Consider the following 57,671-nt stretch of genomic DNA (forward strand, 5'->3'; position numbering starts at 1 on the left):
GTCCACATAATCATCAAGCTCGACTTTCTCTTTGCCTGAGCTCTGATAGATGATAATGCTGTCCCCTTCCTTTGCCATTCTGCCTGCTTCAGGTTTTGTTCTGACGACATCCCCTTCCGGAATTTCATCATCGGCAATCAGGATGGGGTCATCCACTTCAAATTTTTCCGAGACAAGCTTCTCAACCGCATCCTGATACTTCATCCCTGTCAGATCAGGAACTTCCACATCTTTTGGCATCATCAGGGCCGGCACAACGGTGACAGCGGCAACTCCTGCTGCAAGAAGGATCAAAAAGAGGCTGATCAGGATGACTCCCGCTTTGCTTTTTTTCTTTTTCTCTTCTTTTTTCTTTTTTTCTTTCTTTACCGGCGCATGTTTTACAGCCGTTTCTTCTGCCGACGGTTCAGGCGCACGAACAAGCGTATCACCGGTTTTTTCGAACATATCTGAATCCGTGATAATCGGAATCGCTTTTGTTGCCTCTGTATCTTCCGGTATGACAAACTTTTCTTCATGAAGCCGTTCCGGATTTAAAGCGGTTGAAAGATCGGCTTCCATCTCTTCAGCAGACTCATACCGGTGGAACGTGTCCTTTGCCATTGCTTTTAAAATAATGTTTTCAACACTTTGGGGAACCGTTGCATTCCAGCGCTTGGCAGAAGGCGTTTCAGACTGCAGGTGCTTCAGCGCAATGGAAATGGCCGATTCTCCGTCAAACGGCAGTCTTCCGGTCAAAAGTTCAAAGAGCACAATGCCAAGTGAATAGATATCTGATTTTTTATTGGCCATTCCTCCCCTTGCCTGTTCAGGCGAAAGGTAATGGACAGATCCAAGGACAGAATTTGTCTGGGTAATCGTGGTCGAGCTAAGCGCCATTGCAATCCCGAAATCCGTTACTTTCACATTGCCATGAGGATCGATCAGGATGTTATGAGGCTTGATATCCCGGTGGACAATGTGGTTTTCGTGGGCGTGTGCAATGGCTGATACGATTTGCTCCATGATATTGAGAGCTTCTCTCGGGTGCAGGGGAGCATACTGCTGTATGTATTGCTTCAGTGTGTTGCCTTCCACATACTCCATAACAATATAGTAGATGCCGTCTTCTTCTCCAACATCAAAAATGCTGACAATATTCGGGTGGGCAAGGCTTGTTGCGGACTGTGCCTCACGCCTGAACCGTTTGATGAATTCATCGTCGTTTGAAAAATCGAACCTGAGAACTTTCATTGCAACATCTCGGTCTAAAATCATGTCCCGCGCCAAATATACGTTAGCCATTCCTCCGCCGCCAATCACGCGGAGTATTTTATATCTGCCGCTTAACCGCTTGCCGATCAGCACGCCTCATCACCCTCTTTGATTTCAGACGGCTGTTTGACGATGACGAGTGAAATGTTATCCTCTCCCCCGTTATCATTGGCCTTTCTGATCAGTTCCTGAGCAATGTTCTGAAGCGAACCGCCGGATGAAAGCAGATCCTTAAGCTCCTCTTCGCCTACTTTGTTCGACAGGCCGTCTGAACATAATAGAAGAAGATCAGATTCTTCAAGACAAATAGAGGTCATGTCAAGTTCCACATGTTCTTCTGTTCCTAAAGCCCTTACAAGAACATTTTTGCGCGGATGATGCTCGGCATCTTCTCTTGATATTTGTCCGGATCTCACCAATTCATTGACAAGCGAGTGGTCTTCTGTAATTTGTTTAAATCCGCTGCCGTTGCAGAGATAGCCGCGGCTGTCGCCAATATGGCCGACAGTTGCAAAAGCTTCTGTACAAATTGCCGCCACAACGGTCGTGCCCATTCCGCTGCAGTCAGGATGTGTTTTTGCATGCTGCAGCAAGGTCAGATTCACCTTTGCCACATGATCCGAAAGCCAGCCTGAGGCGAGATCCGGGGAGGATATGCCCGAGGCATACTCCCACATCTCTTTTAATGCAGCAATCGTCATCTGGCTTGCTACATCACCTGCTAAATGGCCGCCCATTCCGTCGGCCACGACGGCTAAAACATCACCGTCTTTATTTTGAAAAACACCAACGCTGTCTTCATTGTGCTGTCTCACTTTTCCCCTGTCTGTTGCGATAACGGTTTCCATGAAGTCACCTCGTCTCCTCTTTGCGCTCCTTCGCTCTCAGCTGACCGCATGCTGCATCGATATCATGACCCTGTTCGCGTCTTGTCGTTACATTAATGCCGCGCTTTTTCAATGTTTTCTCAAAAAGATCAATCTGTTCTTTCGGAGTTCTTACATAATCGCGCTCAGGCACATAGTTCACGGGAATCAGGTTTACATGGCACTTCAGATGCTTAATAAGCGCTGCGAGCTCTTCAGCGTGTTCTACCCCATCATTCACTCCGCCGAACAGCCCGTACTCGAAGCTGACGCGTCGTCCTGTTTTGTTCACATAATACTCAATAGCTTCCATCAGCTCAGGGAGCTTATATGCTCTGTTGATCGGCATTAAGCGGCTTCTGAGTTCTGTATTCGGTGCATGCAGCGATACAGCAAAGTTAATCTGCAGCTGTTCGTCCGCAAATTTGTAGATTTTCGGGATGATTCCGCTTGTAGATACAGTAATATGGCGTGCACCAATGTTCAAACCGTCGTCATGATTGATGATTTTAAGGAATCCCATCATTTCATCATAGTTATCAAACGGTTCTCCGATACCCATGATGACGACATGGCTTACCCTCTCTCCAAGTTCATCAAGCGCCTTTTGTACTTTTACGACCTGTGCAACGATTTCTCCTGCTTCGAGGTTGCGTTTTAAACCGCCAAGGGTTGAAGCACAGAACGTACAGCCGATCCGGCAGCCGACCTGTGTTGTTACGCATACTGAATTGCCGTATTCATGGCGCATGAGAACCGTTTCAATGGAATAGCCGTCGTGCAGCTCGAATAAGAACTTCATCGTGCCGTCGCTTGATGTCTGCTGAATGATCGTTTTAAGCGTGGTAAGCGTAAAGTTCTCCTCAAGTTTTGTTCTGAGCGGCTTTGAAAGGTTTGACATCTCTTCAAATGATGCAGCCCGTTTAATATAAAGCCAGTCAAAGATCTGAGCAGCCCTGAAGGGCTTTTCTCCGTTTTCCGTCAGCCAGTTTTTTATTTCTCCCAGTTCGAGAGAATAAATGGAAGGTTTTTTGTTTTCTTCGATGACTGTTTTCTTTGTGCGTTTTACCTCTTCCATTTTTACACCTTCTTTCTTAAGCTTGCTATATAAAATCCGTCTGTTCCAAAATAGTGGGGCAGAATCTGGACTTGCCCTCCGTCTGCATACGGCTTTGCAGCCTCCGGCAGCCGGTCAGCCATTGCTGAATCAAGTTCAAATTCACTGTGTTCTGCTAGAAATTTGTCAACAACCTGCCCGTTTTCTTCGCTGTCAATTGTACATGTACTATAGACTAGTGTACCACCTTTTTTAAGTAAAGGCGCGGCAGATGACAGAATTTCCAGCTGAATTTGCGACAGTCTTTTCACGTCCTCGGCTGATTTCGTGTATTTAATGTCAGGCTTTCGTCTGACAACCCCAAGTCCTGAGCATGGGGCATCGACCAGTATTTTGTCAAACTGTTCGTTTTTAAAGCGCTCATGCACTTTTCTGCTGTCCATTGCTTCAGTCTTAATGTTTGTAAGGCCGAGTCTTTCCGCCTGTTCAGTGATCAGGCTGACTTTATGCGTATGGAGATCAAGAGAGTAAACAGTTCCTGTGTTCTCAAGAATCTCCGCTATATGGGTTGATTTTCCGCCTGGAGCTGCGCATGCATCAAGAACAGCATCTCCTTTTTCAGGGGCAAGCGTTCTTGCAACCAGCATTGAACTTTCATCCTGAATCGTAAACCTGCCTTCTTTAAATTCTTCCGTCTGCACAAGACTGCCTTTCAGACTTTTAATGGCATCAGCAGTCAGATCGCCCTCTTCAATTTGAAAACCTTTTGCTAAAAGCCGCTCCATTAACTCCCCGCGGGTGTTTTTCATTAGATTGACACGGGCCGATACACTTGGCGGCGTCAATGTGGCTTCGCACATTTTTTTCGCATCATTCGCCCCAAGCTGGCTGATCCAGCGCTTCACAAGCCAAAGAGGAAAGCTTGTCTCGACAGCGATGCGCTCAGCCTCATCTTTTATTTCAGCAGTGGAAGGCAGCCCCTGCCGCTGAATGGACCTTAAGATGCCATTGACAAAGGATGCAATGCCCTTGTGGCCCCTGTGTTTTGCGATTTCAACGGCCTCGTGAAAAACAGCTCGCTCCGGCACTCTGTCAAGATACACCATCTGGTACACGGAAAGCCTTAAAAGGTTTTGCACCCACTGCTCTGTTTTTTTGGCATTTTTAATAAAAGGCGCAAGATAAAAATCCAGCGTATCCCTGCGCTGAAGCGTACCGTAAACGATTTCTGTAAGCAGAGGGATATCGATCTCTTTTACTCCATGCTTTTTGATCATGGAGTTTAATAGGAGATGGCTGTACGCCTGATTTTTTTCAATCATGAGCAGCGTTTCAAGAGCCGTTTCACGGACATTATTTTTCTTCATGGCTCTCTCCCAACTTGTCTCCTGCCTGGATTTGGGCGCCCCTGAGGAAGTCTTCGCCGTTCATTTTTTTCTTCCCTGACGGCTGAAGTTCTGTGATCTTGATGGCTGTCGTATTTCCTGTCGAGACGACGATTCCATCTGAATCAATTCCGATGACGGTTCCCGGCTGTGCGGTATGAATGCTTCCCGTCATTTTTTCTCCCCACCAGATTTTCACAACCTGGCCATTAAGGTAGGTATAAGCAACAGGCCACGGGTTTAAGCCTCTGATATGGTTATAAATGTCTTCACCGGACTTCGTCCAGTCAATGATTTCCTGTTCCCGTTTAATATTTGAAGCGAATGTCGCTTTTTCGTGATCCTGTTTCTGAGGGGTAAGCTTGCCTTCAAGAAGAGGAGGCATCGTTTCAGAAAGAAGATCAGCTCCTGCAGCACTTAATTTATCGTGCAGAGTTCCTACGTGATCCCGTTCATCAATCTCCACTTCAGCCTGGGTAAGAATATCGCCGGCATCCAGCTTTTCAGCCATATACATAATGGTAATGCCCGTTTTCTTTTTCCCCTGAAGGATGGAATAATGAATCGGAGCCCCGCCTCTCAGCTCAGGAAGCAGCGAGGCATGGACATTAATGCAGCCGTGCTTTGGCGCTTCCAACAGTTCATTCGGAAGAATTTGCCCGAAAGCGGCAGTTACTACGAGATCAGGCTGCAAAGCGAGCACTTTTTCAAGTTCTTTTTTATCTCTGATTTTTTCAGGCTGCAGAACGGGTATATTCTGCTTTTCAGCTTCCACCTTAACAGGCGGAGGCGTAAGAGTTTTCTTTCTGCCTTTTGGACGGTCCGGCTGGGTGACAACCCCGACCACATTGTACCCCTCATTTATAAGTCTTTTTAGCACAGGAACCGAAAAGTCAGGAGTTCCCATAAATACAATTCGTGTCATGACCATCATCCTTCCGATTCTTCTAGCTCTTCTTCATTTAAATAGGCTGTCACCTTGGACGTGAAAAGAATTCCATGAAGGTGATCAATCTCATGCTGGATCGCTCTCGCTAAAAAACCATTTGCTTCCATAACAAATGGTTTGCCCTTACGGTTTTGAGCCTTCACTTTCACATACTCGCTCCGCTCTACTTCTCCAAAAAGGCCGGGAAAACTCAAGCAGCCCTCAGGACCAGTCTGAGAGCCTTTTTTTTCGATGATCACCGGGTTAATCAGTTCAATCGTCCCGTGATGATCATCTATATCAACAACAGCTGCACGGACAGGCACTCCAATTTGGGGAGCGGCAAGTCCCACACCGTCAAGTTCAATCATTGTATCATACATATCTTTCAGCAGCTTTGACAGTTTTCTGTCAAATACTGTTATATCTTCACATTCCTGCTCCAGCACATCTGCCGGATGCAGAACAATCGGTTTAATAGCCAATGAAACGTCCTCCAACTACTTAAAAGCTTATTTTTTCTCCAGTTTTGACGCTAATCCGCATTCTGAAACCTACATCATCGCGTTAGGGTTCATATCTATTGAAATGGACAGCTGATTTTTGTTCATATCCTGCTGAAACCGTTCAATAATCATCTTCAGCGCAGAATGAAGATTTTCTTCCCGCTTGTATTTTATCATGCATTGATAGCGATATCTATCGTTTACCCTTGGAATCGGCGAAGCGGACGGACCGAGAATCTGAACATGATCTGACAATTTGTGATTCAGGTGCTGGGTAATTTTCTCCGTCACAGAGACGGCTTTTAACAGATCCGGATGACTGACCGTGACGAGTGCAAGAAAGTAAAACGGAGGGTATGCATGCTGCTTTCTTGCTGTCATCTCCTGCATGTAAAATGAATCATAATCATGCTTTCCTGCAAGCTGGATACTGTAATGCTCCGGTGAATAAGACTGAATCACAACTTCTCCCGGAAGCAAATGCCTCCCCGCCCTGCCTGAGACCTGGGTCAGGAGCTGAAACGTTTTTTCAGACGCCCTGAAGTCAGGCAAATGCAGCATCGTATCTGCCGTCAGAACTCCAACAAGGGTCACATCTGGAAAATCCAGTCCTTTTGCAATCATCTGTGTGCCTAAGAGGATATCTGCCTCTTTGCTGCCGAACGCTGTAAGAAGTTTTTCATGCGACCCTTTTTTTCCCGTAGTATCAACATCCATACGGATAATCCGGGCTTCCGGAAGGACTTTTGCCAATTCCTCTTCAACCCTTTGTGTGCCGGTCCCAAAAAAGCGGATATGCTCACTTGAACACTCAGGGCAGACACCAGGCATCGGCTCCTCATGGCCGCAGTAATGGCATTTCAACAAATGTCCGCGCTTATGATAAGTAAGGGAAATGTCACAATGAGGACAGCCTTTTACACAGCCGCAGTCCCTGCACATGATAAAGGAGGAATATCCTCTTTTATTCAGGAACAGTACGGACTGCTCCCCTTTTTCCAGCCTGTCTTCCAGCTTCTCAAGCAGAACCTTTGAAAACATTGTCCTGTTCCCGCTCCTGAGTTCATCCCGCATATCCACAATTTCCACTTCGGGAAGGGGGCGGCTGTTCACGCGTTCTTTCAAGGCAAGCAGCTGATAGACCCCTTTCCCCGCTCGTGCAAACGACTCAAGAGAAGGGGTTGCGCTGCCGAGAACAACAGGGCACTTGTGGCGCTTTGCCCTGTAAATGGCTACATCCCTTGCATGATAGCGGGGATTTTCTTCCTGCTTGTAGCTTCCTTCATGCTCCTCGTCGATGATGATCATGCCAAGGTTTGTAAACGGAGCAAAAACGGCGGACCTTGCTCCTACGACAAGCTTAACTTCACCGCGGCGGATTTTTCTCCACTCATCGTATTTTTCACCGATTGAAAGACCGCTGTGGAGCACCGCAACAAGCGAACCGAACCTCGCTTTGAACCGGTTGACCATCTGCGGCGTCAGTGAGATTTCAGGCACAAGAACAATCGCTTCCCTCCCCTGATTCAGCACGGCTTCAATGGATTGAAGATAAACCTCTGTTTTCCCGCTTCCCGTGACCCCATACATCAAAAAGACATCATGCGCGTTCCGTTCGATGCCGTCAAGAATAGGCGCAATCGCTGTCTGTTGTTCCGGTGTCAGCGGCAGAGACTCTGTTTTCTGGAATGTACGGTCAGCATACGGGTCTCTGTAGATTTCTTCCCAGGATTCAGACAGAAGGTTTTTCTTTATGAGAGTCTTGACGGGAGAGTCTGTGATATTCAGCTTAAGCAAAAGCTCCTGCAGAGGGACAGCCGCTCCGCCCATTTCTGCGAAATAATCCAGCACTTTTTTTTGCTTTGCTGCCTGAGGCGTGCACCCTGAGGCTTCCTCCTTCAGCACGTCTGATGTGACGGCAGCGCGGATGACCTTCTGTGTTTTTTGTTTGTTTTTCTGTTTTACCCGGTATATGACCTCAAGCAGCCCGCGCTCAATATCCCCCTGAAGCTCTTTTACGCTGTCACTTTTCTCTATCTCTTTCCAGAAGATGCTCGGTGCTTTTTCAAACCAGCGGGCAGCCTTCGGATGCAGCCTGTCCCTTGCCTCAGAGGATGTCAGGCGGATCTCTTTATCATACTTCGCTTTCATGGCAGCAGGGAGCATGGCCTGAAAAGCAGAAATTTTGAAGCAGAGTGTTGTCTCTGTCAGCCAGTGGCCAATGTCAAGAAGCTCCGCGGTCAATGCGGGCGTGATATCCATAACTTCCTTAATCGGCTTCACTTTGTCAAAATCGCTGCTGTCTTTCAGAGCGGTAACAAATCCCTGTACCGCACGCGGTCCGAACGGCACGATCACACGCATGCCGGGTTTGATAAAACCCGTCCATTTTTCAGGAATCAGGTAATCGAACGCCCTGTCTGTCTGCATGGCTTTAACATCTACGATTACACTGGCAAACTTCATCATTTAAACTCCTTTATCCAGACGGATGATCTCGCGGAGAATGTTCTTTGAGACTTCTTCTTTTGACATAACGGGAAGTTCCCTTTTTTCTCCGCCCCGCTTAAAGATCGTCACAATGTTTGTATCTGTGCCAAAACCGGCGCCATCCTGATTCACATTGTTCGCTACAATCATATCAAGGTTTTTCTTTTCAAGTTTTCTTAATGCATAATCCTCAACGTGATCGGTTTCAGCAGCAAATCCGACAAGAATCTGATGATCTTTCCGTTCGCCGAGCTCTTTTAAAATATCCTTCGTCCGTTCAAACTCAATCACCAGATCGCCGTCCTGCTTCTTCATTTTTTGATCAGACACAAGACGGGGGCGGTAATCGGCTACGGCAGCAGATTTGATCACGATGTCCGATTCACTGAACCTCTTAACTGTCTCCTGAAACATGTCTTCAGCTGTTTCTACATTGACCGTTTCTACTCCCTGTGGCGGGGTTAGACTCACCGGGCCGGATATAAGGGTAACATCTGCTCCCATGTCTTTTGCCGCAGCAGCGAGGGCATATCCCATTTTCCCAGTCGATGAATTCGAGAAGAATCGGACAGGATCTGCTTTTTCACGTGTAGGCCCTGCGGTTATGATCATTTTTTTGCCTTTTAGCGGCTGTTCGGCTTCAGCGGAAAAATAAGCGGCAATCAGCGCCGTGATTTTCTCCGGCTCTTCAAGCCTGCCTTTCCCGACATATCCGCAAGCAAGATACCCTTCGCTCGGTTCAATATACTGATAGCCGAACTGCGAAAGGGTCATGATGTTCTTTTGAACGGCAGGGTGATCATACATATGGACGTTCATAGCAGGAGCAATCCATACGGGAGCTGTGGATGCAAGCAAAGTAGTCGTAAGCATGTCATCTGCTATGCCATTTGCAAGCTTTCCGATTGTGTTGGCTGTTGCAGGTGCCACTATAATCAGATCCGCCCAGTCTGCTAGATCAATGTGAGCGATAACCTCAGAATTTTTCTCATCAAACGTGTCGTAATAGACATCATTTTTTGACAGTGCCTGAAACGTAAGAGGCTGGACAAATTCACGGGCTGAAGCCGTCATGATCACTTTCACTTCTGCTCCCGCCTGCACCAGCTTGCTTGTCAGCGCAGCTGCTTTATAGACTGCAATTCCCCCGCTTACACAAAGGAGTATTTTTTTGCCCTTCATTTTACATCCCCCCATCAGTGCTGTTTATTCTGTAATTGCTGACAGTATGAAAAAATAACAACCCATGATGAAGCAGGTTGTTATTTTTATAAGTGATTTAATTAGTCTTGTTTTTCATAATCAAGCAGGCCTGAATGAATTTCTTCAAGTGCTTTTCCTACGTATTTATGAGAAACAGGCTTCACGATCTGCTGATCATGATTTTCCTGCATTTCGCGTGCGCGTCTTGCGGCAACCGTTACAAGCGTGTATTTTGAATCCAGTTTGTTCATAAGTTTGTCAATAGATGGATATAACATATGTTTTATTCAACCTCCAGCATTTTCTTATAGCGAAGTGCGATGCGGTCACGTCTGCAGTGCTCAGCCGTTACGATCGCGCGAATGCGTGCACAGGCAAGGTCCACCTGGTCATTTTCGACTACATAGTCGTATGCATCCATCATTTCGATTTCTTCTTTGGCAGCAGCCATTCGGTTATTGATAATCTCCTGTGTCTCAGTGCCGCGCGTGACGATCCGGTTTTTCAGTTCGCTTAAGCTCGGCGGCATCAGGAAGATGAACAATCCTTCCGGAAATGCCTTTCTGACCTGCAGGGCACCCTGCACTTCAATCTCAAGGAAGACATCTTTTCCTTCACTGAGCGTTTTTTCAACGTATTCAATCGGCGTTCCGTAGTAATTCCCTACAAATTCCGCCCATTCAAGCAGACCTTCTTCTTTTATAAGCTGCTCAAATTCCTCTCTTGTTTTAAAAAAATAGTCGACTCCGTCAACTTCTCCCGCGCGGGGCTTGCGCGTTGTCATGCTGATCGAATATTCAAAGTCTGTATTCTGCGAAAAAATGGCTTTCCGCACTGTACCTTTCCCGACTCCTGAAGGACCCGAAAGCACGATGAGTAATCCTCTTTCTTTCATATCCAGAACGTTCCCTACCCTTCGTCTGTTAACTCGTCTTTATTTGAAAGCCTGTGGGCAACCGTTTCTGGCTGAACCGCAGATAGTATAATATGATCGCTGTCCATAATCACAACTGCTCTTGTTCTGCGTCCGTAAGTCGCATCAATAAGCATCGCTCTGTCACGGGCATCCTGAATGATCCTTTTAATCGGAGCTGATTCAGGACTGACAATCGAGATAATCCGATTGGCAGAAACAATATTTCCAAAGCCAATGTTAATTAGTTTAATACTCATCTGTTTGCTCCCCCTAATAAACGACAACCCTATTTTTGCCCTAAAAGGCCCGGCATAAACGATTAACTGCTAATTATTCAATATTTTGAACCTGTTCTTTGATTCTTTCAATCACGCTTTTCAGTTCGACTGAGCATCTTGAGATGTCTTTGTCATTCGCTTTTGAACCGATTGTATTTGCTTCGCGGTTCAGCTCCTGAACGAGAAAATCAAGCTTTCTGCCGGCAGGCTCAGGCTTTTCCATTGTCTGCCTGAACTGAAGAAGGTGGCTTCTTATTCTTGCAATCTCCTCTGATATGTCCGCCCGGTCAGCAAAGAGGGCTGCTTCGGCTGCAATTCTGCTGTCATCGATGGATCCTTGTGACAGCTCAGCCATCTTCTTTTCGAGCCTGTTTTTATAACGGAGCACAACGTCCGGGGCATGCTTTTCAATTTCGTCTGCATATGCCTCTATTTCAGACAGCTGCTTCAGAAGATCATTTTTCAAATAGGATCCTTCCTCGCGCCTCATATCCTTAAGCTGCATAGCGGCACCTCTGACAGCCGAAAGAATCAAATCTTCAAGTGTTTCATTTCCTTTAGCCATTTCAGCCACGGAAAAGACACTGTCAAGCCTGAACAGATCTGAAAGCTTCAGCCTGCTCCCGGTCTGATACCGGTTTTCCATTTCCGACGCCGCATCCGCATACTGGTCAAGCAGCTTCCAGTCAATCTCAATGACCCGTTCTGCGAGCGCTTCGCCTTCAATCGTTATGTATACTTCCACCCGTCCTCTTTTAACCTCGGATGAGATCACTTTTTTGATTTTATCCTCAACAGACATCAATTGTCTAGGCATTCTTACGCTAATTTCAAAAAAACGGTGATTAACCGATTTCATTTCGGCTGTTATGGTGTGTTGATCATTTCTCTCAGTTGAACGTCCATATCCTGTCATGCTGCATACCATTTTTATCACATCCAATTATCTGATCATATCATAAGAAATGCTTTTCTGTGTATTTAAACAAAAGAAAAGGTAATAGAGAACTCTATTACCTTTAAAATTATAGCATATTCTCCCTTTTTTTACTTGTCAAAAGTGACCCCGCGAGCAAAAAAGTTGGAATCGCGGACAGTCCGAGAACGAGAATCCAGTCTCGCGCCAAAATCGGCACCGTGTGGAAAATCGGCTGCATCGGCGCATAGTAGATGACACCCAGCATGAGCAGGACGGATGAAATGACTGCACCGACCAGGTAGAGATTTTCAAATGGATTTCTTAAGAATACGGACCGCTCGCTTCTGCAGTCAAAAACGTGAATCAGCTGGGCCATGACGAGCGTTGCAAACGCGATGGTCTGTGCATAAATCAAATTTTCCGGGTCTCTGTAATAGACAATCATGAAGGCCGCGAGAGTGACAGCACCGATTAAAAATCCCCTAGAAACGACTTTCCATCCGAGGCCGCGTGCAAAGACACCTTCTTTGTGGTGCCTCGGTTTTCTCTGCATCAGATCGCCTTCAGGCTGATCGAGGCCCAGGGCCATGGCCGGAAGACCGTCTGTGACAAGATTCACCCACAGGATCTGAATCGGAACGAGCGGCAGCGGCAAGGCCAGAAGCATTGCAAACAGCATAACGAGAATCTCGCCGACATTTGAGGCAAGCAAATACCGGATAAACTTCCTGATATTTTCGTAAATATTTCTTCCTTCTTTTATAGCAAGCTTAATGGTTGCAAAATTGTCATCAACCAGAATAAGAGAAGAGGCTTCTTTTGCGACATCTGTTCCTGTTATGCCCATTGAAATCCCGATGTCGGCAGATTTGATGGCAGGAGCATCATTCACCCCGTCACCCGTCATGGCAACGACGTGCCCCCTGCTTTGCAGTGCTTTGACAATTTTAAGCTTATGCTCAGGCGAAACCCTTGCAAAAACATAGACATCTTCCACTACCCCCACAAGCTCTTCATCTGACATGGCAGACAGTGCCGCACCGTCCAGCACTTTTCCATTTGGAGGAAGAAGATCAAGCTGAGAGGCGATTGCGCGCGCTGTATTCGCATGGTCCCCTGTGATCATAACGGTTTTGATCCCGGCCTGCCTGCATTCTTTTACAGCCTGTTTCACCTCAGGGCGCGGCGGATCAATCATGCCCTGCAGCCCAAGAAATACGAGGTTTCTCTCAACTTCATGCTGATGGTACACACTTTGTACGGCTACAGGTTTAAATGCAACTGCTATCGTTCTCAGTGCCTGGGAAGCAAGGCCGTCGATCGCTCCCATGATTTCTGCTTCATATTTTGAAGAAACAGCATGCTGTTTTTCGCCCCATAGAACAAAATCAAGTTTTTTCAGAAGTATATCAGGAGCTCCTTTTGTAACAGCAAATCGTTTGCCGTTTTTATCCTCGATAATGACACTCATCATTTTTCTTGTTGAATCGAAAGGAAACTCTTCCACCAGTTGGAACTGATTCAGAAGAGATTCTCTCGACAGTCCCGCTTTCATCGCCGCGACAGCCATAGCCCCTTCAGTCGGATCGCCGTCGAGAACATAGTCGTCATCTTTTTCTGTTATTTCTGCCGTGTTGCAGAGCATGCCGAAGGTCAGAATCTGCTGCAGCGGCCTGCTGTCTTTCACAAGCACTTTCTGGTCATTGATAAAAAACTCGCCTTTAGGCTGATAGCCTGTTCCGCTCAGTGTCCACGTCGTACCGCCAGACCAGATGTGGGTAACCGTCATTTTGTTCTGTGTCATCGTACCTGTTTTATCCGAACATATGACAGAAGCGCATCCAAGCGTTTCTACAGCAGGAAGCTTTCTGACGATTGACCGCTGTTTGATCATCCGCTGGACGCCAAGAGACAGGGCAACCGTCACGATCGCAGGGAGCCCCTCTGGGATTGCTGCTACTGCAAGCGACACTCCTGCAAGAAACATATCGTAAAGCTCATGTCCCTGAATGACTCCGACAGCTACTACTAAACATGTAAGGGCAAGGGCTACAATGATGAGAATTTTGCCAAGCTGTTCAAGCCGTCTTTGCAGCGGGGTTTCAAGCGTTTCAGCTGATTGAAGAAGGTCTGCAATCTGTCCCATCGCTGTGTTCATTCCCGTTGCGACAACAACCCCGACACCATTTCCCCTTGTCACAAGCGTTCCCATAAACGCCATATTCACGAGATCCCCAATTCCTGCCTGACTGTCAGAAAGGGCGTTTGTGCATTTGGCAACAGGAAGAGATTCACCTGTAAGGGCTGATTCTTCAATCTCAAGGCTTTTTGCTTCAAGCAGCCTGAGATCTGCTCCGATCCTGTCACCGCTCGAAAACTTTACGATATCACCGGGAACAAGGTCCTTCGACTGAATTCTTGTCCACTCACCTTCTCTGAGGGCCTGCACCTGAGGCGCCGACATTTCTTTAAGGGCCTGCAGAGACTTTTCTGCTTTCTGCTCCTGGAAAAAACCAAGGACCCCGTTTACCAGCACAATGGCAATGATCGCAATGGCATCAATGTATTCGCCGAGCAAACCGGATATCAGAGTTGCCGCGAGCAATACAAGGACCATAAAATCTTTGAACTGCTCAAGAAACACTAAAAAGGCTGAAGGTTTTTCCGCTTCCTTCAGTTCATTAAATCCGTGGTGCCTGACCCGTTTCTGTACGTCTTTTTCAGACAAACCGTTTTCCCTGCTGGAATGAATGGACTCTAGTACTTCCTCAGGTTTAACTTCATGCCATTTCATGAATGATTATTACACCTCTCAATACTCTAAATAGTAGGACAATCTCTTCTAATGCCAATTTATTCAGACCTGTCCGAAAAAATGCTATAATAATTCGAATGAACAATTGTTTCCTAAACAGCTATAGAAAAGGGTGCTTGCGATGTCATTTGATGGCATGTTTACATATGCAATAACAGAAGAACTTAAGAATTCACTTGAAAACGGCAGAATCTCGAAGGTTCATCAGCCGTATAAAAACGAACTCATTTTTGTGATCCGCTCAAATGGGGCTAATCATAAGCTTTTGCTTTCTGCTCATCCGAGCTATGCAAGAATTCACTTAACAGAAGAAAGCTACGAAAATCCGAGTGAGCCTCCGATGTTCTGCATGCTGATGAGAAAGCATCTTGAAGGCGGAGTCATTGAGGAAATCGGACAGATAGGGATGGAGCGGATTCTCTATATCGATGTGAAAGGGCGAAGCGAAATCGGAGATGTCACCCATAAGAGGGTGATCATTGAAGTCATGGGAAGACACAGCAATATCATTTTAATAGACCGCGGCAGGAATATGATTCTTGACAGCATTAAGCACCTTTCACCTGCTGTAAACCGCCACCGGACGGTGATGCCCGGACAGGAATATGTGCTTCCCCCCGAGCAGATGAAAGCAGATCCATTTGAAGCAACGGAAGAAACCGTGCTCCGGAAGCTCGATTTTAACGCAGGAAAATTAGACCAGCAGATCATGCAGCAGTTCTCAGGGATCTCCCCGCTGTTTGCACGCGAGATTCTGTTCCGCGCAGGCCTTGCCAACAGAAGCAGTCTGACGCAGTCATTTCTTTCTCTTGTCGGCGAAATCAAGCAGCATCATCTTTCACCTGCCATGATTGAACTTCCTGATAAAGAGTATTTTTACATTCTTCCCCTCACCCATCTGGAAGGAAGACAAAAGCCGTTTTCAACCATTTCGGAAATGCTTGACCGGTACTATTACGGAAAAGCAGCAAGGGACAGAGTTAAGCAGCAGGGAAATGATCTGGAACGGTTCGTGCAGAATGAAATCAAAAAAAATAAAACGAAAATCAAAAAACTTGAAGGAACGTTAAAGGATGCTGAAAAAGCTGAAAAGTACAAGCTTCAGGGAGAGCTGATTACAGCCAATATGTACGCGATCAAGCGCGGAGATGCATCTGCGGATGTCATCAATTACTATAACGGGGATACAGTCACCATCACGCTGAATCCTCAAAAAACGCCGTCAGATAATGCACAGGCCTATTTTCAGAAATACAACAAAGCAAAGAAATCTGTCGCATATGTAAAAGAGCAGATTTCACTTGCCGAAAAAGAGATTGCCTATTTCGAAAACCTTTTCGCACAAATCGAATCCGCTTCCCCGAAGGATATTGAGGAAATCCGAGAGGAACTCATGGAAGGAGGCTATCTTAAAAAGAAACAGACAAAAGGAAACAAAAAGCCCAAACAGGCAAAAATTGTGTTGGAAGCATACCGATCCAGCGACGGCACCGAAATTCTTGTAGGAAAAAACAATAAGCAAAACGATCACCTGACAAACAAAACGGCAGCCCGGGATGATATCTGGCTGCACACGAAAGATATTCCAGGCTCCCACGTCGTGATCCGCCATCCGGAGCCAAGTGATGAAACCATCCTCGAAGCAGCGAATCTTGCAGCGTACTTCAGTAAAGCGAAAGGCTCAAGCTCTGTTCCTGTAGACTACACAAAAGTCCGTTACGTCAAAAAGCCGAACGGCTCAAAGCCCGGCTTTGTCATCTACGACAACCAGCAGACGGTCTATGTCACGCCGGATCCTGATCTTGTGATCAAGCTTAAAAAGTAAGATAAAGACCCCGGAAATGAGATTTCCGGGGTCTTTTTATTGAATCAGCACTTGCATACCATGAGCGTGTTTCCGTCAGGGTCCTGAAACGTAAAATAATGATCATGCTGCACGTCTGATTGCTGAGCGGCTCCCTTTTCTTTTATAAATTCATGGGCTGTTTTAATATCTTCAGTGTTGAAGTGAAACAAAGGCACTTTTGATGCTTCTCCCTCTCTGTAGATCTTGCTGTCGAGAACGGCACCTGTCCCCTGCATCGGGAGAACATATATATGGCCGAACTGGATTTCTCCTTGAGGTTCCACACCTAGAATGCTGCAGTACCAGTCTCTTGCTTTTTCTACATCGCTGACAGGAACGAACACGGTTCCGATTTGGTTCATTACAGGGCTTTTCATTTTTTCTCCTCCTGATTTTTGTTAGAAGTCCTTTGATACCATTCCATATCTTTTTTTGTATTCCTGCTTGCTTAGGAAAACTATGTAATTTACTCGTTCTCTTGTGCTGCAGCAGTCACAAGTTTATAGCAGGGAGCGCTGGGAGCTTCATCATATGAACGAAACTGTCAAGGGTCCTCCCGTACACCGTTTTTTGAACGTCTAGCCAAAAGGATGAGATACATTTTAAGGTAAAGAGGACGTGAACTACTCCTCTCTTTTTTAATGGCAGGCTTTTTTAATAATCATTGTCGATTCCAAATCGTACCCGTTCCCTTGCGCTCCAGTCACTTGCTTTCCGCGGGGAGGACCGGGAGCTTCCTCAGCTGCGCTTGCGGGATCTCCCTTGCCCTCTTCATCCCGCAGGAGTCAAGTGCCTTCCGCTTCAGTCCACTGGAGCTTGGAGCATCCCTGATTGCTAAACAAAAATATTTAAAGGCTTTTTCAATCTTCATTTGAGTTATCTTTTTCATTTCTAATGAAATTTTCTGCGTCAGATTTAATTATTTCTATGTAATGACTTTTTTTAAAAGGTTTTGTTAAATGCGAGATACCTCTAAGGCTTCCTTTGACGATTGTTTCATCCATTTCAAGATCAACAATTACTGTTAGATAAACCATGTTATTATATTTAACTACACCAGTTATTTGTTTATTTGCTAAATCAATGCTTGTATATTCAGGAGCCAGTCTTAAAGGGGCAAAGGTTGTAAATCCTATATTACGTTTTTTTGCTAGTCCAAATAATAAATTTCTAACAAACTCTCTTGCTTTGGTCAGCTGAGACATCTCCTTCGCAGTTTATAACATTCTCTACATACCTAACTGTCCACAATCGCCTGCTTCAATCGCCCCTTTAGTTGAATATCTATCAAAAATTAACGTACTGGTGTGTTACTTTTCAAAAAAGTTTTTCCAGCAAATGCAAAGCCTATCAACAAAGTAATAACACTTGCAACAAAGAAACCAATTGCATATTTAGGGATATTCGCTTCTGGTACTTGCTCATTTATTTCTAATCCTAAAAAGTGAACTCCAATGCCATCGCCATCCACATTTGTTCCAAGAGACCATAAATCTATTCCTTTGTTGACCATTAAAACTGAAATGAAAGCAAGAAAAGTGAAAACAATCCAACGATTAATCGCGTTCATTTTATATCCTCCTTATTCAAATTCATCTCAAGTGCTTATCAAACAATTCTGCCCTTAAACGAAATAACTGATATTCCCATTTTACCATAATTGTCCAATATTCTGTTTAATTGATATAAATGAAAAAGCACACCATTCTAATTGTTGAATGGTGTGCGAATTACTTTGCGATTTTAAGTTTAGCACCTTCTGAACCGAACTCGTTAATGTTAGTTAGGATGCTTTTTATAAAAACTTCATGCAGTCATCTGCCAGCTTTTTTAGAAGTTTCTTTTTTTCTTCAATGCTCAGATCAGATGCGTGAATGTGTTTCCGCTGTTCATACAGTTCGTTCAGTTTGCTGATGAATGGTTCGTTCAGCTGACTGGCAAAATGATCGGCTATTTTTTTGGCGAGAGCAGGGCTTGCGCTGTCTGTTGAGACCGACAGGGTGAGCCTGCCTCTTTTTTTAATAGAGGGAACTTGTACATTTCCGAGGCCGGCTTCTCCCGCTACGTTCACAAGCTGGTGTTTTTCTGCTGCTTCTGCAGCCCAAGCATTTACTTCCCTGCTTCCGGCAGCTGCTATGATTAAGAACGCATCCGAAAGGTCTTCTTTTTGAACTTCTTTTTGCTTCCATGTAATGGTGCCTGAATGGTGAAGCTCCTGAATCTCCGCAGCAACCTCAGGGCTGACAACTGTGACAGCTGCTCCCTGCTCAAGAAAAACGGCAAGTCTTCTGCATGCGATTTTGCCGCCGCCTATAATCACTACTTTCCGGTTTTTCACATCAATCATTAATGGAAGCATATGATTTTCCCTCATAGATAAAGTCAAATGCACCGTCCCGGTTTGAGATGGCTTCCTGCACCCGCTCTGTAAAGACTTCCTCGACCCCGCTGTCGTATCCGAGGTATCTGCATACCGTTAAATCCGGGTGCTTTACAGACAGTGCCTTTCTCATAACCTCTCTCATGACAAGACCTGTAAAGAGCAGATAAGGCACTAGAAAAATGCGTTTATCATTCATGCCTGAAACCCTGTCAAGCATATCATCAAGACTCGGTTTTGCCGCTGTCACGAAGGCTGTCTCCACTTCGCTTCCGCCTGCACGATCCTTTACCAGCAGGCTGATTTCCTTTAAATCTCTTGCCACATCCGGATCAGAGCTTCCTCTGCCGATAATGACGATGAGCGAGTCATGACCGGGATTTCCCTGTTCTGTTACTCGTTTGAGGACACTCTCAGCCAATTTTTCATGAACACCGATTGGTTTTCCGTATGTTACCTCAACATGCGGGAAAAGCGATGCAGCTTCTTTCACCTTTTTTGGAATATCCTCTTTCGCGTGAGCGGCCGTCAGCAGAAGCAGGGGCACCACCGCGATTTTTTCAGCCCCTTTTCTGACGCATGCAGCGAATCCTTCTTCAATCGAGGGCTCGGCCAGTTCAAGAAAGCAAATTTCCTGAATATCCGCTTCGATGTGCGGCTGGACCCGCCTGATAAAAGAGACAGCCTCATCGCAGGCCTGTCTGATCCGGCTGCCGTGGCAGACATATAGAACAGCCTGTTTCATCTTACAGCACCCCGCTGATGGCAGCTTCAGAGGCTTTTTCCTCAAACCAGCTGATTTTTTCGCGGTAGCGGACAACTTCTCCGATGATAATCATGCTGGGATTAGTGATCTTTTCAGTTCTTGCAATATCTGCAATCGTTTCAAGCGTTCCAGTTACGGTCTTCTGCACGTCAGTCGTTCCCCAGTGAACGAGCGCAGCAGGGGTATCTTTGGACTTTCCGTTTTTCAGCAGCTGCTCCTGAATATAAGGCAGATTCCCCACTCCCATATAGATTGCAAGTGTATCAATCCCTTTTGCAAGACTTGCCCACTTTTGGTCTTCTTTTTCATCATTTTTGTGGTGCCCGGCAACGAAGGCAACGCTTGCGCTCACATCCCGGTGGGTGACGGGAATTCCTGCATATGCAGCAGCAGCTATACCCGATGTGATGCCGGGTACAATTTCAAACGGGATGCCGTGTTTGACAAGGGCTTCCGCTTCTTCTGCACCCCGGCCGAACACAAACGGATCTCCGCCTTTCAGACGGGTGACGGTTTTGCCGCTTTTTGCGTAGCGAACGAGAAAATGATTGATTGTTTCCTGCTTCATTAAGTGGTAATCGGGCAGCTTTCCGCAGTAAATAAGGTCAGCACCTTCTTTCGCGTAGGCAAGCAGCTCTTTGTTCACAAGGCGGTCATATAAGATGACATCGGCCTTTTGAATGCATTTAACAGCCTTTAATGTAATCAGTTCAGGATCACCAGGTCCTGCACCTACTAAATAAACATTCCCCATTGATAGACTCTCCTTACTTATATGAAAACTGCCTCGCTGCGTTCGGCGTGTGATGTAGTGATTCTTACAGTCTACTATATCAGGAAAACGGAGCATTTTTTAGATTATTTTTAAATCAAGCCTCTTTCAATTAACGCTTTCGTCAGCTGTTTGACACACGCCTCAACGGAGTGCTTTTCGGTATCCAGAATGATTTCTGGTTGAAGAGGCTCCTCGTACGGGGCGCTGATTCCCGTAAAATTCTTAATTTCTTCATTTCTCGCTTTTTTGTAAAGACCTTTAGGATCACGCTTCTCGCATTCTTCAACAGAACATTTCACATAGACTTCAAGAAATTCATTTTCCCCGACAAGTCCTCTGACAAGATCGCGGTCAGCGCGGTAGGGTGAAATAAACGCCGTCAGGACAATCTGCCCGCTTTCCACAAACAGCTTTGAAACCTCGCCGATCCGGCGGATGTTTTCTTTGCGGTCTTCTTCACCGAAGCCAAGATCACTGTTCAGTCCATGTCTCACGTTGTCTCCATCCAGCACAAATGACTGGGCGCCGCGGTCGAACAATGTCCGTGCAAATGCGTTTGCGACAGAAGACTTGCCTGAAGCAGACAGCCCGGTAAACCAGAGGATAAAGCTTTGATGCTTGTTTTTATTATGCCGTTCTTCTTTTGCGATAGATGCTTGATGCCATACGATATTGCTGCTCATCATTGTTTCTCCCTTCTTACGAAACGACTTCTTTTTTTAGTCCGCTGATCAGAACTTCAATGACTTCAGGCCGGCTGAACGTGCTTGGCGGAACTTCGCCGTTTCTGAGCATCTGTCTGACCTTTGTGCCTGAGAGAATGACGTGATCTGCGCTGTCATGCGGGCACGTTTTCGTTGTAGCCATGCTTTCGCATTTGCTGCAGTAGAAGCTGTGGTCAAATTTCATCGGCTTAATGCCAAGCTCCGCTTCTTCAAACTGATCAAATATCTTCTGAGCATCATATGTGCCGTAATAATCACCGACGCCTGCATGATCTCTTCCGACAATAAAATGCGTGCATCCGTAATTTTTCCGGACAAGCGCGTGGAAAATCGCTTCTCTTGGTCCTGCATATCTCATTGCAGCAGGGAAAACGCCAAGCTCCACTCTTTCTTCCGGATAGTAGTTTTTAAGCAGAACTTCATAGCTCTCCATGCGGATTTCTGCTGAAATATCATCTGATTTCGTTTCGCCGACAAGAGGATTCAGAAACAATCCGTCAACCGTCTCCAGGGCAGCTTTCTGAATGTATTCATGTGCTCTGTGTACAGGATTTCTTGTCTGGAAGCCGACGACGGTTTTCCACCCTTTGCTTTTGAAAATCGCTCTAGTTTCTGATGGGTCAAATGTATATTCTTTGAACGGTTTTTCAGGACGCTTGATCAAAGTGATTTTGCCTCCTGCATAGACGTCTTCCCTTTCATGAAGTTTTTTCACTCCGGGATGCGCAAGATCCGCCGTTCCGTAAACATTGATCGCTTCATTCGTTTTATCCGGCTCAAAGAGATCTTCAATTTCAATCAGACCATACACTACACCGCCAAACTGAAGCTTTGCTTTGTCTCCTGTCTTCAGCGACGCTGCTGTTTCTCTGGAAACCGGAAGCGTGATCGGAATGCTCCAGACCGTGCCGTCTGCAAGTCTCATGCTGCTGACTACATGTTCATAATCCGCTTTTGTTAAAAAACCCGTAAGCGGGCTGTAGGCTCCGATCCCGATCAATTCCAGATCGCTCAGGGCCATTGCATCAATTTCAATCACCTGATCGATTTCCTTTATGCTGACGTCAGGATTGTATACATCAACTAATATTCCACCATGCGGCTGTAAACTCATTTATTTTTCCTCCTAAACTGACCTTTTTAATTGGTTTTAACGTTAAATGCCTCCGCCTTCTTCATGCACGGCACGCTTTTCATCCCGGATCGCCTTCATCAGGCTCAGTGTACCAAGGGTTGCCAGCATGACACTCAGAAGAACGATAAGGGAATACATATCCTTTTCTAAAAACAGTTTGACAAGCATATACGATATGGCAAGTGAAAACAGCGGTGAAACAATCCAGATCCGGATGATTTTCTTCACGATATGCTTTTGAAGGATCTCGCTCCCGCTTTTCGCCATTCCAAGTCCGATAATAGCTGATGAAGTTACCTGCGTCAGAGGGACGGGAAGTCCGAAAATGGAACTGACAATCACAAGTCCCGCACCTGTTCCGGATATCAGAATCCCTTCAGGTTTTGAATATCGGGTAATTTTCTTGCCGTTTGTTTCGAGCACTTTTTTGCCGAGAAAGATCGCTCCAAGAGCAACAAACGCCCCTCCGATCAGCGTTCCGTCCGATACAGAAATCATGCCTGCCCCGACAAGCGGCCCTACTGCGTTTGCCACATTGTTCATTCCAGCAGAGAAGGCCTCGAAAAATCCGGCCAGAATCAGGATGACAGTAAGGAGCGGACGGTCTTTAAAGAACGGCTTATGCTGCACTTTATAAAGTCCTTTTCCGAACAGCCAGGCAATTCCGAAAGCTGCAACGGGGACAATCACCCAGAACATCATAATGACTAAAAGTGATTTGATAAATAGGATTTGGTAGGCAATACCCACTCCCACAACGGCTCCAACCGTCACCTCGCTTGTCGACAGCGGGATGCCAAGAAGGTTTGCAAGAAACAGAGAACTTGTTGCAGACAAAACAATAATCAGCACAATTTTCACATTAATGATATCCTGCGGAATAATTCCTGCACTTATGGTCTTAACAACCTCTCCCCCGCCAAGATACGCTCCAGCAAAAACACCGATGGCACATATTAAAAGGGCATGCCGGGCTTTAGGAACTGCGCCGGAGCCGTAAGCTACTCCCATGGAAGCGGCGGCTCCGCTCGCTCCAATGTTCATGGCGAAAAAGAGACTGATGGCAAGCGCACCCAGTTCAAGCACGGCAATCCCCCCTTATCCATGCAGGCCGCATTCTGTTTTGCCCTGGCCGCTCCATCTGCCCGAACGCAGATCGTCTGCACTGAACGCAGGCGCTGTACAGTGGAAACAGCCGATGCTCGGGTATCCCTGATCATGGAGAGGATTATACGGGAGGTCATTTTTATGAACATAGCGCCAGACATCTTTCCACGTCCAGTGAATGAGTGGACAGACTTTTACCGACTGAAACTTGTCGTCTTTATTGATAAACTGCACATGTTTCCTGGTTTCAGACTGCTCTCTCCGAAGCCCCGAAATCCACGCTTCTGACTGAGAGAGTGTTTCATTCAGCGGCTGAAGCTTTCTGATTGCACAGCATTGATTCGGATTCGTCTCCCAAAGCTTATCTCCATGCTGTTCAGCTTGCTCTGCTAGAGTAAGTGCAGGTTTTTTCATCGTAATTCGGAGCTTGGGATATTTTTCTTTTACACGTTCAATCGTTTCGTAGGTTTCCTTGAAATGAACATCTGTATCAAGAAAAACAATCGCGGCATCCGGTTTTACTTTTGAAATCAGGTCAATGAGAACGATGCCCTCAATGCCAAAGCTGCAGGCATAGACAATCTCATCCCCGTAATGCCCGTAAGCCCAGTTCAGCACATTCAATGCGCCGCTGTACCCGTCGTCTGTTTCAAAATTCTGCTCATGCTCCTGCCATGTTTTATACGTAAGCATGCTGATCTTCTCCTCACCTTGGGTCCTGATTATGCAATCGGTTTTTCAACCCGATCACAGGATCCCGCATTTCGTTAAAATGCCTCCGTTTTATCCAGTCAGCATCTCTTATTTCATTCTGATTTTTTCATTTTTTTCAAGCTGGATCACTTTTCCGTCCTGAACGATAAGTGTTACAGAACCGTAGTTCATTGTGCCGAGCAATTCCTTAAGCCTGTCAATAACAGCATCAAGATGTTGATCCTTCCCCACAGTGGTCCCCCGTTTCTTTCCCATTAAAAAAAGCCTTCCGGTTTGAAAGACTGTTCAGGCATCAACCTTATCTTCCAAAATGGGTTTCATTTTGCTGGATGTAGCACCTTGCATACATGCAGGTTGCCGGGCTTCACAGGGCCAGTTCCCTCCGCCTCTCTGGATAAGTTTATTATATTTTTCTAAATTTTATCACAATTGAGGTTTCTGTCAACCTTAGTTTTTCGATCGGAATTAAATAAATGCGGAAGCGCACGGTTAGCTCCGGCAGCCAGATAAGAAATCACCCGAAAAGTCCGGTCTTGACTTTTTGGGGGATTTTGTTCTGGCAGAGGTGTTGGGCGCTGAAGCTGGACACAATTGCAGCTTAAAATATTATTCTTAACATGATAAAAAAGTGCTAGATTTACAGGGCCGGAATAAGGTGTAGTAAAGTTCGTCCGGGAGGTGAGAATTATTTTTATATTGTTAAGTGCAGCTGCCGTTTTTTATGCTTTAGGCGGATTTTCATTAGCTTATGCGGCAATGGAGATTGATGACCCAGCCATTTTTGAAAAAATGAAAGCGGAACGCGGAGTGATGAAGGGCTTCGGGATGATCGGTTTTGCGGGATTTAAACTCAGCGGGAAACTGCTACCTGCACCATGGCAAAAAAATGGATTCAGAATTGGCTTTTTGCTGATCAGCATACTGTGCTTTTCCGGAAGCATGCTGATATGGAAATAAAAAAGGCATCAGCTGCTCCTGATGCCTTTGTCATTTATACGTTCAGCCATTCTTCTGACGATGGATTTTCACGCCATTTCTTCAGCTTGGCTAAGTCTTCTTTTTGAATGGAGCCTTTTTTCAGAGCTGTTTCAATCAGGGAAGAATAGTCCGTCAGTGATACGGAATGAATTCCTTCTTCCTCAAGCATCTCTGTCCCTTTTTGAAGTTCGTATGTGAAAATGGAGACAACGCCGATGACTTCACAGCCAGCTTCTCTAAGCGCTCTGACGGCTGTAATCACGCTTCCCCCGGTTGAAATCAAATCCTCCACTACAACCACTTTCTGGCCTTCGCGGACCTTCCCTTCAATCTGATTGCCCTTTCCGTGCCCTTTCGGCTTGCTTCTTACATAAGACATCGGCAAATTCAACAGGTCGCTTACCCAAGCAGCATGAGGAATTCCTGCAGTAGCCGTGCCTGCAATCATTTCAGCTTGAGGGTAATGCTCTCTGATCAGAGCGGACAGACCTTCTGCAATGTTTTTTCTTACCTCCGGATAAGAGAGCGTCAGGCGGTTATCACAGTAGATCGGTGATTTGAGCCCGCTTGACCATGTAAACGGATCATTAGGGCTAAGGAATACAGCTTCGATTGTCAGCAGTTGTTCGGCAATTTGATGGTTCATACAGGCAGTCCCTCCCAGGCGTTTTTCATTTGAGTATAGGCTGAAAGCGGATCCGGTGCTTTGGTGATGCTCCGTCCTGCCACAATGGCAGTTGAGCCGAGCTCTCTCGCTTTTTCAGGAGTTGCCACCCTGACCTGGTCATTTACTGCATCACCGCTCATGCGTATGCCGGGTGTTACGGTCATAAACGAGCGGGGAAGCTCGCTGTAGATGCGGGGCACCTCCAGAGAAGAGCACACAATACCGTCAAGGCCGCTTTTTGCAGCAAGCTTAGCGTAGCTTAATACGGTGTCATCAAGGCTAGTGCTGATCAACAATTCGTTTTTCAGCATCTCTGCCGACGTGCTTGTCAGCTGAGTGACAGCAATGCAGGCGGGACGCTTGGAGCCTGCAGGTGTTCCGGCCTCTAGACCTTCCATTGCCGCTTCCATCATGGCACTGCCGCCGGCCGCATGCACATTGACGAGATTGACTCCGAGTCCGGCAAGACCCCTCATCGCTTTTTTCACGGTTTCGGGAATATCATGGAGCTTAAGATCAAGGAAAATCTCATGGCCGCCTGATTTCAGCTGATCAATCACCGCAGGACCTTCTCTGTAAAACAGTTCCATTCCCACTTTTACATACAGCTTCTGTCCGGACATTTTTCCCAGGAATTCTCCTATTTCAGCAGCATCCTTAAAATCAAGCGCGATAATCAGCGGTCTCACGTTCATGCTTATAGCTCCTTCCGATGCAATCAGTTATGTGGTCAAACCCGTATTTTCTAAGTACATGAGGCAGTTCTTCAATGATTTCTGGGCAGACAAACGGATTCACAAAGTTCGCTGTTCCTACTGCTACGGCGCTTGCTCCCGCGTACATGAATTCAAGGACGTCTTCTGCTGTCTGAACACCGCCCATGCCGATAATCGGAATGGATACAGCCTGGCTGACTTCATGAATCATGCGGATGGCCACCGGTTTGATGGCAGGGCCGGATAAGCCGCCTGTGCGGTTTGCAAGAACCGGTTTTCCAGTTTTCAGGTCCAGTCTCATTCCGATAAGCGTGTTGATCATCGTTAAACCGTCTGCTCCGGCCGCTTCGATCGCTTTGGCAATGTCAGTAATGTTGCTTACGTTCGGTGACAGCTTGACATAAACAGGCACCTCCGACACAGCTTTTACGGCGCGCGTAAGGGAGGCTGCCATCTCGGGGTTTGTACCGAATGCAATTCCTCCGGTTTTAACATTCGGACAGGAAATGTTCAGTTCAAGTGCGTGAACATTTTTCGCCATGCTGATTTCTCTTGCTACCTGCACGTAGTCTTCTTCCGCGGAACCCGCCACGTTTGCAAGAATCGGCACGTCAAATGCCTCCAGCCATGGAAGTTCGTTTTCAAGAATCCCGCTTAGTCCAGGGTTTTGCAGGCCGATTGCATTGAGCATGCCCGCTTCTGTTTCAGCCACCCTCGGGGTCGGATTTCCGTACCGCGGTTCAGCCGTTGCTGCCTTGATCATGATGGCTCCAAGTTTATTCAAGTCATAAAGACCTGCAAATTCTTTTCCGAATCCAAAGCAGCCTGAGGCCGGCATAATCGGATTTTTGAGTGACAGTCCCGGAAGTTCAACATTCAGCATGACAGCACAACCTCTCCTGCTTTAAATACCGGCCCGTCGGTGCATACTTTTTTATAAGATGTGCCATTCGGGTCATCCGCTGTATGGCACACACATGCAAAGCATGCGCCGATTCCGCAGCCCATTCTTTCTTCAAGAGAGAGAAAAACAGGTTTGTCTGGAAAAAGATTTTCAAGGCTTGCAAGCATGGGTGTCGGACCGCATGCGAAAAGAGCGTCAAACTCCATGCTGCGTTCTTGGATGCAGTCTGTAACGAACCCTTTCGTCCCGTATGAACCATCTGCCGTCGCAATATAAGTTTCTCCGAGTTTCTTAAACTCACGTTCATAGAAAACCTGATTCGCAGACTGGAAACCGAGCACGTGGCGGACGTTAACACCCCTTGCAAGCAGACGTCTTGAAAGCTCATATAAAGGAGGAACTCCGATGCCGCCTCCAACAAGAAGCGCTGTATCTCCCTGTTTCAGGCTCTCCGGATCAAATCCGTTTCCAAGCGGTCCGAGCACATCGACGAGTTCTCCTTCTTTCCTTGCAGAAAGGAGCTTTGTGCCCGCTCCCTCTGCCCGGTAGATCATCGTGAATTCGCGCTTTTCTTTCTCTATTTTTGCAATGCTGATCGGTCTTCTTAAAAGAGGAGATGCTGCACTTGAAACTTTAATATGAACGAACTGGCCGGGCTGGTTCATTTCATCAACCAGACTTCCTTTTAATGTAAGTTCAAAAATCCCCTCAGCAATTTCTCTTTGTCCGGCAATGATCATCCATTCTTTTCGGATCAAGCGTATGTCACCTCTTTGCTGATTACTCGTTTTGGCATTTGTTCAGTTGAGAATGTCATTGACTCTAAAACTCTTAAAATCGCTTTTGCTGTGTCAAGTGACGTGAGGCATGGAATCCCGTTTTCAACCGATTCGCGTCTGATTCTGAAGCCATCGCGCTGCGGCTGTTTCCCCTTAGTCAATGTATTGATGACGAACTGGGCTTCGCCCGTGCGGATAATATCGAGCATATTTGGTGACTCGCTGCCGATTTTGCCCACGATTCTCGCTTCTACCCCATTCTCATGCAGATAGCCGGCTGTTCCGTTTGTTGCCATGATCTGATAGCCGATTGCACTGAAGCGGCGTGCTACTTCCAGTCCCTCTTCTTTATCCTTGTCAGCGATTGTCAGCAGGACCTGTCCGTAGTTCTGCACTTTCATTCCTGATGCAATCAGTCCTTTATAAAGAGCTTTTTCAAGGGTTGTGTCTTTTCCCATCACTTCGCCTGTCGATTTCATTTCAGGACCGAGCGTAATGTCCACTCTGCGCAGCTTCTCAAATGAGAAGACCGGCACTTTGACATAGACGCCTTCGCTTTCCGGCTGAATGCCAGTTTCATAGCCGAGTTCAGGCAATGATTTGCCGAGTATGACTTTCGTTGCAAGATTCGCCATCGGCACGCCGGTTATTTTGCTCAGGAATGGAACCGTGCGGCTTGATCTTGGATTCACTTCGATGACGAATACTTCATCTTTATAGATGACAAACTGGATGTTCAGAAGCCCTTTAATGTTTAATCCCCTTGCAAGTGCTATTGTCCGTTCAGTAATCGTCTTTTTGATGTCATCCGTCAGTGTTTGCGGAGGATATACGGCGATGGAATCACCCGAGTGAACCCCTGCACGCTCGATATGCTCCATGATCCCCGGGATAAAGACATTTTGGCCGTCTGAGATCGCATCGACTTCTATTTCTTTTCCAGTTAAATATTTATCAATTAAAACCGGATGCTGCGGATTAATTTTTACCGCATTTTTCATGTAATGCAGCAGATCGTTTTCCTCATGCACGATCTCCATTGCACGTCCGCCAAGAACATATGACGGTCTGACAAGAACCGGATAGCGGATGGATGACGCTATGGCAACCGCCTCTTCAACAGATGTCGCTGTTTTTCCAAGAGGCTGCGGAATGCCGAGCGTGTTTAATGTGTGCTCAAATTTATCTCTGTTTTCGGCACGGTCCAAATCCTCAAGAGATGTTCCGAGAATCTTGACGCCTCTTGCTTCAAGTTCATCCGCAAGGTTTATCGCTGTCTGTCCCCCGAACTGAACGACTACCCCTTTAGGCTTTTCAAGTTCGATGATGTGCATCACATCTTCCGCTGTCAGCGGTTCAAAGTATAGCTTATCCGAGATGCTGAAATCGGTTGAGACGGTTTCCGGATTGTTGTTGATGATAATTGCTTCATATCCGGCTTCTTTAATGGCCCATACGGAGTGTACGGTTGCATAGTCGAATTCTACACCCTGGCCGATTCTGATCGGCCCTGATCCGAGGACAATCACACTCTCTTTTTCTGTAACAGCCGATTCATTCTCATCCTCATACGTGCCGTAGAAGTACGGGGTTTCAGATTCGAATTCAGCTGCGCATGTATCAACTGTTTTATAGACAGGGAACAAGTTCAGCTGTTTTCTGAATTGGTATACTTCCCGCTCTGTTGTCTCCCAACGTTCAGCAATAGCCACATCAGAGAAGCCCATCTTTTTCGCTTTCTCAAGGACGATGGCATCAAATTTCGCTTCTGCAAGCACTCTTTCAAACTTGATGATATTTTCAATTTTCACAAGGAAGAAGGGGTCAATTCCGCTCCACTCATGAATCGTCTCGATTGTTACGCCTCTTCTGATCGCTTCAGACAGATAGAACAGTCTCTCGTCTCCTGCTTTGCGGATTCGCTTTTCAATCTTTTCATCGCTGAATTCGGCTGCATGTTTCAAATCGATATGGTACTGATCCGCTTCAAGTGAACGGACGGCTTTAAGCAGGGATTCTTCAAGCGTTCTGCCGATGGCCATCACTTCGCCTGTTGCTTTCATCTGTGTTCCGAGTCTGCGGTTGGCTGACTCAAATTTATCAAACGGCCATCTCGGGATTTTCGTGACGATATAGTCAAGAGCCGGCTCAAAGCACGCATACGTCTTGCCTGTTACCGGGTTCATCATTTCATCAAGAGTAAGTCCGACCGCAATCTTTGCGGCAAGCTTCGCAATCGGGTAGCCTGTTGCTTTAGAAGCAAGCGCTGATGAGCGGCTTACACGCGGATTCACTTCAATAATGTAGTACTGGAAGCTGTGCGGATCAAGAGCAAGCTGGACATTGCATCCGCCTTCGATTCCGAGTGCTCGGATAATTTTCAGAGAAACGTTTCTGAGCATCTGGTACTCTCTGTCACTAAGCGTCTGGCTTGGTGCAACGACGATGGAGTCGCCTGTATGAATGCCGACAGGATCAATATTTTCCATGTTGCAGACAACAATGGCGCTGTCATTTTTATCACGCATGACTTCATATTCGATTTCTTTATAACCCGCGATGCTTTTTTCCAGAAGACATTGTGTGACCGGACTGTACTTCAGTCCGCTTGTCACGATCTCGATCAGCTCTTCTTCGTTTGAGCAGATTCCGCCGCCTGTGCCTCCAAGTGTGTACGCAGGTCTTACGATGACAGGATAGCCAACTTTTTCTATAAAAGCGTAAGCTTCTTCAAGATTGTGGACAATATCGCTCTCCGGGACCGGCTCGTGGAGCTCATTCATCAGCTGGCGAAAAAGGTCGCGGTCCTCCGCTTTTTGAATAGCGCTTAGTTTTGTTCCAAGAATCTCAACCTTGCATTCTTCAAGAACCCCTGCTTCAGCAAGCTGAACCGCCATGTTAAGGCCTGTTTGGCCTCCAAGCGTCGGAAGAAGTGCATCCGGGCGTTCTTTACGGATGATTTTTGTCAAAAACTCAAGTGTCAGGGGTTCAATGTACACTTTGTCTGCCATTTCTGTATCTGTCATGATCGTTGCAGGGTTTGAGTTGACAAGGATAACTTCATAGCCTTCTTCTTTAAGAGCGATGCAGGCCTGTGTTCCTGCATAGTCAAACTCTGCTGCCTGGCCGATGATAATAGGCCCTGATCCGATTACTAGAATTTTTTTAATGTCTACGCGTTTTGGCATACGTTGATCCCTTCTTTCTTGAATGTTTCAATCATGTCGATAAATTGATCAAATAGTCCGTTTGCATCTTCAGGTCCCGGTGAAGCTTCAGGATGGTACTGCACGGTGAAGGCAGGGAGCGTTTTATGCTTCAGTCCTTCTACAGATCCGTCGTTTAATGCAAGATGTGTGACCTCGAGTTCTGTTGCTTTTACTGAATCAAGGGTTACGGTGTATCCGTGATTTTGGGAGGTAAGAGCTACCTTTCCTGTTGACAGATCTTTAACCGGATGGTTTGATCCGCGGTGTCCGAATTTCATTTTTTCCGTATCGGCTCCCCCTGCAAGGGCAAAAAGCTGATGGCCGAGGCAGATGCCGAATAGAGGAATTTTCCCGAGCACTCCGTTGATCATCTCAAGTGCATGAGGGACATCTTTCGGGTCTCCAGGTCCGTTTGACAGCATGATGCCGTCTGGATTTAACTGAAGGATTTCTTCAGCAGTTGCCGTATGGGGCACAACGACCACATCGCAGCTGCGTTTGTTCAGCTCGCGGAGGATGCCGTGTTTCATGCCGAAATCGACAAGGACCACTCTGCATCCGCGTCCCGGGCTTGGATAAGGTGTTTTAGTTGAAACAGTTTCCACCTGATTTCTTGGAAGCTCCGTTGATCTCAATGAGGCAATCACCTCATCTACATCTGCATGCTCTGAGCAAAAAGCGCCTTTCAGCGTTCCATATGTGCGGATAATTCTTGTCAGCTTGCGTGTATCTATGCCTGCAAGTCCGGGAATCCCCTTGATTTTGAAGTACTCATCCAGAGAAAACTCGCTTCTGAAATTTGATGGCACTTCACATAATTCTTTTACGATAAACCCGTTGATGAATGGAGAAATCGTTTCAAAATCGTCGCGGTTAATACCGTAGTTTCCAATCATCGGATACGTAAGCGTCACAATCTGTCCGCAGTACGACGGGTCGGAGAGAATCTCCTGATAGCCTGTCATCCCAGTATGGAACACTACTTCTCCCATTGTGTCCGCTTCGCTTCCAAATCCCTGTCCTGTAAAAATGGTGCCGTCTTCGAGAATCAGATGTCTGATCATACGTTTACTCTCTCCCTTTTCCATACGATTTTGCCTTCAACAATGGTAGCTGCCGGCCAGCCTTTGCATGAATAGCCTGCAAATGGTGTGTTTTTTCCTTTTGAAAGGAACGTTTCCGGATTGATGGTTTTTTCTTCTTCCAGATCAAGGATCGTCAAATCCGCTGCGCGGCCTTTTTCAAGTTTGCCGAAAGGCAGATTGAAAGTTTCCGCCGGTTTGACTGTCAGAAAATCAACAAGCTGTTTCAGCGTCCATTCTCCTGACTCTACAAACCGTGTATATAAAAGCGGGAATGCCGTTTCAAGCCCCACAATTCCGAATGGAGCAAGACTCAGAGGTTCAGCCTTTTCTTCCGCTGTATGCGGAGCATGGTCCGTCGCGATAAAATCAATTGTTCCATCAAGCAGTCCTTCAATCAGCGCTTCACGGTCTTCTTTCCCTCGGAGCGGCGGATTCATTTTGTAATTTGTGTCAAGTCCGGTAATATCCGTGTCGCACAGCAGAAGGTGATGCGGCGTAACTTCCGCTGTTACGTTTATGCCTGCTTTTTTCGCATCGCGCACCACTCTGACTGATTCTTTCGTGCTGATGTGGCAGACGTGGTAGTGGCAGCCTGCGGCTTCAGCCAGCAGTACATCTCTTGCAATCTGCACAGATTCGCAGATAGAAGGGATGCCATTGATTCCGTTCCGTTTTGCAAATTCCCCGTCATGAAGAGCTCCTTTATAGATCAGTGAGTTGTCTTCACAGTGTGCTACAATGCTTGCACCGGTGTCTGCCGCTTTTTTCATCGCCTCATACATCATGCCCGCAGACTGCACGCCTACTCCGTCATCTGTAAAGGCGAACGCTCCTGCATCTTTCAGCTTTTTGAAATCCGTCAGTTCTTTTCCAGCCTGTCTTACCGTGATAGATGCATACGGAAGAACTCGTACAGAAGCTTTTTCTTTAATCCTGTCCTGCAGCCAGTTCATTTGCTCTGCGTGGTCCGGAACAGGCTTTGTATTAGGCATGGCGGCAACGGCTGTAAATCCTCCCGCAGCAGCAGCCTTCGTACCTGTTTCAATTGTTTCTTTATGTTCTCCGCCAGGTTCCCTGAGATGGATATGTAAATCGATAAATCCCGGGGAAACCAGCTTGCCCTCTGCATCAATGACATCAGCTGCATCTGCTTCGATGTTTTCGCTGATCTCTGAGATGATTCCGTCTGAAATCAAGATGTCGGCTTTCACTTTCTCTCCGCTGTCCGTTAGAATAAAGCCGTTTTTAATGATAGATTGCATATGCTGCTTCCCCCTTGTTATGTGATGCTGCGCCCTCAAGCGCGCGTTTTAAAACGGCCATTCTGACGTAAACACCGTTTTCCATTTGCTTAAAAATGCGTGATCTTCTGCATTCAACCAGCTCATCTGCAATTTCAACGCCTCTGTTTACCGGAGCAGGATGCATAATAATGGCTCTTGGTTTCATCGCTTTTTCTCTTTCTAACGTAAGTCCGTAAAGTCTGTGATAATCAGCCCCGCCTGCGGTTTGATTTTCATGTCTCTCATGCTGAATTCTCAGGAGCATCACGACATCGGAAGCTTGAACAGCTCCATCTGTCTCTGCATATGTGCCGTATGTTTCATCTTTCCACTCATCAGGCGCACAGAGCAGGACATTCGCACCGAGCCTCCGCAGAACCTCCGCATTAGACCGCGCAACGCGGCTGTGTTTGATGTCACCGTGTATGGAGACCGTAAGACCTTCAAACCTCCCAAACTCCTGCAGGATGGTCAGCAGATCAAGGAGCGACTGTGTAGGATGATGACCGCAGCCGTCTCCTGCATTCAAAATCGGAATTCCGACTTTCTCTTTCAGTTCTTCGAAGTATTCATCTTCAGGGTGTCTGATGACGACTGCGTTTGCTCCTATTGCCTCAAGCGTTCGCACTGTGTCATAAAGGGTTTCTCCTTTTTGCACGCTTGAATGTGAGGCATCAAAGTTAAGGACGTTTAGGCCAAGCCTTTTTTCAGCTACTTCAAAACTGAAACGGGTTCTTGTGCTCGGTTCAAAAAACAGGTTAGCAGCAAACATCTGTGTTTTTTGACTGTCTATTTTTCCTGAACGGAATTTTTCTGCGTCTTTTAATATGGTTAAAATTTCATCTGCAGGCAGATCACTCATTCTAAGCAAGTGCTTCATCATCATCTCTCCCGTCATTTTCCCTGCAAAAAAACACCCTGAAATCCGGTTTCAGGGTGTGAGAAGGCATGACAAAACCTAAAAGTTGTTTTGCCCGTGCCCATCCACCCTTGCAAGCCTCTCTGGACTTTTGTTAAAAGGTGTTCTTTATGCAGCTGTATTTTTATTTGCATCTGTCTGTGCACTCTCGGCGGCTTTGCGCCCCGGCAGTACCGCATTTAGGACAATACCGATGATTGCCGCAAGCGCCATGCCGTGAAGTTCAAACTGCTCGCTTACTTTTATCATAGCTCCGCCGATCCCGATGACCAGGATGACAGAGGAAATCACAAGGTTTCGTTTATTTCCGAAATCAATCTTGTTGTCAGTCAGCATTCTTAATCCTGATGAAGCGATAATCCCAAACAGCAGGATGGACACGCCGCCCATGACAGGCGTAGGAATGGAGCTGATCAATGCTGAAATTTTTCCGATGAAGCCGAACACGACGGCCATAACCGCGGCACCTGCGATGATGTAGACGCTGTAAACCCGCGTAATGGCAAGTACACCGATGTTTTCACCGTACGTTGTATTCGGCGGTCCTCCGATAAGTGATGCAATCATCGTTGCCACTCCATCTCCAAGGATCGAACGGTGCAGACCAGGTTCTTTCAAATAATCCCTCTCCACCACTTTACCAAGGACAAGCTGATGTCCGATATGCTCTGACAGAGTAACCACTGCAACCGGAACCATCAGAAGAACGATTTCGTAGGAAAACCCTGGCGTATATGTGACAAAAGGTATGATAAAGTCCGGTTTTTGAAACAGTCCTGCCCCGACTACTTTACTGAAATCAACCAATCCGATGGAAAGTGCGTACAGGTAGCCTCCGGCGATTCCGATCAGGACAGGAATCAGGCTGACAAAGCCTTTGAATGCAACCGAGCACACAATTGTTATCGCAAGCGTCACTAGAGCCACCGAGAAGTAGGTCAGGTTATATTCTCCCTCAGGATTGTTCATGGCCATATCTACTGCAGTCCCTGCAAGGCTCAGTCCGATGACGATGATGACAGGACCGACGACAATCGGAGGCAGAAGCTTCATGATCCACTTGTATCCGACGATTTTAATCAGCAGGGCTACAAGTCCGTACACGACTCCTGCAAGGAAACTTCCGACCATTGCGCCTTCAGGTCCTTCAGCCGCCTTAGCTGCGATGATTGGTGCGATGAAGGCGAATGAGGAACCAAGATAAGCCGGCACCTGGCCTTTTGTGATAAGCAGAAATGCAAGCGTCCCAAGGCCGCTAGAGATCAGGGCGACAGCAGGATCAAGTCCGACCAAAAAGGGTACGAGGATGGTTGCTCCAAACATGGCAAACAGATGCTGAAAGCTCAGGGTGATCCATGTGAGCGGCTTTGGAGTTTCTTTTATATCAAGCTGTAGAGCTTCTTTTCTTGGTTTCATATCTATTCCCCGCTTTCTTTTTATAAAAAAAACCTCTTTGCATGAGGCTGCAAAGAGGCATAATCATCCTGTCAAATAAGAACACAGGTGTGATTTTCCGTTCCTTTTGCAGCCTCTCTGGACTTCATTAAAAGGTGGTCTATTCTTTTTCGTGTATGGCGACCTGATCGTTTTTATCGACTTCCATCAGTTCGACAACAATTTTTTCAGAGCTTGAGGTCGGAATGTTTTTGCCGACATAGTCTGCCCGGATCGGCAATTCTCTGTGTCCCCTGTCTACCAGGACTGCGAGCTGAATCTGTGAAGGTCTTCCGATGTCAATCAGCGCATCAAGCCCTGCGCGGACTGTTCTTCCTGTATAAAGAACGTCATCAATCAGGATGACTGTTTTGTTTGTGATATCTGCAGGAATATCCGAGCCTTTCACGAGCGGCTCCTCATTCACTGTTTTTTTGGAAAGGTCATCTCTATAGAGAGTAATGTCAAGCTCTCCTACCTCTACGGGCTTGCCTTCAATCTGTTCGATCCGTTCTGCAAGCCTTTTGGCAAGATGGATGCCTCTTGTCTTAATCCCGACAAGAATGACAGAATCGATGCCTTTGTTTCGTTCAATGATTTCGTGGGCAATTCTCGTCAATGCTCTTCTGATTGACTGCTGGTCAAGCACAACTGCTTTTTGGGGCATGCTGTTCACCTCTCCTTTTGAACCTGCAAAAAGAAAATCCCTCCTGCCGTCTGGCAAGAGGGATTGGATGCGTGCTTAATTATACGCATAGTATGCGCATAAGATCCGTTTCCTTCTCAGCCTCACGGGACTGTCTTAAAGGTTCATTTTTCAACTACGGCTATTATGACAAATCATATGGCTTGTGTCAATGACTTTTTTTCAGATCTTCGATTACCTGCTGAAATTCAGCAGGAAGAGGAGCATTAAATTCAAGGTACTCGCCCGTGCGGGGATGCTTAAAGCCGAGAACGCCTGCATGAAGCGCCTGGCCTCCGATATTCGGCGTTTTTTTCGGGCCGTATTTCGGATCGCCTACAATAGGGAAACCGATGTATTTCATATGAACTCTGATCTGATGCGTTCTGCCTGTCTCAAGCTGGCACTCAATCAGTGTGAAGCCCCCAAAGCGGTCAAGAACGTGAAAATGAGTGACAGCGTCCTTGCTGTGCTCATTTGTAACCGTCATGCTCTGGCGGTCCTGTTTATCGCGGCCGATCGGAGCATCAACTGTTCCCTTGTCATGCTGAATAATCCCATGAACAATCGCCTGATACCGTCTTGTAACCGATTTTTCTACAAGCTGGTTAACCAGTGACTCGTGCGCCATGTCATTTTTGGCAACCATCAGAAGTCCTGATGTATCTTTATCAATCCGGTGGACAATCCCGGGTCTCATGACGCCGTTTATACCTGAAAGGTCTTTGCAGTGGGCCATCAGTCCATTGACAAGCGTCCCTGACAAATGTCCCGGTGCAGGATGCACAACCATCCCTTTAGGTTTATTGACAACAAGAACGTCTGCATCTTCATAATAAACATCAAGATTCATTTCTTCCGGCAGAACATCAAGCGGTTCAGGGTCCGGAATGAGAAGAGTGACCGTATCGCCGGGCTGAACTTTATAATTGCTTCTTGACTCCCCGTCATTCACTTTCACATGTCCTTCTTTAATCCAGATCTGAACCTGGCTTCTTGACCAGTCTGCATTTTCTGCAGCAAGCAGCTTATCAAGGCGTTCATATTTATTGCTGTCATCAATCTTAATTTCTATGCTGTTCATTCACTTTCTCCTTCTCTTGTTTCCCATCTAAAAGCATGACGATAAAGAGCAGCGCCACTCCCACACAAAGTGCAGAATCCGCTACATTGAAAATTGGAAACGGGTATGTACCAATATAGGTTTGGACAAAATCAACCACTTCCTGATGGATCACTCTGTCAATAAAGTTGCCGATCGCACCGCCAAGCATTAAGCCAAGGGCAATCCCCATCAGACGGCTGCCGTTTGTATATTTTTGGATATAAACAACCAGGCCGGCTACTACAATAACCGTAATCACGTAAAAAAACCACATCTGGCCCTGAAGAATTCCCCAGGCAGCTCCCTGATTCCGATGTGAGGTAATATACAGGACATTTTCAATAACCGGTATGCTTTCCCCGATTTCAAGTTCTTTCACAATCAGCCATTTTGTCAGCTGATCCAGAGCAATAATCACAAGTGCGATGAGATAATAAAGCACAAGCTTTCCCCAACTTTCCTATAATATACTTCTGAATTGTATCACAGGCAAAATAGAAGAGCAAAGCTTGTCTGAAGGTATTACATATATTCTTCTGCTTCTGAATAGAGGGGTGGATGATAATTCATGTGAGGCAGGGATTTTCGTTCATACAGTTCCTGAAAAGCAAAATCATGAATGCTTCTTGCAGTGGGGATAATCGCTAATTTCTCAAGTTCAATTGCAAGGCCGGTTTCTTCACAAATGCCGTACGTTCCGTTTTTTATTTTCAGGAGCGCTCTCTCAACATCATTCAGCTCTTCTTTTACATGTCCCATAATTGTTTTTTCTTTGTATGGATAAAATAAATGAGGCTGTTCTGTCTCCATATCAAACAGACAATGATCAAAAAGCCTTGACTTAAGCTCTCGCTGCATCAATTGAAGCTCATGCCAGATAGCATCTATACTCATAGCGGACATCTCCTTGTGGCTTGGCTTTGTACCTATAGTCTAACCGGTTTAAAGGCACTCACCCTGTTAAGAATTTTCCTGTGGAGGGAATAAGAAAAGCGGAATCAGCCGTTTAGCTCCGACAGGCAGAAAAGAAATCACCCGAAAAGTCCGGGTTTGACTTTTTGGGGGATTTTGTTCTGACGGAGGAGTTGGCTGATGGAGCTGGACACCGCGAAAAGCGGAATCGCCCGTTTAGCCCTGACAGGCAGAAAAGAAATCACCCGAAAAGTCCGGGTTTGACTTTTTGGCTGATTTTGTTCTGACGGAAGGGTTGGGCGATGGAGCTGGACACCGCGAAAAGCGGAATCGCCCGTTTAGCCCTGACAGGCAGAAAAGAAATCACCCGAAAAGTCCGGGTTTGACTTTTTGGGTGATTTTGTTCTGACGGAAGGGTTGGGCGATGGAGCTGGACACCAAGAAAAGCGGAATCGCTCGTTTAGCTCCGGGAGTCAGATAAGAATCCGGCGGAAAAGTCCGGGTTTGACTTTTTTGACGGATTTGTTCTGGCAGAGGAGCTGAGCGATGGAGCTAGACACCACGAAAAGCGGAGCCGACCGTTTAGGCCTGGCAGTCAGATAAGAAATCCCCGAAAAAGTCCGGGTTTGACTTTTTGGGGGATTTTGTTCTGACAGAGGAGTTGGCTGATGGAGCTGGACACCACGAAAAGCGGAATCGCCCGTTTAGTCCACACAAAAAAACCGCTGAACAATTCAGCGGTTTTCTATGTTTAAGCAGTCGTATAATGTTCGTCAACAATTGCTGCACAGCGCGTGCACAGTGTTTTGTGATTTTCATTTTCGCCCACATCGGTTGTGACAACCCAGCATCTTTCACACGTTTCGCCTTCAGCAGGTTTAACTGTGATTTTCACTTTGTCGCAAGTATGTGCATCCTGCGGAGCGTCCTCATAATTTCCAGCAAGCTTAAAGCCTGATACAATGAACAGCTGCTTTAAGTTTTCATCAATTGATTCAAGCAATTGTTTCGCTTCCCCGTTCGCATATACTTCGATGCTTGCAGTTAACGATTTGCCGATTACTTTTTCATTGCGGGCTGCTTCAAGTGCCTTTAAGACATCATCGCGAAGCTCCATGAAAGCATCCCATTTCTTCTCAAGCACGTCAGCACCGGCAATTTCCTTGCTTTCAGGCATATCTGTCAGCTGAACGCTTTCTTCTGAAACAGAGTCGATGTGTGCCCATACTTCATCAGCTGTATGAGGAAGGATCGGCGCAACAAGCTTGACAAGTGAAAGCAGCGTGTCATAAAGAACGGTCTGAATGGCGCGGCGCTCTTTGTTATCAGGAGCTTCGATGTAGAGAACATCTTTAGCGAAATCCAAATAGAAGGAGCTGAGTTCAATCGTGCAGAAATTATGAACCGCGTGGAAAATAGCAGCGAACTCATAGTCTTCATACGATTTTTTCACTTTGTCTGTCAGTTTATTCAGCTTCACCATCATGTAACGGTCAACATCGCGCAGCTCGTCAAACGCGAGGGCATCTGTTTCAGGGTTAAAATCAGCAAGGTTACCAAGAAGGAAACGGAACGTATTGCGGATTTTTCTGTACACCTCTGCTACTTGCTTCAGAATGTTGTCTGAAACTCTTACATCAGCCTGATAGTCAACAGACGCTACCCAAAGACGAAGAATGTCTCCCCCAAGCTGGTTCATAACTTTTGAAGGCAGCACAACGTTCCCAAGAGACTTACTCATTTTGCGCCCTTCTCCGTCCAGTGCAAAACCATGGCTGAGAACGCCTTTATATGGAGCTTTTCCTGTTACAGCAACACCTGTGGACAGGGAAGAGTTAAACCAGCCGCGGTATTGGTCAGAGCCTTCCAAATAAAGGTCTGCCGGACGCTGCAGGTCATCTCTTTCAAGCAATACTGCCTGATGGGAAGAACCAGAGTCGAACCAGACATCCATGATGTCCTGTTCTTTCGTGAAGTTTCCGTTCGGGCTGCCAGGATGCGTGAACCCTTCAGGAAGAAGATCTTTTGTTTCACGTTCAAACCAGATGTTTGAACCGTGCTCGCGGAACAGGCCGGAAACATGATTGATTGTTTCATCCGTAATAATCGGCTCTCCGTTTTCTGCATAAAAGACAGGGATCGGAACCCCCCATGCACGCTGTCTGGAAATACACCAGTCCCCGCGGTCGCGAACCATATTGAACAATCTTGTCTCGCCCCAGGCAGGAACCCATTTCGTTTCTTTTACTGCCTGAAGAAGATCCTCGCGGAAATCCTTGATGGATGCAAACCACTGGGCAGTTGCACGGAAAATGGTCGGTTTTTTCGTTCTCCAGTCGTGAGGGTATGAGTGTGTGATGAAAGAAAGCTTGAGCAGTGCTCCTGCTTCTTCAAGCTTTTCAGTGATCGGTTTGTTGGCAGCATCATAGAACATGCCCTCAAACCCTGGTGCCTCGCTTGTCATATGGCCTTTTTCATCAACCGGACAAAGGACATCAAGACCGTATTTCTGGCCGACGATAAAGTCGTCTTCACCATGACCTGGTGCAGTATGAACACAGCCCGTACCTGCATCTGTCGTTACATGTTCTCCTAAAACAACAAGTGATTCGCGGTCATAAAGCGGATGCTTTGCAGACACTTTTTCAATTTCTGCGCCTTTGAATGTTTTGACAGCCTTATAGTCTGCCCACTCAAGTTCTTTAGCTACCGTTTCAAGCAATGCGGATGCAACAACGAATGATTCCCCGTCCACATCTGCCACCGTATATTCAAGGTCCGGATGAACGGCAATGCCAAGGTTTGCAGGAATCGTCCACGGAGTAGTCGTCCAGATAATGATTTTTTCTCCGCCATTCAGCACATCATTTCCCTGTGCAACAGTAAATGCTACATAAATAGAAGCAGAGCGTTTGTCATAATACTCGATTTCAGCTTCTGCAAGAGCAGACTCACTGGAAGGTGACCAGTAAACCGGCTTTAATCCTTTATAGATGTACCCTTTCTTTGCCATCTCACCGAACACTTTGATTTGCTGTGCTTCGTATTCCGGTTTCAGCGTCACATAAGGGTTTTCCCAGTCTCCGCGAACACCGAGACGCTTAAACTGCTCCCGCTGATTGTTGATCTGCTCCCACGCATACTCTGCGCACAGCTTGCGGAATTCGGCTACACTTAGTTCTTTTCGGTTTACTTTTTTGTTTTTAGTCAGAGCCGTTTCAATCGGCAGACCATGTGTGTCCCAGCCGGGAACGTACGGAGCGTTGTAGCCGCTCATGGATTTATAGCGGACGATAAAATCCTTCAGCACTTTGTTCAGTGCATGGCCCATGTGGATATCTCCATTTGCATACGGCGGTCCGTCATGAAGAATAAACATCGGGCGGTCTTTTGTGCGCTCCTGCACTTTTTGATAAATCGTCATTTCTTCCCATTTTTCCTGAATTTGCGGTTCACGGTTAGGAAGATTTCCTCTCATCGGAAATTCGGTTTTCGGCATCAGCAGGGTATCTTTGTACTCCATCGGTATTCCTCCAGACAGTTTGTAATGGGGCAGAAAAAACACAAAAAACCTTCTCATCCCAGAAGGGACGAGAAGGTTTCTCGCGGTACCACCCTTTTAGACAAGCTAAAAAACGCTTATCCTCTTTGAGATTCGTAACGTGAATAACGCGTTTTTGCTTACTGATTCTATAGGTTCAGCAAAAAAACTCGAGGGTGATTTTCGCAAGTTTGCTTCTTTGCCGGACTCGCACCATCTCCGGCTCGCTTTGAAAGACTTCATACTGCTACTGTCCCTGTCATGGTTTTTTAATCATTTATAATATAGTAGTCATCAAATTATATGTGAAATGGTGCTTTAAAGTCAAGACTGCACCTTTGATTCTTCGCGCTCTTCATATAATGATTCCAGTTCATACTCAAGGAGGTGATCCCAGTCATCATTTTTAAGAAGGTCAAGCTGTGCTTCAATCAGCATCTGGAAGCGTGTTCTGAAAACTTTTGACTGCTTTTTCAGCTCTTCAATTTCAACGGCTATTTTTCTTGATTTAGAAAGCGATTCATTGATGATGCGGTCAGCGTTTTTCTCAGCTTCCTTCACAATCAGCTTCGCTTCCTTTTGTGCGTGGCGGCGGACTTCCTCAGCAGCCTCCTGCGCTACAAGAATGGATTTATTAAGTGTTTCCTCGATATTTGAAAAATGACCAATGCGTTCGTTAAGTTCGGTCACTTTGTTTTCGAGTTCTTTTTTCTCGCGGATGGCAAGCTCATAATCTTTGATGACCTGGTCGAGGAATTCATTGACTTCGTCCTCGTCATAGCCCCGGAACCCTTTGTTAAATTCTTTGTTATGAATATCAAGCGGTGTTAACGGCACTTCTGCCACCTCCAGTATGTATTGATCAATCGATCTTTCTTCAAGTATAATTCATATTTTGACAGAAAAGGCAAAAATCCTTCTATTTTCCCAAATTTATTTTTGAATCCCGTATGAGATTTTCCACTTATCTTTCTTTGTCCTGCCATCAATCGACAACAGTTTTGATCTGCCGTGGCCTCTTACAGAAAGCGTGTCTCCTTCTCTGCATTCAAATGACGGCTGTTCGATGACCCGAAAGTTTACTTTCACATACCCGGATTGAATCAGTGCGCCAATTTTTTGCCGGGAAATGTTATAGACAGATGCTGCAACAGCATCAAGCCTTAACGAGCTCACGGTCGATGCTTTTTCAAGCATTTCTTCCACGTGGAGGATGCGCTCACTCCAGTCAAGTGCTTTCAGCGAAACCTTTGCCCGGCCAATTTCAGTCAAATTCATCAAAAGAAAAGCTTCTGTTTCTTTTGCAGCAACCAGCTGGATCCGGTCACCTGAAAAAAGCAGGTCGCCGAATTTTGAACGTTTGAGCCCAAGTGACATTAAAGAACCCAATACTTGCCGGTGCTCGATGGGCAACAAACTTAGACGGATACGCGATCTCAAGCAGGGACAGCTGAAAATCATCATGGGAAGGAGTAAAGTAGTCCGGATAGAGCAGAGCCCGCTTCCGTTCCATATCCTCGCCCGAAAACTGAAGTCGAACGTCTTCTCCTGACCCGACAACGGCTTTCACCATCTCCTGCTCCCTCGGGTCGAGAAAATCGGTCAGCTTTGGAGAATAATTGATCAAAACACTTTCTTTCCATTCAGCCGCCTGATCGATAAAATGCCGTTCTTCCTGTCTGAAGTGCTGATATATGTGGTCCATGCTTATCTTCCAGCCTTTTCGTTAAGCTCCTATAAATTGGAGCCAAAATGAAAACAGTGCCGTTATGTACGGCACCGCCTGTATCTTATCCAATCATTGTGAAGATTGAGTTAAGCCCGTATCCTGCAAATCGCAGAGCAAGAAGTGCAACAATTGGTGAGATGTCAATCATGCCAAGCGGCGGAATAAACCTGCGGAAAGGTTCAAGGTACGGCTCTACAATTTTAGCAAGCAGCTGTCCGAAACTGCTTTCTCTTGCATTCGGAAACCATGAAAGCAAGATGTAAATAATAATCGCATAAGAGTAAACCTGCAACAACGTAAATAAAACATCAGCTACTACGCCCATTTAATTTTACCACCTCTGATCTTCTTCCGAGACAATTTCTGAAATCGAACCTGCAACATCAACGTTATCCGGTGTGCACAGGAAAATATTCGCTCCGATCTTCTGAATGTCTCCCCCTATAGCGTACACAGTTCCGCTTAAAAAGTCTACAATGCGCTTTGCCTGATCATGCTGAATGCGCTGCAGATTGACAACAACTGCCCGTCTGTTCTTCAGCTGATCGGCAACGTCCTGAGCTTCAGCGTAAACTCTCGGCTCGCATAAAACCACTTTAGATGATTTCTGAACACTTTGCAAACTGACAACATTCTGTTTGGTCTGCTGCGGCTTTGGAGGAAACGGCTGTTCTTCCTCGTAATCATAGTCCTGATGCCTCTCCTGCTCAACGTATTCATATTCTTCCTCATCAAGGGCAAAAAAGCTTTTAAACTTATTTTTAATACTCATGTACGTGACACCTCCGATTTCTTATCCAACCAGGGCTGAGCCGATGCGGATGAAAGTAGCGCCTTCTTCAACCGCTATTTCAAAGTCATTCGACATTCCCATAGAAAGCTCACTGCAAGGTGCATACGGCAGATGAAGGGACTTTACTTCCCCGCGCAATGTACGGAGCCTTTTGAAGGATTCTCTCAATACATGTTCATCATCTGTGTTAGGAGCCATAGTCATTAATCCGACGACAACAATGTTCGGATAATTCTCAAGCTCCTTAACAAATGGGAGAACTTCCTCAGGTGTCATGCCATGCTTGGATTCTTCTCCCGACGTATTCACTTGAATGAAGCACTTTACTTTATCATCGGCCCGCTTATCAATTTCTTTAGCAAGCGAGAGCCTGTCCAGGGAATGTATGTAGTCTGCTTTATCAATCATGTCTTTTACTTTTCTCGTCTGAAGGGTTCCGATAAAATGCCATGAAGCACTGTTTCCTATAGCTTCGTATTTTTCGGCAAGACCTTCATTTCTGTTTTCGCCAAGATGTGCAATGCCTGCTTCAACAGCTTCTTTCGCCCGTTCAATGCTGACATATTTTGTGACGGCAATCAGTCTGATCTCATCCGGATTGCGGTCTGTTTCACTGCATGTATGTTTAATTCTTGCACGTATTTCCTCTAAGTTCTGTTTGACGCTCACAGTTGTTTTTGCCTCCCCTTTAAACCGATAAATCCAGCCATTCTTCCGGTCTTGCCCTGATCTCTCCTGTGTGAAAAAAACAGGGAAGATTCGCAGCTTGTACAAAGCGGGCTTGTCAATATGCGGGACTCGCTCAGACCTGCATTCAACAGCAAATATTTGTTGAGCAGCTTTAAGTCAAGCGAATACTGCCCGGCAGACACCTCTTCATATGGAGAAGGGAAAGCTTTAGACAGCGCTTTGTTCACTCTGTCAATGACATAATCATCAACGGTATAGCAGCAAGGTCCGATGGATGGTCCGATGATGGCATAAATGGATTGTGCCGAGACGCCTTCCTTCCGGGTCCACGTTCTGGCCATTTTGCCCCCAATATCAAGGACTGAACCTTTCCAGCCTGCATGAGCAGTGCCGACCAGCCTTTTTTCAGGCTCATAGAAGAAAAGAGGCACACAGTCTGCGTAGCAGAGAGAAAGCATCAGGCCTTCTTCATCTGTGTATAGGCCGTCTGTTCCCGGAACAGCCGAAGCATAATTCATTGTCCCTTTTGAACCGTCTTCCTTGCGTGCTTTATAAATGCTGCTGTCATGAACCTGGTCTGCATAAACCCAGTGTTCAAGAGGCATATTCACGGCTGATGCAAGGATCTTTCTGTTTTCTGTTACACTTGCGGGATCGTCGTGGACATGGAGGCCAAGATTCAGAAACTGAAAGTGACCGCTTGAGACTCCCCCGTTTTTTGTTGTAAATCCAATAACGAGATCTTCATTTAATTGTTCCCAGTCCGGGCTGTTTAAGTATGTTTCATGCTGAAGATTAAGCGGATTCTGAGTCATAAATGATCATTCCTTCTGTTTGCTGTTTGGTGCAATTTATATACGACTATATTTTACCACATCTTTCCCATTCCGACAGAAGATTGTTAAATTAATTCGCTGTTTTGGTCTATTTCCCTATTTACACGGACTAAAATCACATCTTCCCCGATTTTGACAATGTTTCTCCACGGTACGACGACTTCTTCCTCCTTGCCGAAAAAACCGAGTACCTTGCCAGGCCCGCTGATAAAGACAGCCTGAATTTTCCCCGTCGTTACATTTATATCAAAATCCGATACCATTCCGAGCTTCTTTCCATCTGAAACATTGACAACATCTTTTGTCTGAAATTCAGATATATTCATCATCGCATCCGCCCCCCGTCTTACTTAACTATATGTATGAATATGAGCGTTCTATGCCCTTCATTTCATGAAAAAGAGCCGTCCTGAGAGACGGCTCTAATTCTGTATATTCTTATTCATTTGTTTGATAGCAGCTTTTTCAAGCCTTGAGACCTGCGCTTGTGAGATGCCGATTTCCTCCGCCACTTCCATTTGGGTTTTTCCCTGGAAGAACCGTTTTCTCAATATGAGCTTTTCACGCTCATTAAGCCTGCGCATTCCCTCTTTTAAAGCAATTTCTTCGATCCAGTGTGAATCGCGGTTTTTTTCGTCACTGAGCTGATCCATGACATAGATTGGATCCCCGCCATCGTTGTAAATCGGTTCAAAAAGCGACACCGGGTCCTGGATGGCATCCAGTGCAAAGACGATTTCTTCATGCGGGACTTCCAGTACCCGGGATATTTCTTCCGCGGTCGGTTCTCTTGAGGTTTTGCTCATCAATTGTTCTCTGACCTGCAAAGCTTTGTAGGCAATATCACGAAGAGATCTGGAAACCCGGATCGGATTGTTATCGCGCAGATAGCGCCTGATCTCTCCAATAATCATCGGTACAGCATAAGTTGAAAATTTTACATTCTGGCCAAGATCGAAATTATCAATGGATTTCATAAGTCCAATACAGCCAACTTGAAACAGGTCATCGACAAACTCACCGCGGTTGTTAAATCGCTGAATGACGCTCAAAACCAAGCGAAGATTCCCGTTCACGAGCTTTTCCCGTGCATCCGAATTGCCGCTTTGCATCTCGCGGAACAGGATTCTCATTTCCTCATTTTTCAGGACTGGAAGTTTGGAAGTATCTACTCCGCATATTTCAACTTTATTTCTTGCCACATCTTTCCCTCCTAACAGGAGCTGCTGTACAGAGTTAAGTATCTCCTTAGGTGGGAAAAATATGCACATGTCCAAAAGCCAAAAATGTCGGAAGTGCCTCCAAAGCATACAGGAACTGGAAATTCGGCGGATAATATTTTTTTAGACCATTTTATTGAATTCTTTGCGCAATCTTTTGATAATTCTCTTTTCAAGCCTGGATATGTAGGACTGGGAGATCCCGAGCATATCCGCGACGTCTTTTTGCGTTTTTTCTTCTCCTCCCTGAAGGCCAAACCGCAGTTCCATGATCTGTTTTTCCCGGTCATTCAGCTGCTGAAGAGCTTTAAGGAGAAGTTTGCGGTCCACATTTGCTTCAAGATCTTTTGTGATGATGTCTTCTTCTGTTCCAAGAACATCCGAGAGGAGCAGCTCGTTTCCGTCCCAGTCGATATTCAATGGTTCATCAAATGAAACTTCAGACCGGATTTTGTTGTTTCTTCTCAGATACATCAGAATTTCATTCTCGATGCATCTTGATGCATAGGTGGCAAGCTTGATTTTTTTTTCCGGATTAAAGGTGTTGACAGCTTTGATTAGTCCAATTGTTCCGATGCTGATCAAATCTTCAATGTTAATGCCTGTATTCTCAAACTTCCTGGCAATATAGACGACAAGCCTTAAATTTCTTTCAATCAGAATGGAGCGTGCTGCCTGATCGCCTCCCGGCAGTTTTTTCAGAAGGACTTCTTCTTCATCCTTTGTGAGCGGGGGCGGAAGTGCTTCGCTTCCTCCGATGTAGTGGATTTCATCTGTTTTCAGGCCCAGCTTCATCAGCAATTTATACCAGAGATACGTAATCTGCAATTTTAGTTTTTTCATGATTCTCTCCCTTCTATTTTCCTTTACAGCTGAGTACACTACTACAGGATAATGATAAAGCTGAGTTTGGTACTATCAAGCAGTGGATATTCTGGTTTGATGGCACTTATCGCTAAGTTCAGAACCATCAAGCGGTGGATATTTTTGTTTGATGGCACTTATCGCTGAGTTCGGGACCATCAAGCGGATAAAATTCTGGTTTGATGGCACTTATCACTGCGCTCAGAACCATCAAGCAGTGGATACTTTGGTTTGATGGCACTTATCACTGCGCTCAGAACCATCAAGCAGTGGATACTTTGGTTTGATGGCACTTATTACTTCGTTCAGAACCATCAAGCGGTGGATACTCTGGTTTGATGGCACTTATCACTGCGTTCAGGACCATCAAGCGCTGGATATTCTGGTTTGATGGCACTTATCACTGCGTTCAGAACCATCAAGCGTTGGATATTATAGTTTGATGGCACTTATCGCTGAGTTCGGGACCATCAAGCAGTGGATATTCTGGTTTGATGGCACTTATTGCTGCGTTCAGGACCATCAAGCGCTGGATATTCTGGTTTGATGGCACTTATCGCTAAGTTCAGAACCATCAAGCGGAGGATACTCTGGTTTGATGCACTTATTACTGCGTTCAGAACCATCAAGCGGTTAAAATTCTGGTTTGATGGCACTTATTGCTGCTTTCAGAACCATCAAGCGCTGGATAGTCTGTTTTGATGGCACTTATCACTGCGTTCAGAACCATCAAGCGCTGGATAGTCTGCTTTAATGGCACTTATCACTGCGTTCAAAACCATCAAGCGCTGGATAGTCTGGTTTGATGGCACTTATCACTGCGTTCGGAACCATCAAGCAGTGGAAATCTTTATGAAACGTCCTGCACGGCTCCGCTCTGAAGCATTTTGGGATGAACGATGCAGTCATATTCTCCTTCAGGCGACAGGCTTGTTCGGTTCAGCCCGATAATCGTTTTCGAAGCAAGAATCGTTTCATCTTTTGTTGTCACAATGACCTCATCCGGTTTTAGACCGATTAAAAACTGATTTGATTTTCCGACGACTCGAAACGGAATGATTCTTACTCTGTTATCCATAGAATGAGATTCACTTGACGCGGTTAAAGCCGCCATCACATCTTCCTGAAGCGCTATATCAAGCAGCGCATCCGGAACATGCCCTTTTAGCTTATTGGCATCTGCAATCATGACCGGGGACTTTGAGATGGGATCATAAAGCTGATTTCCGCTGTCTATCAGGCCCTTCAGTGTAAACGATGCTTCCCCAATCTTGACGTGAACCGAGACAATCATGTCATATTGAATCTTTTTCATCTCAAGATCATCAAGCCTTTTTCTTGAAAAATACCAGGCTGCAGGAAAGCCGGCGATGACAAACAGCCAGCTGACAGGATCGCCAAAACCTCCTGAGTTTGTCATTAAAATTCCGTCTGCAAATCCGATTTCCGTCTGAATAAAATAATGGGCCCCCATCATGGCCCCGCCTACCATAAAAGTAACGAAATAAAAAGTAAGCAGACACTTGGCGAAATACTTAAACCTCTTAAATCCAAAGGCTGCCAGTATCATGAAGACAGAAACGGATAACTTGCCTAACGGATGCGTTGCAATGGGTGAAAAAGGAGTGAACAGAAGGACAACGATGCCAGATCCAATCAAGGCTCCAATCAAAATCCTGATCTTCATCAGTTTCTGCTTCAGCAAAATATTCGTCAAAAGCAGCAGGAAAAGATCAAAAGAAAAATTCAAAAACCAGATTACATCCAAATAAATGGCCACGTTAAACTCCTTCCCCTGAGGTTTTCACATCTAAGAAAAAATAAGGGCGCTGTCCGATTGGATAGTAATAGTATAGCTGAGCACAGCAGGTGAAGTCTGTCAGTTACTGCCGATAAAATAGAGTATTTTTGATAGATATCATTGCTATTTGTCGATGGAAAAAGGTGGATTGGCATAAAGAATTCTGTATGCAGATCAGCTGCGGCAATATAAAACAAAAACTCTCATTCCGCAATTGGAATGAGAGTTCTTTGTGAGCTTATTTCTTAGCAGGTTTTTTTCCGTTTATAAACAGTTTGCCATCTGCGACGGCTCTTGTTTCGTTGCCGTAATCATCTTTTGCAATGACTTCGATTCTCGCACCGTCAGCTTTCATATTGGATGTTGCCGTGTAGTAGCCCTCGTAATGTCCTGGTGACGTTTCTCTCAGCGGAAGCTCTGTTGCATTCTGGATGCGCGCATTTGTGAGAGGCATATGAAGAACGAACGTTGCATCCAGATCTTCTTCGCTGTCAAATTCTATTTTCACGCTTTCACCGGACTTGATGTATTTATCCTCGGCAGGTTTTAGATTTTCAATGACCGGTGCATCATATTTCACATATACTTTGACGGTTTTCTTTAAACGGTTTCCTGCTTTATCCGCTGCAAGAACAGTAATCAGATTCTCACCGTTTTCAAGCAGAATCCGTTTAGAGAATGTACCGTCCTTGACGGCTGCTTTTTGTCCATTCACTTTTACCCAGTCCAAATTGTCATCTGAAACTGTTCCGCTGACCGTTAATGCTTCTGTGTTCAGCTTTTGTCCGTTTTTAGGATTTTCAACTGTGAATGCCGGTTTTGTTTTGTCCAGCGTCACTTTTACTGCATTAGATGCATCTGACATGCCTGCATCTGTGCTGGACTTGGCAGTCAGAACATTTTCACCTGTATTCAGCAGGACTTCTGCCCGGAATGTGCCGTTTTCTGAAGCTTGTACAGCAGCTGCCTCTGTTTCTCCGTTAAAAATATGAACAGTGGTTGTCGGTGATGCTTTACCCTCTACAACAGCCGTTTCTTTGTTTGTGAACGAACCGTCTTTAGGTGACGTAATTTCTGGAGCAGTCACTTCATAGTCCACAATCGCCCTGATCATGTAGTTTCCTTCTTCAGCAGGTGAAGGTGACCAGGCTCCGCTGACCATTTGCCAGCTGCGTCCGGCATTTTCGCCATCTTCATCGGTTGCAAGTCCAGGCGAATTAGGGTTTGCTTTTGTTTGAATGTAAACCATATAGAAATCGCCGTCCACAACTACACCCTGGTCAAGTAAGTTGACCATTGTCCATTCTCCGTTGCGCAGCGCTTCTGCATTGATTGGTCCGGCAAGCTTTTTGCCAGGTGCCCCGTCCGTTCCTGAAGCATCGTAAATGGCAACCTGGAACTCAGTGCCTCCAGGAACAGGCCATTCTGTATCCCAGAATCTGAACAGTCCGCCTGTTACCATCGCTCTCGCGTTTCCTTCAGCAAGAGACATTTTTACAGCCCATCCATTGCCTGCTGCATTAAATGCTCTGGCGTTTTCAGCTGTCCCGTCGTCATATCCGATCTCACCAGGATACCCGATGAACGGCTTCAGCGTAATATTTTGAACAGTTGTCTGTTCTGCATCAATCGTGATGCTTGTGTCTTTTGCATAATAAGAAGGTGCCATCGCTTTCAGCGTATAGTCTCCTTCATAGGCTTCAATTGAATATTCCCCTTGTTCATTCGTTTGAACAGGAGTAATGGCTGCATCTTCAACAAGCAGAAGGGTTGCATTTGCAACCGGCTCGCCTGTTGCCTCATTTGTCACAGTGCCGCTCACAGTTCCTTGAGGAAGTTCTTCAAGAACAAAGTTTGCTTCTGTGATGCCGTCGTTCTCAATTGTAATCGGCATGGTTTCTGTCGCATACCCGTATGCTTCTGCCTGGAGAGTAAATTCACCTGCACCATGAACAATTTCATAGCTGCCGTCCTGCAGACTTGAGTATGTCGATCTTCCTGTTTCAACAATGCTTACTTCTGCTCTCATCGGCAGGGCAGCAGGCTGTCCATGGTCAGTTAATCCTTTGGCAGCAGTGAATGGTGCCGGTTTGATTTTGTTCGGATACACTTTTTCTTTTTTCTCTATTGAAGCTTTATCTGCCGTTGCAGATTTGCTTTCAACTCCAAGTGATGCTTTGTTCTGAATTTCAATCGGAGTATCAGAAAGCTTTACATCGTCTAAATACCATCCGTCTTTAACAACGCTTCCGTCAGAGGTTACATTGAAAGCAACATAGATCCGCTGTCCGGCATACTGGCTGAGGTCAACCTGACCATCTATCCAGTTTGTTGTGACACCGTTTACCCGCAATGCCTGTGTCCATGTTTCCTGATCCGTTGAAACGAAAACATGGCCATAATCATATCTCGTTTCAAGTTCATGCCACTGCTTGAATTGAAGGAATGCCGCTCCTTCTGCAGGCAAATCAATTGGAGGCATAAGCAAATTCATGTTTGCCCCATTTTCGTAATCGCCGTCAAGGTTGGTAGCAAAAACGTTTTCACCTGAAGCTGCATTCCCCGGGCCATTTACCGGTACTCCATGCTCCCAGCTGTTTTTCACACCGTAAGAAGTCCAGCCTGCAGCGCCTGTTTCAAAATCCTGCTCATAGCCAGTCGTAATGCCCGGCTGAACAGCTATTTCATATTCTTCTGATACCACTTCATTTGCGCCAAAATCAACAGCTTTCCATTTATAGACAAGTGTGCCTTCTTCTAATGCCTCACCGGGAATGACTGCTTCGTAATTTCCATCAAGGAAATCACCCGACACTCTGGCAGCTTCAGCTGTCTGCCATTGTCCGTTGTTGTTTTGGTATTGAAGTGAGACGTTTGTCACGCTGATATTATCGGTTACTTTCACTGTTAAAGGAAGATTCATACCCGCGAATGCCTCTGCCGGCCCAGTATGTTCCATAACCGGAGCCTCGGCATCTTCCCCTTCTTTTGCAACCTGTCCTTTTACTTTTCCAAGACCTGTCATCAGAGAGGAAACCGCATCATAGGCATTTACCAGTCCATGGCCATATCCGTTATTAGGAGAGCTGGTAAAAGTTGAATCGGTCAATGGTGTTGCTGTAGTTGTCAGTACATTTTCAATTTCCTCTACCGTGATGGAGGAATCAACCTGCCTCAGCAAGGCTACTACAGCAGAAACGTGAGGTCCTGCCATTGATGTACCATTCCACCCGCCTTCGTAAACCCCGCCTGGAACAGATGAACGGATGTTTACGCCCGGTGCTGCAATATCAGGCTTTGTTTCATCATAAGGAGACGGTCCCTGAAGTGAAAAACTTCCTAATTGGTTGTTGATGTCTGTTGCACCTGTTGCAAAAGATTCAGGATAGTTTGCCGGGTTGGCAATGGATCCTGGACCTCCCGGATTAAATAAAGTCGTGTTGCCTGCAGAAAATTCAGGGAAAATATCTGCAGCACGCCATGCATTGACCATTGGCCTGTACCATTCATCGAGCCCTGATCCTCCGCTCCAGGAATTGTTGACGACATCAGGCGCCATTTCAGGATGCGGGTTGCCGTCTTCATCTTTTGGTGCAATAATCCACTCTCCTGCCTCAAGCAAATCTGCATCTGTTCCGCCGTTTGCAGTGAATGCTTTGACAGCAATCCACTTTGCACCTGGTGCAACACCGATTTGATTATTGCCGTTTGGCTCTGCGCCTACCATCGTGCCTGTTACGTGCGTTCCATGCCCATCATCGTCGTAAGGCGCTCCCTGATTTGCTGTAGCATCAAACCAGCTGAACTCGTGATCCGGTGCATTTGGTGCAGCTGGATTAAAGCCGCGGTATTTTTCTTTTAATGCAGGGTGATCCCATTGAACGCCTGTATCAATCGAAGCAACAACGGTTCCGCTGCCGTCGATGCCCATCTCCCATGCTGCAGGAGCACCTATTTTATTGATGTTCCACTCTGTTGCTGCAGGAGATGCATTTGTGTCTGTCTGCTGTACAGATGTTTTTTCTTTTACCTTGTTCAGCTGACGAACTTCATTTGGAAGGATCTTGTCCACTTCCGGGAAAGATGCAACTTTTTCCATTACCTCCTTAGTGGCAGTGACAGCCATTCCGTTTACGATATAGTAAGATTTTATGTCTTTCGCATTTCCGGCTTTTTGTTCTTTCGTTAAGTATGTTTTCAGATTATGCTGCGTTTCAAAGGCTTTTGCACGAAGGGAAGAAACGACAGCCGACCGTTTCTCATATTTGGCCTGCAACCCTTTAGATTCAGTTTTTGCAGCATTCTTTGCAACTTTTGCTGTATCAACCTGCTCTTTCAGCTTAATGAGAAACGTCACCTTTTCTTCTTTCTTAAAAGATTCGGCAACCTTCTTTGAAACTTTATCAGCCGTTATGTTTTTCTGACTTTTCACTGATGTACTGACGTTTGTGCTTGCAACTGACACACTTGGCGCAAGCAAAGTTAAAAGCAGGATCATAATTGACAAAATACTGAGCGATTTCCCATATTTCTTCGGCATTCTTTCAATTCCCCCTTAAAATGTTGTAGGCAGATCCTCAGGTCCTCCCTCCCTCTGAAATGTATGTATAATCTGAGCTGTTACATTAAATGTAAAGAAAGTTTTTTGAAAATTTTGTCATTATTTGCACCCAAAATATTCCTTTTGCAGAAATGATCGATTTGACGGAGAAGAAAAGTTCTGCAAATCAGGACAAATGAACGCCTGCCTTTTTTCACTCTATTAAAGATGCCATGAACACTGGGATTCACAGCGTTTTTTTGAAAGGACATTCGGACTATGGTGAAAACAAACCTGTAAAAATAAACATAATTTACCTAATTTAACCATTTACAAAGTGCTCAGGTAGAGCAGATTGTTACAATACAGGAAATGGTACTCAATATCAGCAGATTTCTAAGGGGACTAATTTCATCTTTTATCTATAAAGAGCAGGACAATATGAGGAGACAGATTTTATGTATAAAAGAATGCAAAAAAAAGACATGGCGCTTGGCCATGTCTTTTTTTGCTATTATCTGCGTTTGTTGCGGTTTCGCAGGAATGTAGGGATATCAAGTGTATCATCGCCTTGCTGCATAGAACGGCTTGACATGTCCTGAGCAGGCTCCTCGCGTTCGCGCTCACGTTTCATTTCTCTTACATCGCGAGGTTTAGGTGATGGTTTTGGAGCCGTGTTTCCGAATGGTCTTGACTGCGGTTTGCTGTGATTGATTTCTACTTCGTTAAAGCCGGTAGCAATAACAGTCACTACAATCTCATCCTTCAGGTTTTCGTTGATAACTGAACCGAAGATCATGTTTACGTCCTGATCTGAAGCAGTAGCAACGATGTCAGCTGCTTCCTGAACTTCATAAAGACTTAGGTTTGAACCGCCAGTAATGTTCATCAGAACACCTTGTGCGCCGTCAATTGATGTTTCAAGAAGCGGACTTGAAATAGCTTTTTTTGCGGCTTCTGCTGCTCTGCTTTCTCCAGTTGCAACCCCAATACCCATAAGTGATGAACCTTTGTTCGACATAATTGTCTTAACATCGGCAAAATCAAGGTTGATCAGTCCAGGAACAGCAATCAAATCTGAGATGCCCTGTACACCTTGGCGGAGTACGTTATCCGCTTCGCGGAAAGCTTCAAGCATCGGTGTGTTTTTGTCTACAATTTCAAGAAGACGGTCGTTCGGGATAACAATCAGCGTATCAACTGATTCTTTCATTGAAGAGATGCCGCCGGCAGCCTGCATCGCACGCTTGCGTCCTTCAAACGTAAATGGGCGGGTAACAACCCCAACAGTAAGAGCGCCAAGGTCTTTAGCGATCTGGGCGATGACAGGAGCTGCACCAGTACCTGTACCGCCGCCCATTCCTGCAGTGACGAATACCATGTCTGCTCCTCTTAAAGCCTCTTCAATCTGCTCTTTACTTTCTTCAGCAGCTTTTTTGCCGACTTCAGGGTTTGCGCCTGCGCCAAGGCCTCTTGTAAGCTTTGAGCCAATCTGCATTCTAGTTTCTGCTTTAGATAGATTCAAAGCCTGTGCATCAGTGTTTACAGCGATAAAATCCACGCCTTGAACACCATGTTCTATCATACGGTTAACAGCGTTGTTTCCGCCGCCGCCAACCCCAATTACTTTTATCGTTGCCATGCCGTCAATATTGCTTTCAAACTCCAACATACAAAATCCTCCTAATCCATCGAATGACTTCCTCTTGGTGCATGTTATTCAAAGAAGTAACCAAAGAATTTTTTCACTTTGCTTTCTTTTTTCTCTTCTTTTTCTTTCGCCTTAGAGCGCTGATGCTGATTCTGCTGCGGCTGAGGCTCTCTTTGTGCTGCCATTTCAGCCTTGTCGGGAACAGCATTTGAACTGATGCTCCGGCCCTGTATTTTAGCATTTTTGCAGGCAAACTGAATCAGCCCGACTCCAGTCATGTACTGCGGTTCTCTGACCCCGATATAATCAGGGCTTGCAATGCGGACATTGCTCTGAAGCACATCCTGTGCAATTTCAAGCACTCCAGGCATGCTTACAGTTCCTCCGGTCAGAACAAATCCTCCAGGCAGGTCCCTGACACCAAGTCTCTTAATCTCATGCTGAACGAGCTCAAACATTTCTTCCAGTCTGGCTTCTATAATATCAGAAATTTCAAGCTGATTAAATTGCTGCTTTTGATCTGTGCCGATAATGGCCGCTTCAAACACTTCTTCTTCCGAGGCGTAATCATAGTAGGCATGTCCATGCTTTACTTTAACACGCTCAGCCTCATCCGTCGTTGTACGAAGGCCGATGGACAGATCTTTCGTTATGTTTTCTCCGCCGATCGGCAGGACGCTTGTCGTCTGCAGATGACCTTGGTCAAAGACGGCAATTGTTGTTGAACCGCCTCCGATATCAACAAGGGCTACGCCAAGGTTTTTCTCATCCTTAGAAAGGGCAACGGCTCCTGATGCAAGCGGCTGCAGGCATATATCTGTAATTTCGAGTCCTGCTTTCTCTACGCACCGAAGAAGATTATGTAAAATCGTTCTTGATCCGGTGATGATCGTGCCTTCCATTTCAAGACGCACACCAATCATTCCGCGCGGATCGCTGATTTCATCCAGTCCGTCAACAATAAACTGCTGAGGAATCACATCTATGATCTCCCGTTCCGGAGGTATTGACATAACTTGAGCAGCATCAATGACGCGTCTGATGTCCTCATTTGCTATTTCGCGGTTTTCGCTTGAGACAGCCACAACCCCGTGGCAGTCCTGCAGCTGTACATGATTGCCGGTCACTCCCACTACAACTCTTCTAAGGGGAATGCCTACCATTCTCTCTGCCTGTTCAACCGCTTTTCTAATAGAATGAACGGTCTCGTCAATGTCGACGATCGACCCTTTTCTGAGTCCTTCTGATTTAACATTGCCTACACC

Annotated in this window: 52 protein-coding genes, 1 pseudogene, 1 riboswitch and 1 other annotated feature (2 of these 55 only partly in view); of the genes and pseudogenes, 2 read left to right on the forward strand and 51 right to left on the reverse strand. The window is 45.9% G+C overall.

What is annotated here, in order from left to right:
* From pknB to RKD52_RS12695, 13 genes are all read right to left on the reverse strand, one after another.
* Positions 1-1,347 carry the 5' portion of a Stk1 family PASTA domain-containing Ser/Thr kinase gene (pknB, locus tag RKD52_RS12635; RefSeq protein WP_454099986.1) on the reverse strand. Its footprint begins 630 nt before the window's first position, so 1,347 of the gene's 1,977 nt are visible here — the first part of the coding sequence; its start codon is at positions 1,345-1,347; the stop codon falls past the left edge of the window.
* Positions 1,341-2,102, reverse strand: a complete 762-nt coding sequence (locus tag RKD52_RS12640; protein WP_454099987.1) for a Stp1/IreP family PP2C-type Ser/Thr phosphatase — start codon at positions 2,100-2,102, stop codon at positions 1,341-1,343. The genes pknB and RKD52_RS12640 overlap by 7 nt, the downstream gene beginning before the upstream one ends.
* Positions 2,103-2,106: 4 nt before the next feature.
* The gene (rlmN, locus tag RKD52_RS12645) at positions 2,107-3,198 is read right to left on the reverse strand and encodes a 23S rRNA (adenine(2503)-C(2))-methyltransferase RlmN (RefSeq protein ID WP_454099988.1); all 1,092 of its coding nucleotides are present in this window, start codon (positions 3,196-3,198) and stop codon (positions 2,107-2,109) included.
* A 2-nt stretch (positions 3,199-3,200) separates the two neighbouring features.
* The gene (gene rsmB / locus RKD52_RS12650; RefSeq protein WP_454099989.1) at positions 3,201-4,544 is read right to left on the reverse strand and encodes a 16S rRNA (cytosine(967)-C(5))-methyltransferase RsmB; all 1,344 of its coding nucleotides are present in this window, start codon (positions 4,542-4,544) and stop codon (positions 3,201-3,203) included.
* Complete coding sequence (gene fmt / locus RKD52_RS12655; protein ID WP_454099990.1) at positions 4,531-5,487, reverse strand: methionyl-tRNA formyltransferase; 957 nt, start codon at positions 5,485-5,487, stop codon at positions 4,531-4,533. Before fmt ends, rsmB begins: the two co-directional genes overlap by 14 nt.
* A gap of 5 nt (positions 5,488-5,492) precedes the next feature.
* A complete protein-coding gene (gene def, locus RKD52_RS12660) occupies positions 5,493-5,975 on the reverse strand; it encodes a peptide deformylase (protein ID WP_369733022.1) in 483 nt (160 codons plus the stop codon).
* A 69-nt stretch (positions 5,976-6,044) separates the two neighbouring features.
* Positions 6,045-8,462 carry a primosomal protein N' gene (priA, locus tag RKD52_RS12665; protein ID WP_454101208.1) on the reverse strand — a complete coding sequence of 806 codons (2,418 nt, stop codon included), beginning with the start codon at positions 8,460-8,462 and terminating at the stop codon, positions 6,045-6,047.
* A gap of 3 nt (positions 8,463-8,465) precedes the next feature.
* Positions 8,466-9,668: a bifunctional phosphopantothenoylcysteine decarboxylase/phosphopantothenate--cysteine ligase CoaBC gene (gene coaBC / locus RKD52_RS12670; RefSeq protein ID WP_454099991.1), complete on the reverse strand. Its 1,203-nt coding sequence runs from the start codon at positions 9,666-9,668 to the stop codon at positions 8,466-8,468.
* 101 nt (positions 9,669-9,769) lie between these two features.
* Positions 9,770-9,967, reverse strand: coding sequence for a DNA-directed RNA polymerase subunit omega (gene rpoZ / locus RKD52_RS12675; protein WP_029281435.1), 198 nt, complete (start codon positions 9,965-9,967; stop codon positions 9,770-9,772).
* 5 nt (positions 9,968-9,972) lie between these two features.
* Positions 9,973-10,584 (reverse strand): guanylate kinase, encoded by a 612-nt coding sequence (gene gmk / locus RKD52_RS12680; RefSeq protein WP_369733019.1) that lies wholly within the window; start codon positions 10,582-10,584, stop codon positions 9,973-9,975.
* A gap of 14 nt (positions 10,585-10,598) precedes the next feature.
* Positions 10,599-10,862 (reverse strand): extracellular matrix/biofilm regulator RemA, encoded by a 264-nt coding sequence (remA, locus tag RKD52_RS12685; protein ID WP_029281439.1) that lies wholly within the window; start codon positions 10,860-10,862, stop codon positions 10,599-10,601.
* A 73-nt stretch (positions 10,863-10,935) separates the two neighbouring features.
* On the reverse strand, positions 10,936-11,811 hold the full coding sequence (locus RKD52_RS12690) for a YicC/YloC family endoribonuclease (protein ID WP_454099992.1): 876 nt from the start codon (positions 11,809-11,811) through the stop codon (positions 10,936-10,938).
* A 97-nt stretch (positions 11,812-11,908) separates the two neighbouring features.
* Positions 11,909-14,596 carry a calcium-translocating P-type ATPase, SERCA-type gene (locus RKD52_RS12695; protein WP_454099993.1) on the reverse strand — a complete coding sequence of 896 codons (2,688 nt, stop codon included), beginning with the start codon at positions 14,594-14,596 and terminating at the stop codon, positions 11,909-11,911.
* 142 nt (positions 14,597-14,738) lie between these two features.
* Here RKD52_RS12695 and RKD52_RS12700 point away from each other — a divergent pair, with 142 nt between their 5' ends.
* Positions 14,739-16,442: an Rqc2 family fibronectin-binding protein gene (locus RKD52_RS12700; protein ID WP_454099994.1), complete on the forward strand. Its 1,704-nt coding sequence runs from the start codon at positions 14,739-14,741 to the stop codon at positions 16,440-16,442.
* Positions 16,443-16,486: 44 nt separating this feature from the next.
* Here the strand turns inward: RKD52_RS12700 and RKD52_RS12705 are convergent, their stop codons facing one another.
* The 11 genes from RKD52_RS12705 to RKD52_RS12755 all read right to left on the reverse strand — a co-directional run bounded on the left by RKD52_RS12705 (position 16,487) and on the right by RKD52_RS12755 (position 24,266).
* Entirely contained in the window at positions 16,487-16,840 is a 354-nt protein-coding gene (locus RKD52_RS12705) for a VOC family protein (protein WP_454099995.1), read from the reverse strand.
* Between the two features lie 483 nt (positions 16,841-17,323).
* Positions 17,324-17,668 (reverse strand): hypothetical protein, encoded by a 345-nt coding sequence (locus RKD52_RS12710; protein WP_454099996.1) that lies wholly within the window; start codon positions 17,666-17,668, stop codon positions 17,324-17,326.
* A gap of 89 nt (positions 17,669-17,757) precedes the next feature.
* Positions 17,758-18,033 (reverse strand): hypothetical protein, encoded by a 276-nt coding sequence (locus tag RKD52_RS12715; RefSeq protein ID WP_454099997.1) that lies wholly within the window; start codon positions 18,031-18,033, stop codon positions 17,758-17,760.
* Between the two features lie 225 nt (positions 18,034-18,258).
* The gene (locus RKD52_RS12720; protein WP_454099998.1) at positions 18,259-18,822 is read right to left on the reverse strand and encodes an NAD(P)-dependent oxidoreductase; all 564 of its coding nucleotides are present in this window, start codon (positions 18,820-18,822) and stop codon (positions 18,259-18,261) included.
* The gene (locus RKD52_RS12725; protein WP_454099999.1) at positions 18,803-19,588 is read right to left on the reverse strand and encodes a sirohydrochlorin chelatase; all 786 of its coding nucleotides are present in this window, start codon (positions 19,586-19,588) and stop codon (positions 18,803-18,805) included. The genes RKD52_RS12720 and RKD52_RS12725 overlap by 20 nt, the downstream gene beginning before the upstream one ends.
* Before the next feature lies 1 nt (position 19,589).
* On the reverse strand, positions 19,590-20,363 hold the full coding sequence (gene cobA, locus RKD52_RS12730; protein WP_369733008.1) for a uroporphyrinogen-III C-methyltransferase: 774 nt from the start codon (positions 20,361-20,363) through the stop codon (positions 19,590-19,592).
* A gap of 110 nt (positions 20,364-20,473) precedes the next feature.
* Positions 20,474-21,067, reverse strand: a complete 594-nt coding sequence (gene cysC / locus RKD52_RS12735; RefSeq protein WP_454101209.1) for an adenylyl-sulfate kinase — start codon at positions 21,065-21,067, stop codon at positions 20,474-20,476.
* Between the two features lie 16 nt (positions 21,068-21,083).
* Positions 21,084-22,223, reverse strand: a complete 1,140-nt coding sequence (gene sat / locus RKD52_RS12740) for a sulfate adenylyltransferase (protein WP_454100000.1) — start codon at positions 22,221-22,223, stop codon at positions 21,084-21,086.
* Between the two features lie 42 nt (positions 22,224-22,265).
* The gene (locus RKD52_RS12745; protein ID WP_454101210.1) at positions 22,266-23,288 is read right to left on the reverse strand and encodes an anion permease; all 1,023 of its coding nucleotides are present in this window, start codon (positions 23,286-23,288) and stop codon (positions 22,266-22,268) included.
* Positions 23,289-23,342: 54 nt separating this feature from the next.
* Positions 23,343-24,044 carry a phosphoadenylyl-sulfate reductase gene (locus RKD52_RS12750; RefSeq protein ID WP_454100001.1) on the reverse strand — a complete coding sequence of 234 codons (702 nt, stop codon included), beginning with the start codon at positions 24,042-24,044 and terminating at the stop codon, positions 23,343-23,345.
* 108 nt (positions 24,045-24,152) lie between these two features.
* A complete protein-coding gene (locus tag RKD52_RS12755; protein ID WP_454101211.1) occupies positions 24,153-24,266 on the reverse strand; it encodes a YezD family protein in 114 nt (37 codons plus the stop codon).
* A gap of 94 nt (positions 24,267-24,360) precedes the next feature.
* A riboswitch (SAM riboswitch) is annotated at positions 24,361-24,466 on the reverse strand.
* A 295-nt stretch (positions 24,467-24,761) separates the two neighbouring features.
* Between RKD52_RS12755 and RKD52_RS12760 the strand changes: the two genes are divergently transcribed.
* A complete protein-coding gene (locus RKD52_RS12760) occupies positions 24,762-25,022 on the forward strand; it encodes a hypothetical protein (protein ID WP_454100002.1) in 261 nt (86 codons plus the stop codon).
* A gap of 34 nt (positions 25,023-25,056) precedes the next feature.
* Here RKD52_RS12760 and pyrE read toward each other — a convergent pair whose 3' ends face one another.
* The 27 genes and pseudogenes from pyrE to ftsA all read right to left on the reverse strand — a co-directional run.
* Entirely contained in the window at positions 25,057-25,689 is a 633-nt protein-coding gene (gene pyrE, locus RKD52_RS12765) for an orotate phosphoribosyltransferase (protein WP_454100003.1), read from the reverse strand.
* Positions 25,686-26,405: an orotidine-5'-phosphate decarboxylase gene (gene pyrF, locus RKD52_RS12770; RefSeq protein WP_454100004.1), complete on the reverse strand. Its 720-nt coding sequence runs from the start codon at positions 26,403-26,405 to the stop codon at positions 25,686-25,688. Before pyrF ends, pyrE begins: the two co-directional genes overlap by 4 nt.
* The gene (locus tag RKD52_RS12775; protein ID WP_454100005.1) at positions 26,374-27,309 is read right to left on the reverse strand and encodes a dihydroorotate dehydrogenase; all 936 of its coding nucleotides are present in this window, start codon (positions 27,307-27,309) and stop codon (positions 26,374-26,376) included. The genes pyrF and RKD52_RS12775 overlap by 32 nt, the downstream gene beginning before the upstream one ends.
* Entirely contained in the window at positions 27,303-28,085 is a 783-nt protein-coding gene (locus RKD52_RS12780; RefSeq protein ID WP_454101212.1) for a dihydroorotate dehydrogenase electron transfer subunit, read from the reverse strand. Before RKD52_RS12780 ends, RKD52_RS12775 begins: the two co-directional genes overlap by 7 nt.
* Positions 28,085-31,297 carry a carbamoyl-phosphate synthase large subunit gene (gene carB / locus RKD52_RS12785; protein ID WP_454100006.1) on the reverse strand — a complete coding sequence of 1,071 codons (3,213 nt, stop codon included), beginning with the start codon at positions 31,295-31,297 and terminating at the stop codon, positions 28,085-28,087. The genes RKD52_RS12780 and carB overlap by 1 nt, the downstream gene beginning before the upstream one ends.
* Positions 31,282-32,382 carry a carbamoyl phosphate synthase small subunit gene (locus tag RKD52_RS12790; RefSeq protein WP_454100007.1) on the reverse strand — a complete coding sequence of 367 codons (1,101 nt, stop codon included), beginning with the start codon at positions 32,380-32,382 and terminating at the stop codon, positions 31,282-31,284. The genes carB and RKD52_RS12790 overlap by 16 nt, the downstream gene beginning before the upstream one ends.
* The gene (locus tag RKD52_RS12795) at positions 32,379-33,665 is read right to left on the reverse strand and encodes a dihydroorotase (protein WP_454100008.1); all 1,287 of its coding nucleotides are present in this window, start codon (positions 33,663-33,665) and stop codon (positions 32,379-32,381) included. The genes RKD52_RS12790 and RKD52_RS12795 overlap by 4 nt, the downstream gene beginning before the upstream one ends.
* On the reverse strand, positions 33,649-34,566 hold the full coding sequence (locus RKD52_RS12800; protein WP_454100009.1) for an aspartate carbamoyltransferase catalytic subunit: 918 nt from the start codon (positions 34,564-34,566) through the stop codon (positions 33,649-33,651). The genes RKD52_RS12795 and RKD52_RS12800 overlap by 17 nt, the downstream gene beginning before the upstream one ends.
* Positions 34,567-34,713: 147 nt before the next feature.
* Positions 34,714-36,021, reverse strand: coding sequence for a solute carrier family 23 protein (locus RKD52_RS12805; RefSeq protein ID WP_454100010.1), 1,308 nt, complete (start codon positions 36,019-36,021; stop codon positions 34,714-34,716).
* Between the two features lie 139 nt (positions 36,022-36,160).
* A complete protein-coding gene (gene pyrR, locus RKD52_RS12810) occupies positions 36,161-36,706 on the reverse strand; it encodes a bifunctional pyr operon transcriptional regulator/uracil phosphoribosyltransferase PyrR (RefSeq protein ID WP_029281474.1) in 546 nt (181 codons plus the stop codon).
* Positions 36,707-36,893: 187 nt separating this feature from the next.
* Positions 36,894-37,808: an RluA family pseudouridine synthase gene (locus tag RKD52_RS12815; RefSeq protein WP_426864640.1), complete on the reverse strand. Its 915-nt coding sequence runs from the start codon at positions 37,806-37,808 to the stop codon at positions 36,894-36,896.
* Positions 37,789-38,271 (reverse strand): signal peptidase II, encoded by a 483-nt coding sequence (gene lspA, locus RKD52_RS12820; RefSeq protein WP_203290129.1) that lies wholly within the window; start codon positions 38,269-38,271, stop codon positions 37,789-37,791. The genes RKD52_RS12815 and lspA overlap by 20 nt, the downstream gene beginning before the upstream one ends.
* A gap of 80 nt (positions 38,272-38,351) precedes the next feature.
* Positions 38,352-38,723, reverse strand: coding sequence for a TraR/DksA family transcriptional regulator (locus tag RKD52_RS12825; RefSeq protein ID WP_369732991.1), 372 nt, complete (start codon positions 38,721-38,723; stop codon positions 38,352-38,354).
* Positions 38,724-39,492: 769 nt separating this feature from the next.
* On the reverse strand, positions 39,493-42,264 hold the full coding sequence (gene ileS / locus RKD52_RS12830) for an isoleucine--tRNA ligase (protein WP_454100011.1): 2,772 nt from the start codon (positions 42,262-42,264) through the stop codon (positions 39,493-39,495).
* Positions 42,265-42,324: 60 nt separating this feature from the next.
* Positions 42,325-42,554 (reverse strand) — a binding site (T-box leader).
* 52 nt (positions 42,555-42,606) lie between these two features.
* Positions 42,607-43,119 carry a DivIVA domain-containing protein gene (locus RKD52_RS12835; protein ID WP_029284984.1) on the reverse strand — a complete coding sequence of 171 codons (513 nt, stop codon included), beginning with the start codon at positions 43,117-43,119 and terminating at the stop codon, positions 42,607-42,609.
* Between the two features lie 96 nt (positions 43,120-43,215).
* A pseudogene (locus tag RKD52_RS12840) lies at positions 43,216-43,987 on the reverse strand (YlmH family RNA-binding protein).
* An 85-nt stretch (positions 43,988-44,072) separates the two neighbouring features.
* Positions 44,073-44,336: a YggT family protein gene (locus RKD52_RS12845; RefSeq protein WP_029284986.1), complete on the reverse strand. Its 264-nt coding sequence runs from the start codon at positions 44,334-44,336 to the stop codon at positions 44,073-44,075.
* 6 nt (positions 44,337-44,342) lie between these two features.
* A complete protein-coding gene (locus RKD52_RS12850) occupies positions 44,343-44,783 on the reverse strand; it encodes a cell division protein SepF (protein ID WP_369732988.1) in 441 nt (146 codons plus the stop codon).
* Positions 44,784-44,804: 21 nt separating this feature from the next.
* Positions 44,805-45,473, reverse strand: a complete 669-nt coding sequence (locus RKD52_RS12855) for a YggS family pyridoxal phosphate-dependent enzyme (RefSeq protein ID WP_454100012.1) — start codon at positions 45,471-45,473, stop codon at positions 44,805-44,807.
* Positions 45,470-46,309 carry a peptidoglycan editing factor PgeF gene (gene pgeF / locus RKD52_RS12860; protein WP_454100013.1) on the reverse strand — a complete coding sequence of 280 codons (840 nt, stop codon included), beginning with the start codon at positions 46,307-46,309 and terminating at the stop codon, positions 45,470-45,472. The genes RKD52_RS12855 and pgeF overlap by 4 nt, the downstream gene beginning before the upstream one ends.
* 86 nt (positions 46,310-46,395) lie before the next feature.
* A complete protein-coding gene (locus RKD52_RS12865) occupies positions 46,396-46,659 on the reverse strand; it encodes a YlmC/YmxH family sporulation protein (protein ID WP_369732985.1) in 264 nt (87 codons plus the stop codon).
* A 93-nt stretch (positions 46,660-46,752) separates the two neighbouring features.
* A complete protein-coding gene (gene sigG, locus RKD52_RS12870; protein WP_087946299.1) occupies positions 46,753-47,601 on the reverse strand; it encodes an RNA polymerase sporulation sigma factor SigG in 849 nt (282 codons plus the stop codon).
* 72 nt (positions 47,602-47,673) lie between these two features.
* A complete protein-coding gene (sigE, locus tag RKD52_RS12875) occupies positions 47,674-48,393 on the reverse strand; it encodes an RNA polymerase sporulation sigma factor SigE (protein ID WP_029284992.1) in 720 nt (239 codons plus the stop codon).
* Between the two features lie 871 nt (positions 48,394-49,264).
* Positions 49,265-50,194, reverse strand: a complete 930-nt coding sequence (gene spoIIGA, locus RKD52_RS12880) for a sigma-E processing peptidase SpoIIGA (protein ID WP_454100014.1) — start codon at positions 50,192-50,194, stop codon at positions 49,265-49,267.
* A 259-nt stretch (positions 50,195-50,453) separates the two neighbouring features.
* Positions 50,454-54,755, reverse strand: a complete 4,302-nt coding sequence (locus tag RKD52_RS12885; RefSeq protein WP_454100015.1) for a S8 family serine peptidase — start codon at positions 54,753-54,755, stop codon at positions 50,454-50,456.
* A gap of 514 nt (positions 54,756-55,269) precedes the next feature.
* On the reverse strand, positions 55,270-56,427 hold the full coding sequence (gene ftsZ / locus RKD52_RS12890) for a cell division protein FtsZ (protein ID WP_029284998.1): 1,158 nt from the start codon (positions 56,425-56,427) through the stop codon (positions 55,270-55,272).
* Positions 56,428-56,471: 44 nt separating this feature from the next.
* Positions 56,472-57,671 carry the 3' portion of a cell division protein FtsA gene (ftsA, locus tag RKD52_RS12895; RefSeq protein ID WP_369732982.1) on the reverse strand. It continues 96 nt past the right edge of the window, so the window shows 1,200 of its 1,296 coding nt (coding positions 97-1,296); its start codon lies off the right edge, out of view; the stop codon is at positions 56,472-56,474.

This window comes from Metabacillus sp. SLBN-84 (genome assembly GCF_053629595.1).

Bases quoted from the DNA above. Each gene is read 5' to 3' on its own strand.
- pyrF (WP_454100004.1), bottom strand. From the start codon at position 26,405: ATGAACGTGAGACCGCTGATTATCGCGCTTGATTTTAAGGATGCTGCT.
- RKD52_RS12710 (WP_454099996.1), bottom strand. From the start codon at position 17,668: ATGTCTCAGCTGACCAAAGCAAGAGAGTTTGTTAGAAATTTATTATTT.
- pyrR (WP_029281474.1), bottom strand. From the start codon at position 36,706: ATGCCCCAAAAAGCAGTTGTGCTTGACCAGCAGTCAATCAGAAGAGCA.
- rpoZ (WP_029281435.1), bottom strand. From the start codon at position 9,967: ATGTTATATCCATCTATTGACAAACTTATGAACAAACTGGATTCAAAA.
- fmt (WP_454099990.1), bottom strand. From the start codon at position 5,487: ATGACACGAATTGTATTTATGGGAACTCCTGACTTTTCGGTTCCTGTG.
- RKD52_RS12800 (WP_454100009.1), bottom strand. From the start codon at position 34,566: ATGAAGCACTTGCTTAGAATGAGTGATCTGCCTGCAGATGAAATTTTA.
- RKD52_RS12725 (WP_454099999.1), bottom strand. From the start codon at position 19,588: ATGAAACAGGCTGTTCTATATGTCTGCCACGGCAGCCGGATCAGACAG.
- RKD52_RS12885 (WP_454100015.1), bottom strand. From the start codon at position 54,755: ATGCCGAAGAAATATGGGAAATCGCTCAGTATTTTGTCAATTATGATC.
- RKD52_RS12720 (WP_454099998.1), bottom strand. From the start codon at position 18,822: ATGCTTCCATTAATGATTGATGTGAAAAACCGGAAAGTAGTGATTATA.
- RKD52_RS12795 (WP_454100008.1), bottom strand. From the start codon at position 33,665: ATGCAATCTATCATTAAAAACGGCTTTATTCTAACGGACAGCGGAGAG.
- rsmB (WP_454099989.1), bottom strand. From the start codon at position 4,544: ATGAAGAAAAATAATGTCCGTGAAACGGCTCTTGAAACGCTGCTCATG.
- RKD52_RS12805 (WP_454100010.1), bottom strand. From the start codon at position 36,021: ATGAAACCAAGAAAAGAAGCTCTACAGCTTGATATAAAAGAAACTCCA.
- RKD52_RS12865 (WP_369732985.1), bottom strand. From the start codon at position 46,659: ATGATGAATATATCTGAATTTCAGACAAAAGATGTTGTCAATGTTTCA.
- gmk (WP_369733019.1), bottom strand. From the start codon at position 10,584: ATGAAAGAAAGAGGATTACTCATCGTGCTTTCGGGTCCTTCAGGAGTC.
- ftsZ (WP_029284998.1), bottom strand. From the start codon at position 56,427: ATGTTGGAGTTTGAAAGCAATATTGACGGCATGGCAACGATAAAAGTA.
- RKD52_RS12705 (WP_454099995.1), bottom strand. From the start codon at position 16,840: ATGAAAAGCCCTGTAATGAACCAAATCGGAACCGTGTTCGTTCCTGTC.
- RKD52_RS12690 (WP_454099992.1), bottom strand. From the start codon at position 11,811: ATGGTATGCAGCATGACAGGATATGGACGTTCAACTGAGAGAAATGAT.
- pgeF (WP_454100013.1), bottom strand. From the start codon at position 46,309: ATGACTCAGAATCCGCTTAATCTTCAGCATGAAACATACTTAAACAGC.
- RKD52_RS12640 (WP_454099987.1), bottom strand. From the start codon at position 2,102: ATGGAAACCGTTATCGCAACAGACAGGGGAAAAGTGAGACAGCACAAT.
- RKD52_RS12775 (WP_454100005.1), bottom strand. From the start codon at position 27,309: ATGCTGAATGTTGAACTTCCGGGACTGTCACTCAAAAATCCGATTATG.
- RKD52_RS12815 (WP_426864640.1), bottom strand. From the start codon at position 37,808: ATGAACAGCATAGAAATTAAGATTGATGACAGCAATAAATATGAACGC.
- RKD52_RS12825 (WP_369732991.1), bottom strand. From the start codon at position 38,723: ATGAGTATAGATGCTATCTGGCATGAGCTTCAATTGATGCAGCGAGAG.
- RKD52_RS12700 (WP_454099994.1), top strand. From the start codon at position 14,739: ATGTCATTTGATGGCATGTTTACATATGCAATAACAGAAGAACTTAAG.
- remA (WP_029281439.1), bottom strand. From the start codon at position 10,862: ATGAGTATTAAACTAATTAACATTGGCTTTGGAAATATTGTTTCTGCC.
- cysC (WP_454101209.1), bottom strand. From the start codon at position 21,067: ATGAGCAGCAATATCGTATGGCATCAAGCATCTATCGCAAAAGAAGAA.
- priA (WP_454101208.1), bottom strand. From the start codon at position 8,462: ATGAAGTTTGCCAGTGTAATCGTAGATGTTAAAGCCATGCAGACAGAC.
- RKD52_RS12790 (WP_454100007.1), bottom strand. From the start codon at position 32,382: ATGATCAGACATCTGATTCTCGAAGACGGCACCATTTTTACAGGACAG.
- rlmN (WP_454099988.1), bottom strand. From the start codon at position 3,198: ATGGAAGAGGTAAAACGCACAAAGAAAACAGTCATCGAAGAAAACAAA.
- pyrE (WP_454100003.1), bottom strand. From the start codon at position 25,689: ATGAACCATCAAATTGCCGAACAACTGCTGACAATCGAAGCTGTATTC.
- RKD52_RS12845 (WP_029284986.1), bottom strand. From the start codon at position 44,336: ATGGGCGTAGTAGCTGATGTTTTATTTACGTTGTTGCAGGTTTACTCT.
- ileS (WP_454100011.1), bottom strand. From the start codon at position 42,264: ATGGAGTACAAAGATACCCTGCTGATGCCGAAAACCGAATTTCCGATG.
- sigE (WP_029284992.1), bottom strand. From the start codon at position 48,393: ATGAAAAAACTAAAATTGCAGATTACGTATCTCTGGTATAAATTGCTG.
- carB (WP_454100006.1), bottom strand. From the start codon at position 31,297: ATGCCAAAACGCGTAGACATTAAAAAAATTCTAGTAATCGGATCAGGG.
- RKD52_RS12745 (WP_454101210.1), bottom strand. From the start codon at position 23,288: ATGAACATTGGAGCGAGCGGAGCCGCCGCTTCCATGGGAGTAGCTTAC.
- RKD52_RS12850 (WP_369732988.1), bottom strand. From the start codon at position 44,783: ATGAGTATTAAAAATAAGTTTAAAAGCTTTTTTGCCCTTGATGAGGAA.
- RKD52_RS12695 (WP_454099993.1), bottom strand. From the start codon at position 14,596: ATGAAATGGCATGAAGTTAAACCTGAGGAAGTACTAGAGTCCATTCAT.
- RKD52_RS12715 (WP_454099997.1), bottom strand. From the start codon at position 18,033: ATGAACGCGATTAATCGTTGGATTGTTTTCACTTTTCTTGCTTTCATT.
- sigG (WP_087946299.1), bottom strand. From the start codon at position 47,601: ATGTGCATATTTTTCCCACCTAAGGAGATACTTAACTCTGTACAGCAG.
- cobA (WP_369733008.1), bottom strand. From the start codon at position 20,363: ATGGGGAATGTTTATTTAGTAGGTGCAGGACCTGGTGATCCTGAACTG.
- RKD52_RS12750 (WP_454100001.1), bottom strand. From the start codon at position 24,044: ATGCTTACGTATAAAACATGGCAGGAGCATGAGCAGAATTTTGAAACA.
- coaBC (WP_454099991.1), bottom strand. From the start codon at position 9,668: ATGAAGGGCAAAAAAATACTCCTTTGTGTAAGCGGGGGAATTGCAGTC.
- sat (WP_454100000.1), bottom strand. From the start codon at position 22,223: ATGAGTTTACAGCCGCATGGTGGAATATTAGTTGATGTATACAATCCT.